This is a genomic window from Allobosea sp. MMO-172, assembly GCF_037147855.1.
Classification (GTDB): Bacteria; Pseudomonadota; Alphaproteobacteria; order Rhizobiales; family Beijerinckiaceae; genus Allobosea.
In genome coordinates, this window is record NZ_JBBCUM010000012.1 from 1 (window position 1) to 55,582 (window position 55,582).

56 protein-coding genes and 1 tRNA gene (1 of these 57 cut by a window edge) are annotated in these 55,582 nt (G+C 66.8%); 13 read left to right on the forward strand and 44 right to left on the reverse strand.

Translation table 11 applies throughout. From position 1 onward, the window contains the following. Positions 1-355, reverse strand: a 355-nt coding sequence (locus WFK61_RS17570; RefSeq protein ID WP_336813380.1) for an ABC transporter permease subunit, incomplete at its 3' end; no start/stop codon positions are given. A 223-nt stretch (positions 356-578) separates the two neighbouring features. Between WFK61_RS17570 and WFK61_RS17575 the strand changes: the two genes are divergently transcribed. After that, a complete protein-coding gene (locus WFK61_RS17575) occupies positions 579-1,244 on the forward strand; it encodes a TetR/AcrR family transcriptional regulator (RefSeq protein ID WP_336813381.1) in 666 nt (221 codons plus the stop codon). Between the two features lie 35 nt (positions 1,245-1,279). Here WFK61_RS17575 and aroQ read toward each other — a convergent pair whose 3' ends face one another. Beyond that, a complete protein-coding gene (gene aroQ, locus WFK61_RS17580; protein WP_336813382.1) occupies positions 1,280-1,747 on the reverse strand; it encodes a type II 3-dehydroquinate dehydratase in 468 nt (155 codons plus the stop codon). A gap of 179 nt (positions 1,748-1,926) precedes the next feature. On the opposite strand from aroQ, the gene WFK61_RS17585 reads away from it, so the two are divergent. Together WFK61_RS17585 and WFK61_RS17590 are read left to right on the forward strand one after the other, a co-directional pair. Next, positions 1,927-2,619, forward strand: a complete 693-nt coding sequence (locus tag WFK61_RS17585; RefSeq protein WP_336813383.1) for a GntR family transcriptional regulator — start codon at positions 1,927-1,929, stop codon at positions 2,617-2,619. A 374-nt stretch (positions 2,620-2,993) separates the two neighbouring features. Continuing rightward, a complete protein-coding gene (locus WFK61_RS17590; RefSeq protein WP_336813384.1) occupies positions 2,994-3,776 on the forward strand; it encodes a helix-turn-helix transcriptional regulator in 783 nt (260 codons plus the stop codon). A gap of 123 nt (positions 3,777-3,899) precedes the next feature. Here the strand turns inward: WFK61_RS17590 and maiA are convergent, their stop codons facing one another. The 14 genes from maiA to WFK61_RS17660 form a co-directional block, all read right to left on the reverse strand. Then, positions 3,900-4,532 (reverse strand): maleylacetoacetate isomerase, encoded by a 633-nt coding sequence (gene maiA, locus WFK61_RS17595; RefSeq protein WP_336813385.1) that lies wholly within the window; start codon positions 4,530-4,532, stop codon positions 3,900-3,902. Positions 4,533-4,546: 14 nt separating this feature from the next. Further along, complete coding sequence (locus WFK61_RS17600; protein ID WP_336813386.1) at positions 4,547-5,317, reverse strand: SDR family NAD(P)-dependent oxidoreductase; 771 nt, start codon at positions 5,315-5,317, stop codon at positions 4,547-4,549. Between the two features lie 13 nt (positions 5,318-5,330). Next, the gene (locus WFK61_RS17605) at positions 5,331-6,161 is read right to left on the reverse strand and encodes an SDR family NAD(P)-dependent oxidoreductase (RefSeq protein WP_336813387.1); all 831 of its coding nucleotides are present in this window, start codon (positions 6,159-6,161) and stop codon (positions 5,331-5,333) included. Positions 6,162-6,185: 24 nt separating this feature from the next. Further along, positions 6,186-6,806 carry a glutathione S-transferase family protein gene (locus WFK61_RS17610; protein ID WP_336813388.1) on the reverse strand — a complete coding sequence of 207 codons (621 nt, stop codon included), beginning with the start codon at positions 6,804-6,806 and terminating at the stop codon, positions 6,186-6,188. 13 nt (positions 6,807-6,819) lie between these two features. Continuing rightward, complete coding sequence (locus WFK61_RS17615; RefSeq protein WP_336813389.1) at positions 6,820-8,517, reverse strand: FAD-dependent oxidoreductase; 1,698 nt, start codon at positions 8,515-8,517, stop codon at positions 6,820-6,822. 10 nt (positions 8,518-8,527) lie between these two features. Next, on the reverse strand, positions 8,528-9,271 hold the full coding sequence (locus WFK61_RS17620) for an SDR family NAD(P)-dependent oxidoreductase (protein ID WP_336813390.1): 744 nt from the start codon (positions 9,269-9,271) through the stop codon (positions 8,528-8,530). Between the two features lie 31 nt (positions 9,272-9,302). After that, complete coding sequence (locus WFK61_RS17625) at positions 9,303-10,016, reverse strand: ABC transporter ATP-binding protein (RefSeq protein ID WP_336813391.1); 714 nt, start codon at positions 10,014-10,016, stop codon at positions 9,303-9,305. Beyond that, a complete protein-coding gene (locus WFK61_RS17630; RefSeq protein WP_336813392.1) occupies positions 10,009-10,800 on the reverse strand; it encodes an ABC transporter ATP-binding protein in 792 nt (263 codons plus the stop codon). Before WFK61_RS17630 ends, WFK61_RS17625 begins: the two co-directional genes overlap by 8 nt. After that, entirely contained in the window at positions 10,790-11,686 is an 897-nt protein-coding gene (locus WFK61_RS17635) for a branched-chain amino acid ABC transporter permease (protein WP_336813393.1), read from the reverse strand. Before WFK61_RS17635 ends, WFK61_RS17630 begins: the two co-directional genes overlap by 11 nt. 93 nt (positions 11,687-11,779) lie before the next feature. Further along, positions 11,780-12,724, reverse strand: a complete 945-nt coding sequence (locus WFK61_RS17640) for a branched-chain amino acid ABC transporter permease (protein WP_336813394.1) — start codon at positions 12,722-12,724, stop codon at positions 11,780-11,782. A 50-nt stretch (positions 12,725-12,774) separates the two neighbouring features. After that, positions 12,775-13,983: an ABC transporter substrate-binding protein gene (locus WFK61_RS17645; protein ID WP_336813395.1), complete on the reverse strand. Its 1,209-nt coding sequence runs from the start codon at positions 13,981-13,983 to the stop codon at positions 12,775-12,777. Between the two features lie 127 nt (positions 13,984-14,110). Then, positions 14,111-14,851 (reverse strand): GntR family transcriptional regulator, encoded by a 741-nt coding sequence (locus tag WFK61_RS17650; RefSeq protein ID WP_336813396.1) that lies wholly within the window; start codon positions 14,849-14,851, stop codon positions 14,111-14,113. An 86-nt stretch (positions 14,852-14,937) separates the two neighbouring features. Then, positions 14,938-16,302, reverse strand: coding sequence for a fumarylacetoacetase (gene fahA / locus WFK61_RS17655; RefSeq protein ID WP_336813397.1), 1,365 nt, complete (start codon positions 16,300-16,302; stop codon positions 14,938-14,940). A 96-nt stretch (positions 16,303-16,398) separates the two neighbouring features. Next, positions 16,399-16,833: a MarR family winged helix-turn-helix transcriptional regulator gene (locus WFK61_RS17660; RefSeq protein ID WP_336813398.1), complete on the reverse strand. Its 435-nt coding sequence runs from the start codon at positions 16,831-16,833 to the stop codon at positions 16,399-16,401. A 105-nt stretch (positions 16,834-16,938) separates the two neighbouring features. On the opposite strand from WFK61_RS17660, the gene hmgA reads away from it, so the two are divergent. The 3 genes from hmgA to WFK61_RS17675 all read left to right on the forward strand — a co-directional run bounded on the left by hmgA (position 16,939) and on the right by WFK61_RS17675 (position 18,981). Further along, complete coding sequence (gene hmgA / locus WFK61_RS17665; RefSeq protein ID WP_336813399.1) at positions 16,939-18,291, forward strand: homogentisate 1,2-dioxygenase; 1,353 nt, start codon at positions 16,939-16,941, stop codon at positions 18,289-18,291. Positions 18,292-18,370: 79 nt separating this feature from the next. Beyond that, positions 18,371-18,649, forward strand: a complete 279-nt coding sequence (locus tag WFK61_RS17670; protein WP_336813400.1) for a type II toxin-antitoxin system Phd/YefM family antitoxin — start codon at positions 18,371-18,373, stop codon at positions 18,647-18,649. Then, positions 18,646-18,981, forward strand: coding sequence for a type II toxin-antitoxin system RelE/ParE family toxin (locus tag WFK61_RS17675; protein WP_336813401.1), 336 nt, complete (start codon positions 18,646-18,648; stop codon positions 18,979-18,981). The genes WFK61_RS17670 and WFK61_RS17675 overlap by 4 nt, the downstream gene beginning before the upstream one ends. Before the next feature lie 174 nt (positions 18,982-19,155). Here the strand turns inward: WFK61_RS17675 and WFK61_RS17680 are convergent, their stop codons facing one another. From WFK61_RS17680 to WFK61_RS17715, 8 genes are all read right to left on the reverse strand, one after another. Next, positions 19,156-19,959 (reverse strand): MBL fold metallo-hydrolase, encoded by an 804-nt coding sequence (locus WFK61_RS17680; protein ID WP_336813402.1) that lies wholly within the window; start codon positions 19,957-19,959, stop codon positions 19,156-19,158. Between the two features lie 9 nt (positions 19,960-19,968). Beyond that, on the reverse strand, positions 19,969-20,769 hold the full coding sequence (locus tag WFK61_RS17685; protein ID WP_336813403.1) for a TatD family hydrolase: 801 nt from the start codon (positions 20,767-20,769) through the stop codon (positions 19,969-19,971). Then, positions 20,769-22,328 (reverse strand): methionine--tRNA ligase, encoded by a 1,560-nt coding sequence (gene metG, locus WFK61_RS17690; RefSeq protein WP_336813404.1) that lies wholly within the window; start codon positions 22,326-22,328, stop codon positions 20,769-20,771. Before metG ends, WFK61_RS17685 begins: the two co-directional genes overlap by 1 nt. A 21-nt stretch (positions 22,329-22,349) precedes the next feature. Next, on the reverse strand, positions 22,350-23,420 hold the full coding sequence (locus tag WFK61_RS17695; protein WP_336813405.1) for a DNA polymerase III subunit delta': 1,071 nt from the start codon (positions 23,418-23,420) through the stop codon (positions 22,350-22,352). Continuing rightward, positions 23,420-24,070, reverse strand: a complete 651-nt coding sequence (tmk, locus tag WFK61_RS17700; protein ID WP_336813406.1) for a dTMP kinase — start codon at positions 24,068-24,070, stop codon at positions 23,420-23,422. The genes WFK61_RS17695 and tmk overlap by 1 nt, the downstream gene beginning before the upstream one ends. Positions 24,071-24,079: 9 nt before the next feature. Then, on the reverse strand, positions 24,080-25,315 hold the full coding sequence (locus tag WFK61_RS17705; protein WP_442896323.1) for a D-alanyl-D-alanine carboxypeptidase family protein: 1,236 nt from the start codon (positions 25,313-25,315) through the stop codon (positions 24,080-24,082). Between the two features lie 45 nt (positions 25,316-25,360). Further along, positions 25,361-26,419 (reverse strand): septal ring lytic transglycosylase RlpA family protein, encoded by a 1,059-nt coding sequence (locus WFK61_RS17710; protein ID WP_336813407.1) that lies wholly within the window; start codon positions 26,417-26,419, stop codon positions 25,361-25,363. Positions 26,420-26,849: 430 nt separating this feature from the next. Beyond that, a tRNA-Ser gene (locus tag WFK61_RS17715) sits at positions 26,850-26,939 on the reverse strand. Positions 26,940-27,169: 230 nt separating this feature from the next. On the opposite strand from WFK61_RS17715, the gene WFK61_RS17720 reads away from it, so the two are divergent. Next, entirely contained in the window at positions 27,170-27,376 is a 207-nt protein-coding gene (locus tag WFK61_RS17720; protein ID WP_336813408.1) for a hypothetical protein, read from the forward strand. 12 nt (positions 27,377-27,388) lie between these two features. Here WFK61_RS17720 and WFK61_RS17725 read toward each other — a convergent pair whose 3' ends face one another. Beyond that, a complete protein-coding gene (locus WFK61_RS17725) occupies positions 27,389-28,312 on the reverse strand; it encodes a hypothetical protein (RefSeq protein WP_336813409.1) in 924 nt (307 codons plus the stop codon). 450 nt (positions 28,313-28,762) lie between these two features. Here WFK61_RS17725 and WFK61_RS17730 point away from each other — a divergent pair, with 450 nt between their 5' ends. The 3 genes from WFK61_RS17730 to WFK61_RS17740 all read left to right on the forward strand — a co-directional run bounded on the left by WFK61_RS17730 (position 28,763) and on the right by WFK61_RS17740 (position 31,964). After that, on the forward strand, positions 28,763-30,550 hold the full coding sequence (locus tag WFK61_RS17730; protein WP_336813410.1) for a peptide ABC transporter substrate-binding protein: 1,788 nt from the start codon (positions 28,763-28,765) through the stop codon (positions 30,548-30,550). Between the two features lie 218 nt (positions 30,551-30,768). Beyond that, entirely contained in the window at positions 30,769-31,743 is a 975-nt protein-coding gene (locus tag WFK61_RS17735) for a Bug family tripartite tricarboxylate transporter substrate binding protein (RefSeq protein WP_336813411.1), read from the forward strand. A 74-nt stretch (positions 31,744-31,817) separates the two neighbouring features. Beyond that, positions 31,818-31,964: a hypothetical protein gene (locus tag WFK61_RS17740; protein WP_336813412.1), complete on the forward strand. Its 147-nt coding sequence runs from the start codon at positions 31,818-31,820 to the stop codon at positions 31,962-31,964. Positions 31,965-31,983: 19 nt separating this feature from the next. On the opposite strand, the gene WFK61_RS17745 is transcribed toward WFK61_RS17740, so the two are convergent. Then, complete coding sequence (locus WFK61_RS17745) at positions 31,984-32,559, reverse strand: regulatory protein RecX (protein WP_336813413.1); 576 nt, start codon at positions 32,557-32,559, stop codon at positions 31,984-31,986. Position 32,560: 1 nt separating this feature from the next. Further along, the gene (gene arfB, locus WFK61_RS17750; protein ID WP_336813414.1) at positions 32,561-32,980 is read right to left on the reverse strand and encodes an alternative ribosome rescue aminoacyl-tRNA hydrolase ArfB; all 420 of its coding nucleotides are present in this window, start codon (positions 32,978-32,980) and stop codon (positions 32,561-32,563) included. A gap of 99 nt (positions 32,981-33,079) precedes the next feature. Here arfB and mazG point away from each other — a divergent pair, with 99 nt between their 5' ends. Beyond that, positions 33,080-33,916, forward strand: a complete 837-nt coding sequence (gene mazG, locus WFK61_RS17755) for a nucleoside triphosphate pyrophosphohydrolase (RefSeq protein ID WP_336813415.1) — start codon at positions 33,080-33,082, stop codon at positions 33,914-33,916. 12 nt (positions 33,917-33,928) lie between these two features. On the opposite strand, the gene hflX is transcribed toward mazG, so the two are convergent. The 7 genes from hflX to dusB form a co-directional block, all read right to left on the reverse strand. Further along, the gene (gene hflX, locus WFK61_RS17760) at positions 33,929-35,257 is read right to left on the reverse strand and encodes a GTPase HflX (RefSeq protein ID WP_336813547.1); all 1,329 of its coding nucleotides are present in this window, start codon (positions 35,255-35,257) and stop codon (positions 33,929-33,931) included. A gap of 73 nt (positions 35,258-35,330) precedes the next feature. Next, positions 35,331-35,579, reverse strand: a complete 249-nt coding sequence (hfq, locus tag WFK61_RS17765; RefSeq protein ID WP_038365847.1) for an RNA chaperone Hfq — start codon at positions 35,577-35,579, stop codon at positions 35,331-35,333. 269 nt (positions 35,580-35,848) lie between these two features. Further along, on the reverse strand, positions 35,849-37,216 hold the full coding sequence (ntrX, locus tag WFK61_RS17770; protein WP_336813416.1) for a nitrogen assimilation response regulator NtrX: 1,368 nt from the start codon (positions 37,214-37,216) through the stop codon (positions 35,849-35,851). After that, complete coding sequence (locus tag WFK61_RS17775) at positions 37,213-39,477, reverse strand: sensor histidine kinase NtrY-like (RefSeq protein WP_336813417.1); 2,265 nt, start codon at positions 39,475-39,477, stop codon at positions 37,213-37,215. Before WFK61_RS17775 ends, ntrX begins: the two co-directional genes overlap by 4 nt. A gap of 147 nt (positions 39,478-39,624) precedes the next feature. After that, complete coding sequence (gene ntrC, locus WFK61_RS17780) at positions 39,625-41,076, reverse strand: nitrogen regulation protein NR(I) (protein ID WP_336813418.1); 1,452 nt, start codon at positions 41,074-41,076, stop codon at positions 39,625-39,627. Between the two features lie 16 nt (positions 41,077-41,092). Next, entirely contained in the window at positions 41,093-42,226 is a 1,134-nt protein-coding gene (locus WFK61_RS17785; RefSeq protein WP_336813548.1) for a two-component system sensor histidine kinase NtrB, read from the reverse strand. A 27-nt stretch (positions 42,227-42,253) separates the two neighbouring features. Continuing rightward, positions 42,254-43,243, reverse strand: a complete 990-nt coding sequence (gene dusB / locus WFK61_RS17790) for a tRNA dihydrouridine synthase DusB (RefSeq protein WP_336813419.1) — start codon at positions 43,241-43,243, stop codon at positions 42,254-42,256. Between the two features lie 146 nt (positions 43,244-43,389). Between dusB and WFK61_RS17795 the strand changes: the two genes are divergently transcribed. Together WFK61_RS17795 and WFK61_RS17800 are read left to right on the forward strand one after the other, a co-directional pair. Then, positions 43,390-44,625 (forward strand): bifunctional 2-C-methyl-D-erythritol 4-phosphate cytidylyltransferase/2-C-methyl-D-erythritol 2,4-cyclodiphosphate synthase, encoded by a 1,236-nt coding sequence (locus WFK61_RS17795; RefSeq protein WP_442896324.1) that lies wholly within the window; start codon positions 43,390-43,392, stop codon positions 44,623-44,625. Positions 44,626-44,627: 2 nt separating this feature from the next. After that, positions 44,628-45,125: a CinA family protein gene (locus WFK61_RS17800; RefSeq protein ID WP_336813421.1), complete on the forward strand. Its 498-nt coding sequence runs from the start codon at positions 44,628-44,630 to the stop codon at positions 45,123-45,125. 8 nt (positions 45,126-45,133) lie between these two features. Here the strand turns inward: WFK61_RS17800 and WFK61_RS17805 are convergent, their stop codons facing one another. The 10 genes from WFK61_RS17805 to pdhA form a co-directional block, all read right to left on the reverse strand. Then, positions 45,134-47,242 carry a polyamine aminopropyltransferase gene (locus WFK61_RS17805; RefSeq protein WP_336813422.1) on the reverse strand — a complete coding sequence of 703 codons (2,109 nt, stop codon included), beginning with the start codon at positions 47,240-47,242 and terminating at the stop codon, positions 45,134-45,136. 41 nt (positions 47,243-47,283) lie between these two features. Continuing rightward, complete coding sequence (locus tag WFK61_RS17810) at positions 47,284-47,760, reverse strand: type II toxin-antitoxin system RatA family toxin (protein WP_336813423.1); 477 nt, start codon at positions 47,758-47,760, stop codon at positions 47,284-47,286. 13 nt (positions 47,761-47,773) lie between these two features. Further along, complete coding sequence (gene lipA / locus WFK61_RS17815) at positions 47,774-48,787, reverse strand: lipoyl synthase (protein ID WP_336813424.1); 1,014 nt, start codon at positions 48,785-48,787, stop codon at positions 47,774-47,776. 100 nt (positions 48,788-48,887) lie between these two features. Beyond that, positions 48,888-49,166: a GlsB/YeaQ/YmgE family stress response membrane protein gene (locus WFK61_RS17820; protein WP_336813425.1), complete on the reverse strand. Its 279-nt coding sequence runs from the start codon at positions 49,164-49,166 to the stop codon at positions 48,888-48,890. A gap of 81 nt (positions 49,167-49,247) precedes the next feature. Continuing rightward, positions 49,248-49,586 (reverse strand): GlsB/YeaQ/YmgE family stress response membrane protein, encoded by a 339-nt coding sequence (locus tag WFK61_RS17825; RefSeq protein ID WP_336813426.1) that lies wholly within the window; start codon positions 49,584-49,586, stop codon positions 49,248-49,250. A gap of 64 nt (positions 49,587-49,650) precedes the next feature. Continuing rightward, a complete protein-coding gene (locus WFK61_RS17830) occupies positions 49,651-50,424 on the reverse strand; it encodes an alpha/beta hydrolase family protein (protein ID WP_336813427.1) in 774 nt (257 codons plus the stop codon). 69 nt (positions 50,425-50,493) lie between these two features. Further along, complete coding sequence (gene lpdA, locus WFK61_RS17835; RefSeq protein WP_336813428.1) at positions 50,494-51,933, reverse strand: dihydrolipoyl dehydrogenase; 1,440 nt, start codon at positions 51,931-51,933, stop codon at positions 50,494-50,496. An 18-nt stretch (positions 51,934-51,951) separates the two neighbouring features. After that, positions 51,952-53,277, reverse strand: a complete 1,326-nt coding sequence (locus WFK61_RS17840) for a pyruvate dehydrogenase complex dihydrolipoamide acetyltransferase (RefSeq protein ID WP_336813429.1) — start codon at positions 53,275-53,277, stop codon at positions 51,952-51,954. Positions 53,278-53,291: 14 nt separating this feature from the next. Then, positions 53,292-54,692 carry a pyruvate dehydrogenase complex E1 component subunit beta gene (locus WFK61_RS17845; RefSeq protein WP_336813430.1) on the reverse strand — a complete coding sequence of 467 codons (1,401 nt, stop codon included), beginning with the start codon at positions 54,690-54,692 and terminating at the stop codon, positions 53,292-53,294. A gap of 59 nt (positions 54,693-54,751) precedes the next feature. Continuing rightward, positions 54,752-55,582, reverse strand: partial view of a pyruvate dehydrogenase (acetyl-transferring) E1 component subunit alpha gene (gene pdhA, locus WFK61_RS17850; protein ID WP_336813431.1) — the 3' portion only. 267 nt of this gene lie beyond the right edge of the window; only the last 831 of its 1,098 coding nucleotides appear in the window; the start codon falls outside the window, past its right edge; its stop codon occupies positions 54,752-54,754.

The window sequence follows — 55,582 nt, forward strand, 5'->3', positions numbered from 1 at the left end:
CCTTGCCGATCGACTGGACGCCGCCGCGGATGATCTCGATCGCATAGGCGCCGCCATTGATGCCGAGCGCGATGATCGCGGTCGGCGTCGGGTCGAGCCTCAGGCCCGCCAACGGCAGGGCGAAATAGATGAAGAAGATCTGGACCAGGAAGGGCGTGTTGCGGATCACCTCGACGAAGGCCTTCACCAGCCAGCGGACCGGGGCGACCTTCGAGTCGCGCAGGATCACGCCGCCGATGCCGATGACGATCGCCAGCGCCATTCCGCAGATCGCGAGCAGGAACGTGCCGAGGCAGCCCATCAGCAGGGCTGGCATCCCGTCGATCACCGGCGTGAAATCGAGCTTGTAGTTCATGGCGCTCCCTGGCGGCCGACCTTCTCGAAGGGGTCGATCCGGTTCCCGTCCGCAGTCGCGGCACCTCTTTTCGGGTGCCTTGGTCTTCAGGCTCGCCGGCTTGCGCTCTGCCGACTACATGTTAATTGTACCATCTAGTTCATTTGGTCAAGCGTAATGTACCGCCTTGTCCAATTTGATGGGTTCGCCCTAGTTTCCGGGCTGGTTCTCTCGCGGGTGAAGCATGAGCAAGGCAGCGTCGGCGCCGAAGGCAACGGGCCGCAGGCCGGCGTCCTGGACGCAGGATCCGGAGGGTGTCCGCCGCAACATCCTGGCTGTGGCGAAGGAGGAATTCGTCGAGAACGGGCTGAGCGGCGCCCGGGTCGACGAGATCGCGGCCCGGACGGCGACCAGCAAGCGGATGATCTACTACTATTTCGGGGACAAGGAGGGGCTCTACCGCGCGGTCCTCGAGGAGATGTACGAGCGCATCCGCGGCTTCGAGCGCAGCCTCGACCTCGCCAGCCTGCCGCCGGTGGAGGCGATGACGCTGCTGGCCGGCTTCACCTTCGACTACCACGCCGAGAACCCGGATTTCGTGCGGCTCGTCATGGTCGAGAACATCCACCATGCCCGCCATCTCGCGACCTCCGACCGGATCGCGTCGCTCAACCTCTCGGCCATCGACATGATCCGGGAGGCCTATGAGCGCGGCGTGGCGGCAGGATTGTTCCGGCCCGGCATCGAGGCGCTCGACATCCACCTGACGATCAGCGCGCTCGCCTTCTACAATGTCTCCAACCGCGCCAGCATCCGCCAGGTCTTCGGCCACGACATGGGCGCGCCCGAGGCGCTGGTGCGTCGTCGTGCCGCCGCGATCGACACCGTGCTGCGCATGCTGCGCGCCTGAGGCCGTGCCGGGGCGAGCAGGCGAGGGCATCGTCGTCAATTCCGCGCTGCGACGAGGCCGGCCATCGCCTGGATGGCCAATTCGTAGCCGGCAGCGCCCAGCCCGACGATGATGCCGGTCGCCGTCCGCGAGACCAGCGAGTTGTGATAGATGCTCTCGCGCGCATGCACATTCGAGATGTGCAGTTCGATCTTCGGGCCGTCGAACATCTTGAGCGCGTCGAGCAGAGCGACCGAGGTGAAGCTGTAGCCGGCCGGGTTGATGATGATCCCGCAGGCCTCCTGCCGCGCCTGCTGCACGCTCTCGACCAGCTCGCCTTCGAAATTGGTCTGGCGGAAAGCGACGGTGAAGCCGAGCGAATGCGCCTTCGCCTCGCAGCGCTCGCCGATCTCGCTGAGCGTGGTCGAGCCGTAGATATGCGGCTCGCGCTGTCCGAGCAGATTCAGGTTGGGGCCGTTCAGGATGAAAATCCGGCGCGATGCCGCTGCTTCCTTATCCGCCATGACACCCTCCCAGGCGAAGCTCTGACGGCCTCGCTCGCAGTTCGTCAGCGGAACGTGATACAAGATGAAAGAGAGATCAACTGATAATTCATCGATCATCAGTTGATTTATGTGGTCGCGAGCGTAGGCTTGCGGGCAGCCTAGCTTCCTGACAGGAACGCGCGAGGGCAGGGAGCAGCATGACGGACGCGGCATTCGAGATCGGCGGCGAGGAGATTCCGGTTCTCTCGACCGGCGAGCAGGCCTATGAGCGCATCAAGCACGACATCGTCTTCGGCGTGCTCCAGCCCGGCCAGCGCCTGCCGCTCGACCGTTTGAAATCGGTCTATGGCGTCGGCATCAGCACGTTGCGCGAAATCCTGAACCGGCTGGCGCCGGAGGGGCTCGTGGTCGCGGAAGGACAGCGCGGCTTCCAGGTCGCGCCCTGCTCGGCGACGGATCTCAAGGAACTGGCAGACCTGCGCCTGCTGATCGAGAGCAACGCGCTGGCGCAATCCTTCGAGGCCGGCGATGTCGAGTGGGAAGGGCGCGTCGTCGCCGCCCATCACAAGCTCGCCCGGATGGAGCAGCGCCTGCTCGCGGGCGACGAAACCGGCACGCAGGCCTGGAAGCGCTATGATTTCGAGTTCCATCAGGCGCTGGTCTCGGCCTGCGGCTCGAAGGCGCTGCTCGATCTCCATGCCGGCATCTACGATCGCTATCTGCGCTACCAGATGGTGTTCTTCATCTTCTGGGGGCCGACTTCGACCGAGGATCACAAGGCCTTGCTCGATTGCGCGCTCGATCGCGACGCGGCCAAGGCGCAAAAGCTGCTGCACGGCCATATCCATGGCTGCATCGATGTCGCGCTGGAGCGCGGGCTGGTCGGCTGAAGGCGTCTAGATTGGGACGTCGTCCGGGCTGGAACCACCTTTGTCATTCCGGGGCGCGCCGCAGGAGCGAACCCGGAACCCACGACTGGGTGAGACACGGAGTAGTCAGTTGCAAGTGGCGGCCCAGTCGTGGGTTCCGGGTTCTTCGCTACGCGAAGCCCCGGAATGACAATCATGTGGCGCGAAGCCGCTACGGCATGCCTTATCAATGGAACATGTCCATCGCGCGGGCAGGGCGCCATCCTTGAACAAGCCGGCCTCGTCTCATCCAAAAGTTTGCATGCGAAGTTGGATACTGTTAACGCTGTAGGCCTGAAACGGCCTCCGCCACCGGCTCCGTGCCGGGCCGAAAGAGGGGCCGGCGGGAGGTTTGAATGCAGCTTGTGGCCATCCAGCAGGCCGTAGCCGCGCGCAGTATCCTGGCGACCATGCCGCGCGTGATCGAAAGCGTCGGCCGCTCCGATTTTTCCAGCGGCCTGTTCGATATTGCCCGGCGCTTCACCGGCACCGAGATCGTCACCGCCTTCGTCGCCGCCCCTGATGGCGAGGTGCATACGCTGCTGGCCGAGAACCACTACAATTCCGGCCAGCCGGCGCTTGACATTGCCCGCCGCTACGTCTCCCGGCACTGGGGCGCCGATCCGGCCAATGCGATTGCGCTCGACGAGAGCGACGAGGCGGATTGCTGGGGGGTGCGGATGAAGGCCGGTGACATCGAAAGCTCGGCCTATCGCAGCGAGTGCTATCTCTCGGTCGGGCTGTCGGAGCGCTTCTCGCTACTGCAGCGCCGCGAGGCCGGCACCATGCGGCTCAGCATCTATCGCCGCCGCAAGGAGAGCTTCAGCGAGGCCGAGATCGACAATCTGGTCGAGAGCGCGCCGCTGCTGATGGCGGCGCTCTGGCGACATTACGAGGTGACGAAGCCGGCGGGCGGGCGCGGCGCCGCGCGGGATTTCCATGCCCGATTGGAAAAGGCCGCACCGGAGCTGTCGAAGCGCGAGCGGGATGTCTGCGCGCTCGTCGCCGCCGGCCTGACCTCCGAGGGCATCGCGCTCGAACTCGGCGTCGGCATCAACACCGTGCTGACCTATCGCAAGCGCGCCTATGCAAGGCTCGGCATCTCCTCGCAGAACGAGTTGATGCGCATCCTGATGTGAGATCAGTTTTCCCCGTCATTGCGAGGAGCGTTAGCGACGAAGCAATCCAGGGGGATCGGGCTAGACGCTGAACCCAGTCCCCCTGGATTGCTTCGCTGCGCTCGCAATGACGGGAAAGCCGGCTCAGATCGCGTCCGGCTGCTGGTCGGGCGTTGCCGCGATGAAGGCGGGCAGGGTGGCGCAATGGGCGTCGATCGCGACGAGCTTCGGATAAGGCGCAAGGTCGATCCCGTAACGCCGCGCGCTGCCGATCTGCGGCACGAGGCAGATATCGGCCAATGTCGGCGCACCCCCGAAGCAGAATGGTCCAGGCTGGTCCCGGATCAGTTGTTCGCAGGCGCCAAGGCCCTCGCTCATCGCGACGGCAAGCCAGTCCTGCACATCCGCTTCTGAGAAACCCTTGGCGCGCAGGCGCTTCTGGATCTTCGGGTTCTGGAAGGGATGGGTCTCGCAGGCGATGACCAGTGCGAAGGCCTCGACGCGGGCGCGCAGGGCATTGTCCGCCGGGAAGAGCGGCGGCTGCGGTATCTCGCGGTCGAGCCAGCCGATGATCGCGAGCGATTGCGTGAGCATGGTGCCGTCGTCGAGCTGCAGAGCGGGGATCAGCTTCTGCGGATTGATCGCCGCATAGGCCGGCTCGTTCTGGGCACCGTCGCGCAGGTTGTGGATCACGCTCTGCGGTCTCACGCCCTTGAGGTTGAAGGCGATGCGCGTGCGCCAGGCGGCCGAGGAGCGGAAATAGCCGTGCAGGATCATGTCGGACTCCCCAGTCAGGCCATCCGGTAGCCGCCATTGACGTCGATCGTGGCGCCGGTGACGTAGGAGGCCTGCTCGGAGAGCAGGAAGGACACGGCCCCGGCGATATCCTCGGGCGTGCCGAGCCGGCCGAGCGGCACCGCCTGCGCCAGCGCATCCATTGAGCCCGGCGCGGCCGAGCGCGGCGTTGCCGCGGCGAGCATCGGCGCGTCGATCACGCCCGGCGCGACGCAGTTCACGGTGATTCCGAGTGATGACAGCTCGCGCGCCATCGCCTTGGTGAAGCCGAGGATCGCCGATTTCGACGAGATATAGCTCGCCGAGCCACGATAGCCGCCAAGCTCGGCCGCGACCGAGCTCGTCGTGGTGACGCGCCCGCCTTCGACCGGCAATGCGCGGCGGCGACGGGCATAGGCACGGATGCTCAGGAAGACGCCGCGCGTGTTGACGGCATGGGTCTTCTCCCAGTCGTCGAGCGTCATGTCGAAGATGGTCGGCCGCTCGCCATCGGCCCCCATCAGGAGCACGCCGGCATTGCAGACCAGCCCGGTCACCGGGCCATGAGCGGCCTCGACCGCATCGAACAGCGCCTCGACGGAAGCTTCATTGGAGACATCGACCGCCCAGCCGCTATGGCCGGAGTCGGGCAGGGCGCTCGCGACCGCCGCCGCCGGCTCCTTCGTCAGGTCGCAGACGGCGACGCGCCAGCCATCGTTCGCGAGCTTCTGGGCGATGGCTGCGCCGATGCCGCGGCCGGCGCCGGTGACGAGGGCGAGCTTGCTCATGTCGGTCTCCGGTTCATTCGCTGTAGACGCCTTGCGCGAGCAGGGCCTTGGAGGAGAAGTCGCGGCCATGGCCGCGCGTGAAGAAGCCGGCCGAGACGCCGCCATCGGCCATGATCAGCGCGCCGTTGACGTAGCTCGCCAGGTCCGAGAGCAGGAACAGGCAGACCGAGGCGACCTCGGAGGGCTGGGCCAATCGTCCGAGCGGCGTGCGGTCCTCCATCACGCCGGAGACGAATCTTTCGGGAATGCCGCGACGGATCATCGGGGTGTCGGTCGCGCTCGGGCCGATGCAGTTCACCCGGACGCCATGCGAGCCCCATTCGACAGCGAGATCGCGCGTCAGCCCGACGACGCCGGCCTTCGAGGCGCAGTAATGCGCCCGGCCGGACTGGCCGCCGAGCGAGGAGACCGAGCCGATCGTGACGATGGCGCCGCGCCCGCGCGCGACCATGCGCCGGCCCGCCGCCTGGCAGGAATAGAAGGTGCCGGAGAGATTGACGCCGATCACCGCTTCCCAGCTGTCGGCGGCGAGTTCGGTTGCCGGAGCAGGGCGAGAGATGCCGGCCGCCGTGATCAGGCCGTCGAGCGGGCCGAGATCGCGCTCGATCGCTTCGACCGCGGTTTCGGTCGCCGTCGGGCTGCGCACGTCGAAGCTTGCCACGACGGCACGGGCGCCGAGCGCCGCGATCTCGCAGACGGTTTCGGTCGCGCCCTGCTCGTTTGCGTCGGCAATGGCGATGGCGGCGCCTTCGCGCGCCAGCGCCAGCGCGCATTCCCGCCCGATGCCGGAGGCGCCGCCGGTGATCAGGACGGTCCGGCCGGCAAGCCCGAGATTCGCACCCATCGCCGCCTCCCGCTCGCCCTGGCCTCAGCCCAGTTTCTGGCCGCCGAAGGCGGGACGTTCCGCGATCCGAGCGAACCACGCGGCGGCCTGCGGCCGGCCTTCGCGCCAGTTCAGGTCGGCGAATCGCAGGTCGAGATAGGACAGCGCGCAATAGAAGGTGATCGTGCCGATATCGACGCGGTCGCCGAAGCCGGCCGCCTTGCCCTCGATCAGGTCGAGCGTGGCATGAACCTTGGCGAGCTGGCCGTCGATCCAGCGCTGCCAGCGCTGCTCCTCGCTGCGCAGCAGGCCCTCGTAGCGGGCAGCCAGCGCGGCATCGAGCAGGCCGTCGCCATAGCTCTGCTCGGTCAGGGCGTTCCAGCGCGCCTTGGGCTCTGCCGGGAACAGCGAGCCGCCGCCGAGCCCATCGAGATATTCGCAGATGACGCGGCTATCGGCGATGGTCGAGCCGTCTTCGAGCAGCAGAGTCGGGACCTGGCCGAGCGGGTTGGTCTTGATGATGTTCTGCTCGCGCGCCAGCGGCCCGCCGGATTTGTACTCCTGCGAGACGTCGAGCATCTCGATCCGGCCGAGCAAGCCAAGCTCGGCGGCGGCGATCCGGACCTTGAGGACGAAGGGCGAGGTGGCGGACTGGTAGAGCTTCATCGGAATGCCTCTCTTAGCGCGGCAGGCGGTCGGGCTCGGAAGCCAGCGCCCGCCCGGCGATGAAGCCGAAGGTGAGCGCGGGGCCGAGCGTGATGCCGGCGCCCGGATAGGCGCCAGCCATGATCGAGTTCATATCGTTGCCGCAGGCATAGAGCCCGGCGACGGGGCCGCCCTGGCGGCCGAGCACGCGGGCCTGCGGGTCGCAGGTCAGGCCGGTCGCGGTGCCGATATCGCCGGGCCAGACCTTCACGGCATAGAAGGGCGCGGTCTCGATCGGCCCGAGGCAGGCATTGGGCTTGTTGTTGGGGTCACCGAGATAGCGGTTGTACTCGCCGGAGCCTTTGCCGAAGGCGGCATCCTCGCCGGAGCGCGCGGCTGCGTTCATGCCGGCGACGGCCTCCGCCAGCGCTGCGGCCGGCACGCCGATGCGTCCCGCCAGTGCCACGACGCTGTCTCCTTCGAACAGATAGCCGGCTTCGACGAAGGCTTTCGGCGTCTTCAGGCCGGGATGGACGAGGCCCAGGCCGTATTTGCGCAGGAAATCACTGTCGCAGACGAGGAAGGCGGGCACGGCTCCGCTGGCATGCATCGCCTCGACGAAGCCATGATAGGAGGTCGCCTCGTTGACGAAGCGGCGGCCATTACCGTCGACCGCGATCAGGCCGGGCCTGGCCCGGTCGAGGATCAGGTGCGGGAATTGCACTTCGCTGCCATCCGGCTTTTTCAGCACCGAGACCGGCGTCCAGAAGGCCGCGCCGATATTGTCGTCGCGCAGGACGCCGCCGGCCGCGAGGCCGAGATTGATGCCGTCGCCGGTATCGGTCTTCGGCGCCATCGAGCGATGGACCTCGGCATGCGGCATATGCTCGCCGCGCATCGCGGCATTGGCCGGAAAGCCTCCGCTCGCCAGCACGACGCCGCGCCGTGCGCCGATGCGGCGTTCGCCCTGCGGGCCCTTGACGGTGAGACCGAGGACGGTGCCGTCCTTCACGATCAGCGCGCCGGCCGGGGTCTGCGTGCGGATGTCGACGCCCGCCTGCCGTGCCGATTTCAGCAGGCGCCCGGCAAGCGCATTGCCCATCAGCAGGCGCGCGCCGCGCGGATGGCGCAGGCGGTCGAGCCCGTACTGGATCAGGAGCTTCGCGCTGTGCCTGAAGTTCGCGAGATTGCGGAAGCGGCCGACCAGCGCGTCGATATCCTTGCGGTTCACCATCATGCCGCCGAGCACGGTGAATTCCTTCAGCGGCGGGCGTAGCAGGGCGAAATCGGCGCCGAGCTCGTTACCGTCATAAGGAGCGGGGTCGATCGTCCGTCCCCCTTTGGAGGCGCCGGGCTGCTCGGGCTGATAGTCCGGCGAATAGGCACGTGCCTCGAATTTCAGGGCCGTCTCGCGCTCGAAGAAGCGGACCATCTCTGGCCCGTTATCGAGAAAGGCGCGCATCATGTCCGGCCGCAGGCGGTTGCCGAGCACGGCTTCGAGATAGGTCATTGCCGCGTCGCGGGTATCGGCATGGCCGGCCTTGGCGGCATGCGGGTTTTCCGGCACCCACATCGCGCCGCCCGAGACGGCGGTGCTGCCGCCGATGTATTCGCTCTTCTCGATCAGCAGCACGTCGAGCCCGGCCTTGGCGGCGGTGATCGCCGCCGACATCCCGCCGGCGCCCGAGCCGACCACGACGACGTCGCGGATTTCGTCGAAGCTCTCGCTCATAGCCATATCCTCAGCCGCCCATACCGCCGCCGAGCGACTTGCCGCCGTCGACGAGCAGGACCTGGCCGTAGATGAAATTGGTGCGCGGCGAGGCGAGGAAGGCCACGGCGTTGGCGATGTCTTCGGGCGCCGCGAGCGCTCCCGTTGGCTGTTGGGCGAGCAGGGCGGCGCGCGCCTCCTCGGATTGCTTCGCCACCATCTCGGTCGCGACACCGCCCGGCGCCACCGCGTTGACGGCGATCCCGCGCGGCAGAAGTTCCATCGCCATCGCCCGCGTCAGGCCGACGACGGCAGCCTTCGAGGCGACGTAATGCGCGTGGTTGCGGGCGCCCAGGAAGGTGCGCGAGGCGATGTTGACGATGCGCCCGCCCTTTTCCATCCGCCGCGCGACCGCCTGCGAAAGCAGGAAGAGCGCGGTGACGTTGACATCCATCATCCGGCCGAAATCGCTCGCCCCGAGTTCGAAGAACGGCTTGTTCTCGAAGATGCCGGCATTGTTGATGAGCGCCTGCGCCACCGGCAGCCGATCAGCCAGCGCGGCGAGGCCGGCGTGATCGGCGAGGTCGACCGGCTCGAAGAAGACGCTGTGGCCCTGCGCTTCAAGCTCCTTCACCAGCGCAGATGCGATCTCCGCCTCGCGGTCGAGGATGCCAACCGCGAAGCCGTCGGCGCAAAGGCGCTCGACGATGGCCCGGCCGATCCCGCGAGCGCCGCCCGTGACGAGGGCGATGGGTTTGTCCTGCGGCGTAGCCATGTGCCGGTTCCTGTTCGTGTCGCGCCCCGGCTCAGCCGCCGAGATAGGTGCGGCGGACGCTGTCGTCCTGCCGGAGTTTTGCGGATGCTCCTTCGAGGGCCATCTCGCCGTTCTCGAGGATGTAGGCATAGGTCGAGCAGCCCAGCGCGATCGCCGCGTTCTGCTCGACCAGCAGGATGGTGAGCCCGTCCTTGTTCAGCCGCTCGATGATCGCGAAGATCTGCTGCACCAGCACCGGCGAGAGCCCGAGCGAGGGTTCGTCGAGCAGCAGCAGGCGCGGCCCCGCCATTAGGGCCCGGCCGATCAGCAGCATCTGCTGCTCGCCGCCCGAGAGCGTGCCGGCCTTCTGCTGGAGACGTTCCTGCAGCTTCGGGAAATATTCGAAGACCCGGTCGAGATCGCGCTTGATGCCGGCGGCGTCGCTGCGGCGATAAGCACCCATGTCGAGGTTCTCGCGCACGCTCATGTCGCGGAAGACCTCGCGCCCCTCCGGCACCTGCAGCACGCCGGCCGAGACGACCTTGTGCGAGGCCCAGGACTGAACCTCCTCGCCTGCGAAGCGGATGCGTCCCTTCGTCACCGGCACGAGCCGTGAGACGGTGTTCAGCGTCGTGCTCTTGCCGGCGCCGTTCGAGCCGAGCAGGGCGACGATCGCCCCTTCCGGCACCTTGAGCGAGACCTCCGAGAGCGCCTGGATGCGGCCATAGGAGGCGGAGATGCCGTCGATTTCGAGGAGGTCAGCCATGGTTCGCCTCCTCGGCGGTCGCCGCATCGCGGCCGAGATAGGCTTCGATCACGGCGGGATGGGCACGCACCTCGGCGGCCGTGCCCTCGGCGATCTTGGTGCCGAAGCTCAGCACCGTGATCCTGTCGGAGATCGACATGACGAGCTGCATGACGTGCTCGACCAGGAGGATCGTGATGCCGTCGCGCTCGCGCAATTCGCAGAGCAGGCGGTCGAGCGCCGCGATCTCGCGGTTGCGTAGGCCGGCGGCCGGCTCGTCGAGCAGCAGGAGTTTTGGACGGATGGCGAGCGCGCGGGCGATCTCGACCATCTTCTGGTGGCCGAAATCGAGATTGCGCGCCTTGGTCTGGGCGTAGGAGGTCAGCCCCGTGCGCTCCAGCAACTGCTCGACATGCTCGACGATGCCGCGCGGGCGGGCGCTGATCGCGTCGCGCCAGGAGCGACCGGCATGGACATGGGCGCCGATCAGTACGTTCTCGAAGACGGTGAGTTCGCCGAAGAGTTCGAGGTTCTGGAAGCTGCGGGCGATGCCCAGACCCGCCATCTCGCGGGCCGGCATGCGGGTAATGTCGCGCCCGTCATAGGTGATGCGCCCGGCGCTCGGCGTGTAGAAGCGCGAGATGCAGTTGAAGGTGGTCGATTTGCCGGCGCCGTTCGGGCCGATCAGCGCATGGATCGAGCCCTTGGCGACGGCCATGTCGAGTCCGCCGACCGCGGTGAGCCCGCCGAAGCGGATGGTCAACCCTTCGACATTCAGGAAGGGAGCGGCGCTATCAGCGACCATGGCGCGCCTCCCGGATGCGATCGCCGATGAAGGCGAAGAGGCCGCGCGGCGCATACATCATGAATAGGATCAGGATCGCGCCGTAGATGATCTCCTGATACTGCGGCGCCTGGCGCAGCACCTCCGAGATCAGCCCGAAAACGATCGCCCCGCCGATGGCGCCCGCGATCGAGCCGAGCCCGCCGACGACGACCATGGTGAGCACGAGGATCGTGGTCTGGAAGCCGAGGCTATCCGGGTGGATGAAGGTCTGGAACAGGCCGAACATGCCGCCGGCAAAGCCTGCGATCGCAGCCGAGAGCCCGAAGGAAACGATGCGGGCGCGGCGCACGTCAATGCCCATGGCCATCGCCGCGACCTCGGATTCCCGCACCGCCCGGAAGGAACGGCCGAGCCGCGAGCGCGAGATCGCGACGGTCAGCCCGATCATCACGAGGCAGAAGAACAGCACGAAGGGATAGGCCTGCTTGTCGCTGAGGATCTCGATCGGGCCGAAGCGAGCCGGGCTGATGCGAAGGCCGTTGGGGCCGTTGGTGACGCTGTCCCAGTTGGCGAAGACCCATTGCATCGCTTCGCCGAAGGCGAAGGTGGCGAGCGCGAGATAGATGTCGCGCATCCTGAGCGCGAGCGTGCCGATGAACAGACCGACGGCGCCGGCGACGAGCGCGCCGAACAGCATCGCGACGGGGTAGGGCAGGTCGACCGCGCGGTTGGCGAGCGCGCTCGCATAGATGCCGATGCCGTAGAAGGCGGCATGGGCCATCGAGAACTGGCCGGTCTCGCCGATGACGATATGCAGGCCGAGGCAGAGCACCACGAAGACCAGCAGCAGGTTGGCGATATAGACGACATAGCCCGAGGTGAAGACGGGCAGGGCGACGGCCACGATTACGGCCGCCACAAGCCCGATCAGGGCGGGGCCTGAGCGCGCGCGCCTGGCCGGTGCGGGCGATGCGAGAGGAGGGGACGACACGGGGCTTCAGACCTTCTTGATCGTCAGCTTCCCGCCGAACAGGCCCTGCGGGCGCAGGACGAGCACGATCAGGATGGCGAGGAAGGGGGCGAGCACGATGGCGCGCGACGAGATGAACAGCCCGACCATGTTCTCGACGATGCCGATGACGAAGCCGCCGACCACGGCACCGGGCAGGCTGGAGAAGCCCCCGACGATCGCCGCCGCGAAGGCGAGCATCACGATCGAGCCCATATCGGCCGTCATCAAGATCTTCGGCGAGATCAGCAGCGCCGCGATGGCGGAGATCACGCCCGACAGGCCCCAGATCAGCATATGGCAGCGACGCAGGTCGACGCCGACGAGCTGGGCGGCCTTGGGGTTCATGCCGACGGCGCGCATGGCCCGGCCGGTCTTGGTGTAGTTGAACATCCAGAAGAAGGCGGCCATCACGGTGACGGCCGTGCCGAAGATCGCGAGATCGAGCATCGTCACCGAGGCCTGGCCGATCATGACGGAATCGGTCGGCACCAGTGCCGGGAAGGAGCGCGGCGTGTCGCCGAAGCCGGTGCGGCGCACGAGGCCCTTCAACACATAGGACAGGCCGAGCGTCGCGATGACGAGATAGACGAGGTCCTTGGCCGATTTGGCGACCTGATCGAGCACGAAGCGGCGGAACAGCGCCATGGCGAGGAAGGCCACGACCAGCGTCGCCGGCAGCACGACCCAGATTGGCATCTTCTGGAAGACGAAGAGGTAGAGCGCGACATAGCCCGCCGCCATGAAGACCTCGCCCTGGGCGAAGTTCGGCACGTCCGAGGTCTTGAAGATCACCACGATGGCGAGCGCCAGCAGGGCATAGACGCTGCCGGAGACGAGGCCCGAGGCGATGCCTTGCTGCAGGAAGATCAGCGCGAGTTGCAGGTCCATATCCGGCCCGATGCTCAGGTCAGGGAAGGGCGGCGGCGCCAAGGCCGCCGCCCGGTCTCATGAGGGAGGGCCGAACGGCCCGCCCGTGGCGATCACTTCGCCTGGTAGGTCCAGCGGCTGGTGAAGACGCCCGGCAGCGGGGCCATGGTCGTGCCGTCATACTTGATGAAGATCGTCGAGCGGTTGGCGGCGCGCTGCTCCGGGCCGAACTGCATGCGGCCGGCCATGACGCCCGAGTCGAAATCCTGCGTCTTCAGCGCGGCGAGCACCTTCTCGCGGGTCGGGTTCGGGCCGGCATCCTGCAGCGCCTTGACCAGCGACATCGCCGGGGGGATGCCATAGGGCATGTAGGTCTGCGGATGATCGGGCTTGGCCGCCAGCTCCGGGTAGGCCGCCTTGTACATGTCGTAGATAGGCTTCAGCTTGGCGCCGCCGGGGGAGTCGACCATGACCTCCTGGGTGTAGAAGTTCTTGAGCGCGTCCTTACCGACATTCTCCGCGAGCTGGTTGAGGCTGGCCGTGCCGGTGACCGAGAGGATGATCGGCTTGTTGAAGCCCATCTCGGCCGCCTTCTTGATCAAGAGCGCCGCCGGGCGGGCATAGGTGACCAGCAGGATCGCATCCGGATTGGCGGCGCGGACCTTGAGGAACGGCGCGGTGACGTCGTTGATGCCGGGGTTGATCGACTCGACCGAGAGCTTCACGCCGTTGACCTCGGCGTCCTTCTTCGAGCCTTCGAGATTCCAGGCGCCATAAGCGTCGTCATGATTGATATAGGCGACGTTCTTGGCGCCGAACTGCTTGGCTGCGAATTCGACCATCGCGCCGCCGACGGCGTATTGCGAGATCGAATAGGCGCCGAAGATGTAGTCGGTCGGCGGGAACAGCGCGCCGTCGCCCGATGCGTTCAGCATCAGGTAGGGCACCTTGTTGCGGACGACATAGTCCTTGGCGGCGACGACGGCGGCCGAGCAGGAGCCGCCATTGAGCATGAATACGTTTTCTTGCTCGACCAACTTCTTCACTGCCGCAACCAAGTCATTGGCGTTGCAGCGATCATCCTCGACGACATACTCGATCTTGCGGCCGTGGATGCCGCCTTCCTTGTTGATCTTGTCGTAGTACATCTTGGCCGCGTTCACGACGTCGAAGCCATAGGCCATGTTCGGGCCCGACAGCGGGCCGAAGATGCCGATTTTGATCGCCTTGTCGGTGATGCCGGGCTCCTGCGCGCCGGCTGCGGCCCCGATCAGCAGGCTGGCGGCCAGCGTCAGGCCGGCTGCGGTCTTGTTCACGCTCATCGTCTCTCTCCCTGGTCGTCGGTTTATCTTGTCGTTGAGGTCGTCGGCTCATGGCGGCCCGATCCTGTGGGGATCATAGCGGGCCGGTGGCGGGCATCTGTCACAGCGGCGTGGGACATCGCGGCTTCTATCCCTCCGAGCCATGCAGCGGCGCCAGCGAGGGCGCGCCATGGGCGGGGTAGGAGAGTTCGCGAAAGATATGGAAGGTGCGCATGATGTGCTTGCGCATCGCCTGTTCGGCCCGGTCGCCGTCGCGCGCCCGCAAGGCCTGCAGGATGATCTCGTGATCCTCGTTGCTGAGGCGGAATTCGGCGGGCGAGGTCATCCGGGCGACTGAGCCGTTGAAGTAGAACCGGCCCGAACGCAGGATCGCGTCGCGCAGCTTCTCGTTGCGGGCGGCGCTGACGATAATGCCGTGGAACTCGCGATTGGTCTCGACGCGGGTTCTGTCGTCGGCCGGGTCGCTGGCGATGCGGCGGGCATGGACGGCCGCGACCGCGGCGATCTCGTCATCGGTCGCCCGCTCGGCGGCGAGCCGCGCGGCATAACCCTCCAGCGCGGCGCGAACTTCCGAATTCTCGCTGGCCTCGACGGCAGTGATCTCGCGCACGGCCCAGCCGCGGCGGCGCGGCACGATCAACTGCTCGACGGCCAACCGTTGCAGGGCCTCGCGCACCGGCGTCCGGCTGACGGCAAGCGCGGCCGCGATATCGGCCTCGATCAGCGGCTCGTTCGGGCGCATCTCGCCGGAGAGGATGGCGTTGCGCAGGGTCTCATAGACATCGCCGGAGCGGCGCCGCCCGAGCACGCCCTTCTCGGCGTCTCCCGGTGGCTGGTCCGAAGCGGCGAGTGTGAAGCGCTTCTGCATGCGATCCCCGAAGGCAGCGACAACCTGATGATGCCGAAGCCATAGAGCGTCCGCTGTCACCAGAGCAGGGGACAGCGGCACCCGTTTCAGCTGCGCGCCGGCAGCACCTCGGCCCGGCATTCGCCGAAGCCGATCGCGGCGAAGCCCTCCCGCCGGGCGCTGGCCTTCATGATGATGGCGTCGCCATCGACGAGATAGGTCCGGCTTTCGCCATTGGGCAATGCGATCGGCTCGCGGCCACCCCGCGTGATTTCCATCAGGCTGCCGAAGGAGCCGGGATTACGCCCCGAGATCGTGCCGGAACCGAAGAGATCGCCAGCTTCGAGGTTGCAGCCGTTCGAGCTGTGATGGGCGACGAACTGCGCCGGGGTCCAGTAAAGGTCGCGCGTGCTGCCGAGCGAAAGCCGGTGCGGCGCCAGCCCGCTCGCGCGCATCGCCGCGGTCTCGATGAAGACCTCAAGCGTGAGGTCGAGCGCATGGGGCGCCGTGGCATCGGCCGGGCTGAGATAGGGCAGGGCCGCCGGGTCGCCGTCGGGGCGCGGTGCCTGAGCCTTCCGGAAGGGCGCCAGCGCCTCCGGCGTCACGATCCAGGGCGAGATCGTCGTGGCAAAGCCCTTGGACAGGAAGGGGCCGAGCGGCTGGTATTCCCAGGCCTGGATATCGCGCGCCGACCAGTCGTTGAGCAGGCAGAACCCGGCGATCCGGTCATCGGCCTCGTCGATCGGTACCGGAGAGCCTTGCGCGTTGCCGGGGCCGATCCAGATGCCGAGTTCCAGCTCGTAGTCGAGATTGCGGCAGGGGCCGAAGCTCGGTTCCGTTTCATCCGGCCGCTTGCGCTGCCCGTTGGGGCGCAGGAAGGGCTCGCCCGACGGCCGGACCGACGAGGCGCGACCGTTATACCCGATCGGGATATGCTTGTAGTTCGGCAGCAGCGGATTGTCCGGCCGCAGCAGCGAGCCGATATTCAGGGCGTGCTGGATGCCGGCATAGAAATCCGTGTAGTCGCCGATCCGGGCGGGCAGGCCGAGCACGCAGTTCCGCGCCGGATGCAGCATCGGCTTCAGCGTGGCCTGCGCGGGCGAGCCTTCCGCCAACAGTGCCGAGAGCCGCGCCCTCAGCCGTCTGCGTGCGCCCGTTCCCAGCCCGATAAAGCCGTTCAGGCTCGGCGCGGCTGCCGCTGCGACGATCTCCTCGATGCCGGCGCAAAGACCGGACGCGGCGAGCGCCGCCAGATCGAGGATCTCATCGCCGATAGCCACGCCGCCGCGTGCCGGCTCGCCATCAGGCGAGAACACGCCGAAGGGCAGGTTCTGGATCGGGAATTCCGCATGGTCCCGCGCCGATGCGACCCAGCTCCGCAGCGCCGGATCGTGGCTGGCGTCGAGCGCGACGGCGGAGGAGGTGGGGCGAGGCGGGTTTTCGGCCCGCGCTTCGAGAGTACTGCGCTGCATAGGCTCATCCGTTCCGTTCGGACTCGGTCAGTTCGATGCTGAGCCTAAGCGGAAGCGATGCCTTACCTCTGTCCCCAGCGCTTGGGACGCGGGCACTCAATCGACAGGGAAGCGCTCTTCCATCAGCGCAAGCGCCCGGAGCAAGGGCTCGGCATGGGGGCCGAGCGCGGCGAGGATGCCGGCCTCGAAGGCCAGGGCGCGCGGCACGATCTCGCCATAGGCCTGCAGGCCCGGCGCCGTCAGCGACAGGCTTTCCTCGCGCCGGTCCTGCTCGCTTTCGCGGCGGGTCAGCCAGCGCCGTTCCTCCAGCGCCCGCACGGCCCGGCTCACTTTGGTCTTGTGCATCGAGGAATGCTTGCCGATGGCTTTGGCCGTCATCGTGCCGAACTGGGCGAGGGTGGCCAGCACCCGCCATTCCGGCACGGTGAGGTCGTGATGCGGCCCATAGACCGCGCGGAACTGCTGCGAGACCGCCGAACTCAGGCGGTTCAGGCGGTAGGGCAGGAAATGCTCGAGCGCGAGTTTCGACATGCCTTGTTAGTTACAAAATCGACAGTTACCAAAGCAACCATCGCGAACGAAGCCCGCGCAGGGCGTGCCGCCGGCCCAAGGCCGCGGCGAGGAGAGGGCGCCACCATGAACGTTCAGAACCCGGCCCATGCCGGTGCCGCCAGGACCGAAAGCGCCATCGCGACGGGCTACATGTCCGGCTTCGGCAACGGCTTCGAGACCGAGGCCCTGCCGGGCGCCCTGCCGCTCGGGCGCAATTCGCCGCAGAAATGCGCCTATGGGCTCTATGCCGAGCAGCTCTCCGGCTCGCCCTTCACGGCGCCGCGCACCACCAATGAGCGCTCCTGGCTCTACCGCATCCGGCCGACGGTGGCGCATTGGAACGAATTCCGGAAGGTCGATGCCGGGTTCTGGCGCACGGCGCCGGCCCGCGAGGTCGACATGCCGATCGCGCCGCTGCGCTGGAGCCCGATCCCGATCCCGTCGGAGCCGATCTCATTCGTCGAGGGCATCCGCAGCATGACCACCGCCGGCGATGCCGGCAGCCAGGGCGGCATGGGCGCTCATGTCTACCTGATCACGCGCTCGATGGTGGACGAGTACTTCTACAATGCCGATGGCGAGATGCTGTTCGTGCCGCAGCAGGGCGATCTCAGGCTCTGGACCGAGTTCGGCATCATCGACATCGAGCCCGGTGAGATCGCCGTGATCCCGCGCGGCGTGAAGATCCGCGTCGAGCTCAGGGACGGGCCGGCCCGTGGCTATATCTGCGAGAACTATGGCGGCGCCTTCACCTTGCCGGAGCGGGGGCCGATCGGCGCCAACTGCCTGGCCAATCCGCGCGATTTCCTGACACCCGTGGCGGCCTATGAGGACCGCGACGCGCCCTCGAAGATGTATGTGAAATGGGGCGGCAATCTCTGGGCGGCCGATATCGAGCATTCGCCGCTCGACGTCGTCGCCTGGCACGGCAACTACGCCCCGTACAAATATGATCTCAGGCGCTTTTCGCCGGTTGGGCCTATCCTCTACGACCATGCCGATCCGTCGATCTTCACGGTGCTGACCTCGCCCTCGGAGACGCCCGGCACCGCCAATATCGACTTCGTCATCTTCTCGGATCGCTGGCTGGTGGCCGAGAACACCTTCCGGCCGCCCTGGTACCATATGAATGTGATGAGCGAGTTCATGGGGCTGGTCTACGGCGTCTACGACGCCAAGACCGGCGGCGGCTTCGTGCCGGGCGGCATCTCGCTGCACAACACCATGCTGCCGCACGGGCCGGACATGGATGCCTTCGAGAAGGCGAGCAATGTCGAACTGAAGCCGCACAAGCTCCAGGGCACGCTGGCTTTCATGTTCGAGACGCGGTTCCCGCAGCAGGTCACGGCCTTCGCCGCCGGCTCGGATTCACTCCAGCGCGATTATGGCGGCTACGGCCACAAGCTGACCAAGCATTTCGATCCGAACAGGCCTTGAGCGGGCGCCGATCGGGTGTTTCTTGCCGCGCGCGGAGTGGCGGACTATATTCGGACTGAATTTAGGTGGGGAGGTCGCTTTGCGATATTCGGCCCAGGTCAAGCCGATCAGCTATTTGAAGGCGAACGCCGCCGACATCCTCTCGACCCTTGCCGAGCGGCGCGAACCCATGGTGATCACGCAGAACGGCGAGGCCAAGGCCGTGATCCAGGACGTGGCCTCGTTCGAGCAGACGCAGGAGACGCTCGCCTTGCTGAAGCTGCTGGCGCTCGGCCAGCGGGATGTCGACGCCGGCAAGACCAAGTCGGCCCGTGCCGTGGTTGAAAGGCTGAGGTCGAAAGCGGCTGATCCTCGATGACGCCCAGCCATTTCGAGGTCGAGCTGACGCAAGGCGCGGAGGACGATCTCGAAGGCATTCACGCCTACCTGTCCGAGCATCGTTCAAGCGAGGCGGCGGAGGCACTTCTCGACGCATTCCTCGACAAAATCCAGACACTGGAGCGGTATCCGGAGCGAGGCAGCTTCCCGAAGGAGCTTGAGGCAATCGGCATCCGGGACTTCCGCCAGGTTCTGCTCGATCCGTATCGGCTGATCTATCGCGTCATCGGCAGCAAGGTTTTCATCCTCGTCATCGCGGACGGCCGTCGTGACATGCAGACCTTGCTCGAGCGTCGACTGCTGGGCGGGTGATCGCCGGCCATGCCGGACGACAAGGAGGGTGGCTACCTTCCGACGGCTTCATTGGCGTTTCAAACGCGGTCCAGCGCAATGTCGGAAGAGGGTCGAAATCCGCCCAAGTTCGATTCGCATAAGGTATATTATGGAACTAATTCTGATGTCGATGCGGCTCGGAATGCCAGCCCTTCAGGCCGGAACCGAGATCGTCATCCCGTCGAACGCCACCTCTGCAATTCCATCCAAGCGCTTGCTCAGGCTGGCATAATCCAGATCGCCATGGAGATTGGTCAGGATCGCGCGACGCGGCTTCAGTCGCTCGATCGCCTCCAGCGACTGCGCCAGATGGAAATGGCTGGGATGCGGCGTCTCGCGCAGGCAGTCGAGGATCAGCACGTCGAGATCGGCCATGGCCTCCATCGCGGCCGGCGGGATCAGGCTGACATCCGGCAGATAGCCGAGATCGCTGAAGCGGAAGCCCAGAGCCTCGTAGTTAGGCCCGTGCTCGACCCGGAACGGCAGCGCCGTGATCGGCCCGCCAGCGCCGTCGATGGTCTGCGGCCGGCCGGCCGTGATCTCGTCGAGATCGAGGATCGGCGGATAGTAGCTGCCGGACGGCGTCTCGAAGAGATAGCCGAAGCGCATGCGTAGCGTAGCTTGCGTCGGCTTGTCGGCGTAGATGCGGATGCGCCGCTTCATATGCAGCACGAGCCCGCGCAGGTCATCGATGCCGTGGGTATGGTCGGCATGGTCATGCGTCAGCAGCACGCCGTCGAGCGCCGGCACTTCAGCTGCCAGAAGCTGCTCGCGCAAGTCCGGCCCGACATCGACGAGCACACGCGTCGTTCCGTCCGGGCCTGCGCGTTCGACGAGGATCGAGCAGCGCCGGCGCCGGTTCTTCGGCTCGGCCGGATCGCAGGCGCCCCAGCCGGAGCCCGGCCGCGGCACGCCGCCGGAGGAGCCACTGCCAAGGATGGTGACGGTGAGCGTCATGGCGCCGGGTCAGGCCACCTGCGCGACCGGCGCGGCGTGGTCCATCTTCCAGTAGCAGCGCCGCGCGTTCTCAGTTGTGATGCCAGCGATCTCGTCGAAGGAGACGCCGATCGTTTCGCCGAGAACCTTCGCTGTCTCAACGACATAGGCCGGCTGGTTGCGCTTGCCCCTGAACGGGACGGGCGCCAGATAGGGCGCGTCGGTCTCGATCAGCAGGCGCTCGCGCGGGACCATCCGGGCGATCCGGCGCAGGTTCTCCGAGGTCTTGAAGGTCAGGATGCCCGAGAACGAGACATAGAGCCCGAGCTCGACGCCGGCCATGGCCAGCGCTTCGCCGGCGGTGAAGCAATGCAGGATGGCAGGGAAGGCACCCTTCCCCATCTCCTCGCGCAGGATCGCGATCATGTCGTCATCGGCCTCGCGGGAGTGGATGACGAGCGGTAGCTGCGTGATCCGCGCCGCCGCGATATGGGTGCGCAACCCTTGGGCCTGTGCGGCGCGCGGGCTCGAATCGTAGTGATAGTCGAGCCCGGCCTCGCCGATGGCGACGCAGCGCGGATGGCGCGACAGGTCCACGAGGCGCTCGGCCGTGACGTCGAGCTCCTCATGGGCGTTGTGCGGATGCGTGCCGACCGAGAACCAGACCGACGGAAAGCGCTCCGCCAGCGCGGCATAGTCGGCGTAGCGCGCGACCCGCGTCGAGATCGTGACCATCCGGCCGACACCGGCCTCTTCCGCCCGTGCGACATAGGCCGGCAACTCCTCGGCGAAATCCGGGAAGTCGAGATGGCAATGCGTATCGATGACCATCACGCCGCCTGACCGTCCTCGGGCTCGACATAGCGCGGGAAGATCGCGCTCGGCGCCGGCAGGGCGGCGCCGCTGGCGAGACGATGCCCTGCGCCGAGCGCCGCGAAGCTGCGGGCCTCGGGCGCGACGCCGAGCAGGTCGAGCAGCCTGCCCGCCGCCACCGGCATCACCGGCTGCACGAGGATCGCGACCTCGCGCAGCACCTCGATCGTGACATAGAGGATGGTGTCACGGCGGGCCGGATCGGTCTTGGTCAGGCGCCAGGGCTCATTATTGGCGAAGTAGCGGTTCGCCTCGGCAATGAGGGCCCAGAGATCGGCGAGCACGGTGTGAAGGGCGAAATCCTTCATCGCCTCGCGCGCCTTCGCGAGCGCCGCATCGGCCATGGCGAGCATGGCTTCGTCGGCCTCGTTGAGCGTCCCGCGCGGCGGCACCCTGCCCTCGCAGTTCTTGGCGATCATCGACAGCGAGCGCTGCGCGAGATTGCCGAGATCATTGGCGAGGTCGGCATTGATGCGCCCGACGATGGCGTCGTGGCTGTAATTGCCGTCCTGGCCGAAGGAGACCTCGCGCAGGAAGAAATAGCGCAGCTGGTCGACGCCATAGGTCTCGGCGAGGTCGAAGGGATCGACCACGTTGCCGAGCGACTTCGACATCTTCGTACCCTTGTTCAGCAGGAAGCCGTGGCCGAAGACACGCTTCGGCAGCGGCAGCCCCGCCGACATCAGGAAGGCCGGCCAATAGACCGCGTGGAAGCGCACGATGTCCTTGCCGATGATATGGACATCGGCCGGCCAGTAATGCGCGCGCGGGCTCGCCGGATCGGGGAAGCCCGTCCCGGTGACATAGTTGTTGAGCGCGTCGACCCAGACATACATGACGTGCTTCGGGTCGCCCGGCACGGGCAGGCCCCAGTCGAAGGTCGTGCGGCTGATCGAGAGGTCCTCGAGCCCGCCCTTCACGAAGGAGACGACCTCGTTCTTGCGGGTCTCCGGCGAGATGAAGTCCGGCACGTCCTCATAGAGCTTCAGGAGCCGGTCCTGATAGGACTTGAGCCGGAAGAAATAGCTCTCCTCCTCGACCCATTCGACCGGGGTGCCCTGCCCGCCCAGGCGCGTGCCGTCGGGCTGGAGGGTGGTCTCCTCCTCGCCGTAGAAGGCCTCGTCGCGCACCGAGTACCAGCCGGAGTATTTGGCGAGATAGATGTCGCCATTGGCCTCCATCCGCCGCCAGAGCTCGTCTGTCGAGATCTTGTGGTCGGCATCGGTGGTGCGGATGAACCGGTCGAAGGAACAACCGAGGCGCTGCTCCATCTCCTCGAAGCGCGCCGCGATCTTATCGACGAATTCCTTCGGCGAGAGGCCGTTCTGCGCCGCTGTGCGCTGGACCTTCTGGCCGTGCTCGTCGGTGCCGGTCATGGCGAAGACATCGTAGCCGTCGAGCCGCTTGAAGCGCGCGATCGCATCCGACGCCACCATCTCATAGGCGTGGCCGATATGCGGCGGCCCGTTGGTGTAGTGGATCGCGGTCGTCAGATAGAATTTCGGGGCCGTGGCCATCGTCTGTCCGAAAGCTTCGCTTCACGCTGCGCGCGAGCGGGACACCGCAGACGACAGATCATGAAACAGGGTCATCACCAGCGGGCGGCGGTCGAGATTATAGGTCTCGACCTCGCGCGCCTGCTGTCCAAGCTTTTCCCATACCTCCGCCAGCGGTGCAAGGCGCGCCGGTTGCGCCGCAGCATGCGCGTGGAGATGGTCCGATATCCAGCCCTGTATGGTCTCGATCATCACCGCGAAGTCGCGCTCGCCCGCCTTGCCGGCGACATCTTCGGCCAAGGCCATCAGGGCGGTGAGGTCGATCTGCGGGAGGGCATCGAGCCGCGCCCTCACCGCCTCGACCAGCGCCAGCGTCTCGGGATCGACATAGGTCAGCGCGCGGCGCACGGAGCCTTCAGACAGGCTCGCGGCCCGGCGCAGGGCCGAACCGTCGAAGGGCATCTCCATGCGCTCCAGCGCCAGCCGGCCGGCTTCCGCGACATCGGCCTCGGCCAGCGGATCGAAGGTCAGGAGCCGGCAGCGCGAGCGGATCGTCGGCAGCATCCGCCCCGGCGCATGGGCGACGATCAGGAACAGCGCCCGCGGCGGCGGCTCCTCCAGGAGCTTGAGCAGGGCGTTGGCGGCCGAGCGTTCCATGTCCTCGGCTGAGTCGACGATGCAGACGCGCCAGCCACCCTCGGCCGCGCTCGACCCGAAGCGATCGATCACGCGCCGGATGGAATCGACCGGGATATTGCTGGTGTAGCTCTTGCCGTCCGGCTTCGGAATCCGGCGCAGCACATGCAGGTCGGGGTGGGACTGCGCCATCACGCGCCGCGTTGCCGGATCGTGCTCGGGCATCGCGAGATCGACGCTGCGAGCCGCCCTCGCCTGTGGATCGCCCGCCGCCAGCAGGAAGCGCGCGGCACGATAGGCGAAGCTCGCCTTGCCGATGCCCTCGGGCCCGCCGAGCAGCCAGGCATGATGCATGCGGCCGGACGCGAGCGCGTCGAGGAAGGTCCGTTCGCGCACGGCATGGCCGACGAGCGCCAGCGTCTCGCGCGGATGCGGCGCGCTCGGCAGCCGGTCGGGTTCGTCGCTGGTCGCTAGCATCAGACTTCCGGATCGATAGGCAGGCGCTCGCGCAGGATATGCCACGCCGCCTCGGCGAGCGCCTCGGGAGGCAACGTCGCATCAAGCACGGCGCAGCGCTGCGGTTCGGCGCTTGCGATATCCTGGTAGGCTTGGCGCAGATTGCGGTGGAAGGCCAGCGTCTCGCCCTCGAAACGGTCGATCGCCTCGCCGGGTCGGCGGCGCCTGGCGGCGCGGGCGAGGCCGATCTCGGGATCGAGATCGAGGATCAGCGTCAATTCCGGCATCAGGCCGGAGATCGTTACCGCCTCCAGCTCGGCCAGCACGCTCTTGTCGAGTTGGCCGAGCACGCCCTGATAGACCCGCGTCGAATCGATGAAGCGGTCGCAGATCACCCATTCGCCACGATCCAGCGCCGGGCGGATCAGGCTGTCGATATGGTCGATCCGGGCGGCCGAGAACATCAGCGCCTCGGCGAAGGGGCCGTAATCGCGCGCCTGCCCGGCCAGGATCATCTCGCGGATGGCCTCGGCCTTGGGCGAGCCGCCGGGCTCTCGCGTCGTCCGCGCCTTGAGGCCGGCCGCGCCGAGACGCTCGCTCAGCGCACGCGCCAGCGTCGACTTGCCGGCGCCCTCCCCGCCTTCGAGCGTGATGAAACGTCCCTTGCTCACCCGACCTGCTCAGCTCCGGCTCAGGGCCTTGCGAACCCAGCCGGTCGTCGCCTCCAGCAGCGCGTCGAGCGCGCGCGACTGCAAGGTGCCGGCCTGCACGCTCTCGGCCGCGTAGAGCGGAATGTCCAGCGTCCTGATGTCACCGCGCGTCACCACGAGCCGCGCCACCTCCGCGCCCTCCTGGACGGGCACGGTCAGCGGGCCGCGATAGACGATCCGGGCTGCCAACCGCTCCGTACTGCCGCGCGGCAGCAGCAGGCTGACCGCGCTCTTGCTCCGGAGCGCGACGCGGCCCTTCTCGCCGCCATAGACGCTGGCCTCGCCCACAGTCTCGCCGGCGGCGAAGAGCTGGCGCCGCTCGAAGGCGCGGAACCCCCATTCGAGCAGCTTGCGGGCTTCCGTCGCCCGGTCGCGCGCCGACTTGAGGCCGTTGACGACCAGCACGAGCCGCTGGCCGTTCTGCACGGCGGAGCCGACGAGGCCGAAGCCCGATTCCTCGATATTGCCGGTCTTGAGCCCGTCGGCGCCGATATCCATCGTCAATAGCGGGTTGCGGTTCTGCTGGCGGATCTTGTTCCAGGTGAACTCGCGCTGGCCGAAGATCTTGTAGAGTTCGGGATAGGTCTTGATGATGTGGTCGGCGAGCAAAGCGAGCTCGCGCGCCGTCACCCGCTGCTGCGGATCGGGCATGCCGGTCGCGTTGCGGAAGACGGATTTCGTCAGGCCGAGCCCCCTCACCCGCTCGGTCATGATCCGCCCGAAGGTCGGCTCGTCGCCGGCGATAGCCTCGGCCAGCGCGATCGAGGCGTCGTTGCCGGACTGGACGATGATGCCCTGCAGGATGTCGGAGAGCTTGATCCGGCTGTTGAGGATGGCGAACATTGCCGAGCCGCCCGACGGGCCGCCGCCCTTGCGCCAGGCGTTCTCGGAAATGCCGATCTCGCTGTCGAGCGTCAATTTGCCGGCATTGAGGTCCTGGAAGGCGACGAGCACGGTTGCGAGCTTCGCCATGCTCGCCGGCACCATCAATTCGTCGGCAGCCTTCTCGTAGAGAACCGCACCGGTGTCCGAATCCAGCAGCACGGCATAGGGCGCCTGCGACTGGAAGCCCTGGGCGAGAGCGGCCGAGCCTGCGCTCAGGAGCCCGCATGCCAGCACGAGCCCTGCCATCAGCCGGCGGGCAGCCCGGCGCGGCGCGGCAAGTCCTGCCTGACGAAGCCCGGTCTGACGGCAAAAGACGCTCATGCTTCGATGTGAAGCAGAGCGCCCGCCATCAGGTCAAGCTGGAGATCAGTTCCGCGCGAGCGGCTGCAGGGTCTGCGGCGCCAGCTTGTTGAGTGGGTGGGTCTTGGCGAGACGTTCGCCCGCGCCCTTCTCCGGGGCGGCGAACAGGCTCGCGACGCTGGCGCGCGTCGGCGGCAGGGTGGTGCGCAGCGTCGCGGGAACCGCGACGGGCTTGGCCGCGTTGGCGATGGTGTCGAGGTCGAACGGCCGGTTCGGCGGCAACGGCGCGGAACGCAGGGACGTCGCTTCAACCGGCGTCGAGACGGTCGAGGCCAGCGTGGCGACGACCGGGGTCGAGGGCGTGATCGTCCGCGGCTGCTGCGGTGCATAAGCCTGCACGACAGGCGTCGGTTCGGGCTCCGCCGCCGGCTGGGCATCGATATCGACGCTGCGGGTGCGCGTGGTTGCGACGGGCTCGGCGCTCGCGACCATGGTGCGGGCACTGGTGCCCGGGATCGGCGCGGCCGAGCCGTCGGTGCGCAGCGTGGCGAGCAGGAGCTTGTCGTCGGAGCCGGCGAGCGATGCCTGGCCGAGATACTCCATCTTGATCCGCGCCGTACCGAGATGGCGGAAGGCGAGCGCGTCGGCCGTCGTCTGCGACAGGTCCATCATGCGGCCGCCATGGAAGGGGCCGCGATCGTTGACGCGCACGATGATCGAGCGGTTGTTCAGAAGATTGGTGACGCGGGCATAAGCCGGCAGCGGCATGGTCGGATGCGCGGCCGAGACGCTGTAGCGGTCATAGACCTCGCCATTGGCGGTGCGTCGGCCATGGAAGGCCTCGCCATACCAGGAAGCCAGGCCGACCTGCGAATAGCCGACGGGCTTCTCGAACGGAGTATAGCGCTTGCCGGCGACGGAATAGGCCTTGCCGACGAGCTGGCGTCCGCCACCCTTCGGCACTTCCTCGCCCTCGGCGACGACGCGCGGGCTGGCCGCACCGTATTTCGCCTGCGGGAAGGCGCCGATTTCCTTGGAGCGGCGGCCGGCGGTCTGGTTGCCGGCACAATTGGCCGCGAACAGGCCAGCGAGAATCACGCAGCCCATGCGGGCGACGGTGGGCATGGAAGAAGACGCTGGCATCGACCCGGGCATCGTGGAGTTGGTCCCCTTGGCCGAGAAGCGCGCGTCTTGAGTCATTCCGCCAATTCCGCTTTCTGCGCCAAAAACATTCTGTCAGCTCATCGCCATAGGCGATCGAGCCGAGTTTTTGGCCAATTCCATTAAGGGATCGTTAAGCCGCTAAAATCCGCTGAAAAGCGGACCAATGAACAGGCCATCCCTGCGCCGTTGGGCGGCCACAGGAGTGTTCGAAATGCGGCGCATGTCAACGCCGGGGCATTCGCGACAGCCATTTTTCTGTGCAGCGTGGCCGTCAGGACACGGTCGAGGGCTGGCAGGCAACCTGATGAGATAGCCGCGAGCGACAACGAGGGGGCGTGGCGATTTTGAAGCGTCGAACAGGGCGCGGTAACTCGCCAGCTTCAGAAGGCGCTGGCGGAAGGGGTGGGATTCGAACCCACGGTGGGCTTGCACCCACGGCGGTTTTCAAGACCGCTGCCTTAAACCACTCGGCCACCCTTCCGGCGAGCGTTCAATGCCGGTCGGAGCGTCGATTTGCAAGCGGAAGATGAGGAGTTCCGGCGAGCATTGGAGTGGCCTTTTGTAGTGCGTGGATTGTGAGAACAGGGATGGCCAAGCCGACCCTACGGCAAAGATTGTTCCCGATCTCGCCTGCGGTCGTTTTGCGTCGTGCGCGATCGCCGGTATGGGAGAGGCCCACATCCCTCCGCAACCACGGGATCGAAGCCGATCATGTCGAAGCTCTGCAAGTTCACATCGCCCGGCGACGGGAAGCCTGTCTACGTGAACCCCGACCAGGTGGCGGTGGTCTACCAGTTCAAGGGCGAGCCTCCGGATACGATCATCGCGTTCCGGAAGGACTTTCTCCTCGGCGTGAAGGAGAGCGTCGAGGATGTCGTGGCTGCCCTGGAGCGAGCTTCATCGAACCAGGGCCAGTGACGCGCTGCCGCGTCACGGACTCATCATGCTGGTGAATTTCAGCACGGCGTGAGGGCTTCTCTCCGAGTAGCCGACGACATCGCAGCCTTGCCGGACAGGGCCGGCGCCGCGCAGCGTGATCGTCGCGTTGTCGCGCGAATAGCTGCCGCGGACGGCATAGGGCGCAGGAGCGCAGCCCTTCTTGAAGGCATAGGCGGTGCCTTCGAAGCGGCCGCCCTGCTGGAAGGGCTTGCCGCGGAAGAGCACGCTGCCGGGCTTCACCACGTCACGAACCGCAGCCTTGGGCTCGGCATAGACGATCAGGCCCTCGGACAGCGCCGTCCACATCACGCTGCCATTGTGGTCGTAGCCGCCGAAGGAGGCGCCATCGATCCTGTCGAGATCGACGACATCGGCTGCTGCTGGGGCAGCAGCGACGGCGACCGGCTGGACCGCCGGCCTGTCTTGGTCGGCCTTGCTGTCCCGCCCGTCGGGCCAGGCGAGGCTGTGCATCTGCCCATCGCGGTCGAACCGCACGACATGCCGGCATTGCGAGGCCCCGGCGCGGCCACAGGCCAGCCCGTGAAGATGGATGATGACCTGGTAGCCGTTGTTCAGCGTCTCCTGGATCTCGGCCTTGCGCATGAGCGGAGAGCTGACCCTGTAGGTTCCCTCCGCCGTTGAAACGGCCCAGCGCGCTCCGTGTCCGGCCGAGCCTGAATCATAGGTCGGCGCGCCGTCGCAAGGAGCGCCGGCCGAGGTCATGAACAGGTCGGCCCGCCCATCGCCGTTGACGTCGACGGGCGTAACGAAATGCGCTTCGAGGCGAATGCCGCCATCGCCGCGCCCCATCGCTTTCGTCAACTCACGGCAGTTCCGGTCGAGCTCCTGCCTGTAGGCATCGACGATGGCTTCGGCCGCGACCGGCACCGGCATTGTGCCCGCCGAGTCGGGCAAGGTCCCTCGTTCCGCCGTCGTGACGACATGAACCAGGTCTTTCCGGACCTCTTCGCCCAGCGTTGCCGAGCGCCCGCTCGTGAAGAAAAGCGCGCTCAAGCCGACCAGGAAGATGAAGGTAACGTATCGCGTGAACATAAAACCCCGCAGCCACATGTTCGCGGGGGCAGCAATGGCCGGGAACTCTCAAATTGCGTTCAATTCGGAATGTAAAATTGCGCGCAACCGGCGCTTTTCCTGAGAGAAGCCCCTTCTGGAGCGCTGATTCCTCGGTTTGGCGTCGGGTCGACGGCCCATAACAGGCCGGAGACACGCATCGGAGGCATTGCCGGCATGCTCCGCCCATTCGCCGACTGGACGCCCGCGCCCGGCCATGCATTGCTGGCGCGCCAACGAAAACACGGCATCGAATGCCGGGGCACCGTTTATGCTGAAAGGTGGAGGGAACCCATGAAGGAAGAGGAAATCCGCGGCCTGGTCGCGGGTGTGAAGGACGGCTCGCTGTCGCGACGATCCTTCATCCAGAGAATGGCGGCCGTAGGTATCACGGCACCGATGGCGAGCCAGATTCTCGCCTGGAACGACGTAGCAATGGCCCAGCCGGCCGACACCTACAAACCGACCAAGGCCGGCGGCGGCGGGCCGCTGAAGATCCTGCTCTGGCAGGCGCCCACGCTGCTGAACCCGCATTTCGCCTCGGGTACCAAGGATCAGATCGCCTCGCGCATCTTCTTCGAGCCGCTCGCCGGCTGGGACAAGGAAGGCAACCTCATTCCGCAGCTCGCCGCGGAAATCCCGAGCAAGGCCAATGGCGGCCTCTCCGCCGATGGCAAGGAAGTCATCTGGAAGCTGAAGAAGGACGTGCAATGGCATGACGGCAAGCCGTTCACGGCCGACGATGCCGTCTTCACCTGGGAATATGCCGCCGATCCGGCGACGGCCGCCTACACCACCGGCTCCTACGCCAATATCAAGGTCGAGAAGATCGACAGCCACACCATCAAGGTGATCTTCAAGGAAGCGACCCCGTTCTGGGCTGACCCCTTCGTCGGCGTCGCCGGGATGATCATCCCGAAGCACCATTTCGGCGAGTACAAGGGCGCCAAGTCGCGCGAGGCCCCGGCCAACCTCAAGCCCGTCGGCACCGGCGCCTACAAGTTCGTCGACTTCAAGCCCGGCGACATCGTGCTGGCTGCGCGCAACGAGAACTACCACGTCAAGAACAAGCCGCAGTTCGACACGCTCGAGGTCAAGGGCGGCGGCGATGCGGTCTCGGCGGCGCGCGCCGTGCTGCAGACCGGCGAATACGACTATGCCTGGAACCTGCAGGTCGAGGACGAGGTCCTCAAGCGCATGGAAGCCGGCGGCCGCGGCAAGGTCGTGGCGGTGAAGGGCGGCGACGTCGAGTTCATCATCCTGAACACGACCGATCCGTGGACCGAGGTCGATGGCGAGCGCTCCAGCGTCAAGACCAAGCACCCCTCGCTCAGCGATCCGGCCGTGCGCCAGGCGATGAACCTGCTGATCGACCGCGACTCGATCGAGAAGTTCATCTACGGCCGCGGCGGCGTCGCGACCGCGAGCTTCGTGAACGAGCCCAAGCAGTTCAAGTCGACCAAGCTCAAATATGAGTTCAACATCGACAAGGCCAACAAGATCCTCGACGACGCCGGTTGGAAGAAGGGCGCCGACGGCATCCGCGAGAAGGACGGCAAGAAGCTCAAATACGTCTTCCAGACCTCGATCAACGCTCCGCGCCAGAAGACCCAGGCCATCATCAAGCAGGCCTGTCAGCGCGCCGGTATCGATCTCGAGCTGAAGTCGGTCACGGCCTCGGTGTATTTCTCGTCGGATGTCGCCAATCCAGACACCTACACCAAGCTGTATTGCGACATGGAGATGTACACGACCACGCAGCCGCAGCCCGACCCGGAGCGCTTCCTCAACCAGCTGGTCTCCTGGGAGATCGCCAGCAAGGAGAACAAGTGGCTGGGTCGCAACGTCTCGCGCTACTCCGACCCGGAGGCGGACAAGGCCTACAAGGCTGCCCAGAAGGAGCTCGACCCGGTCAAGCGCGCTGCGCTGCTGATCAAGGTCAACGAGATCTTCTGCGAGGCCAACGTCCTTCTCCCGGTCCTGTCGCGCACGGTCGTCGGCGCCTCCGCCAACAGCCTGACGCCCGATATCTCGGGCTGGGAAGTCACGACCTGGAACCTGGCGAGCTGGTATCGCAGCTGATCGCCGCGCCTGTTTCGGAGGCCGGCTCTCGCCCGGTCTCCGATCCAACGACACCCCGGCCCATCAAGGGCCGGGAATGCTTCCACACATCCGGTTCGACGCGGCCGCGCTCGCCCTGAAACCGACGAGCGATCCGGCCGATTTTCCGGCGCCCCCTGCACCCTGCACGCCACGAAGGCGGGGGCCGAGAAGCGCCGCACCAAGGGAGAAGCATCCAGATGACGACGAAACGAGATCTGATCCTCGCGACAGCGGCCTTCGCGCTGCTGGCGGCCGCGCCGGCCGTGGCCGAGACCTGGCCAGCCCGGCCGATCACCTTCATCGTGCCCTTCCCGGCCGGCGGCGGCACCGACACCTTCGCCCGGCCGCTCGCTGCCCAGCTCGACCAGCAACTCGGCCAGCGCATCATCATCGAGAACCGCGGCGGTGCCGGCGGCACGGTCGGCGCCTCGGCCGCGGCGAAAGCCAAGCCGGACGGCTACACCTTCTTCGTTGGCGCCGCGCATCACGCCATCGCGCCGGCGCTCTATCCGAAGCTCGACTACAACATCCAGACAGACTTCATCCCGATCGCGGTCATCGCCCAGCCGCCGCAGGTGATCGTCGTCCATCCCGGCAAGGTCCAGGCCAAGACGGTTGCCGAGCTGGTCGATTTCGCCAGGAAAAACCCGGAGAAGCTGAATTATGCCTCGGCCGGCAACGGCACGACGCATCACCTTGCCGGCGAGCTCTTCCAGATCTCGACCAAGACGAAGCTGACCCATGTGCCCTATCGCGGCGCGGGGCCGGCCTTGCAGGATACGGTCGCCGGCCAGGTCGACCTGCTGTTCGACGGGCTCGGCTCATCGGCCGCCCAGATCCAGAGCGGTGCCTTGCGCGCGCTCGCTGTCGCGGCCCCGACCCGGTCCGAGGCCATTCCCGATGTGCCGACGGCCAAGGAGGCCGGTCTCGACGGCTACGAAGTCTCGACCTGGTACGCGCTCTGGGCGCCGAAGGGCACGCCTGCCGAGATCGTGACCCGGATGCGCGGCGAGGTGCAGAAGGCGCTCAAGACGCCCGCCATCGACGCCGTCTGGAAGAAGAGCGGCTCGCCGATCCCGACACTGGCCGGCGACGATTTCAGCAAGTTCGTCTCGGCCGAGGTCGAGCGTTGGGGCAAGGTCGTCAAGGAAGCGCAGGTCAAGCTGGAGTGAGGCTGCGGGCTGGAGACGTTTTCGCCTGTATCGAAACGACCTGAATTCGCGCGCCGATGCGTGAACGAGGGTAGATGATGAGGCTCGCAATGATCGGTCTGGCGGTCGCGCTGGCCGCCTTTGCCGCGCTCCTGGCGGTGGGCTTCCTCACGGATTTCGCGACCGTGCCCTGTCAGGACGGGACATGGGATGCCGTGAAACAGACTTGCATTCCGACCTGAGACGACATGGTTTTTGCCGTCAGGCCCGCGTGTCGCTCTCCAAATCTTCGTCGTCCGCGCCATCGATCACGGCGCGGACGATGGTGATCGAGAAGCCGGCCCGCGCCAGGGCTGCGAGATCCTTCTGCCGGCTCGCCGAGCGGTCGCCGCGCGACCAGGGGCCGAGCCGCTTGCGTCGCGCGGCTTTCCGGGCCGCGGCCAATTCCTCCGCCTCGTCCACATTGCTGGCCTCTTCCGCGAGCTCGCGGCCCACGCCCTTGGCGGTGAGCGAGGCGGCGACGGCACGCGCCGAACGGCCACGACGCCGGAGCGTCGCAGCCCTCGCCTCGGCGAAGCGCTGATCGTCGACCAGTCCGGAACCGACGCAGCGCGAGACGACATCATCGAGCGCAGCCGCATGCGCCGCCGGATCCTCGCCATGATGGCGGCAGCTCAGGGCGATCTTGCGCGCCAGCACCCGGCGCAATTGCGCGGCCGGCGCCGAATAGCGTTCGAGATAGTGCATTGCCGCGCGCTGGAGATAATCCGGCGTGATCCGGCGCGGTGCCCGGACGGGACGGGCACCCTGCCCTCGCCTGTCGCCTTGCTCCGTCATCCTAGTCGGAGTCCGGCCTCTGCCGGCCGGCCTTGACGCCGGAGCGCTTCTCCTTGGAGGCGAGCCTGCGCTCCTTCGAGGCCTTGGTCGGCTTGGTCGCGCGCCTCACCTGCGGCCGCACGGCGGCGGCCCGGATCAGCTCGAGCAGGCGCTCCACAGCTTCCTCGCGATTGCGCTTCTGGCTGCGATGGGTCTGCGCGACGATGACGATCACGCCCTCCTGCGTCAGCTTGCTGCCGGCGAGCTTCATCAGCCGGATCGCGACATCATTCGGCAGTGACGGCGAGCGGCGCACGTCGAAGCGGATCTGCACCGCGCTGGAGACCTTGTTGACGTGCTGGCCGCCCGGACCGGAGGCGCGCACGAAACTCTCCTCGATCTCGCTCTCGTCGATCGCGATGGACGGGGTAGCTTGAATCATGGGAGGAGGATTATCAAAGTTTTGCGCATTGCCTCAGCGAAAAACCGGCTCCCGCTTCTTCGCGCAATGCTCCGCCTGCATTCACGGAGACATCCAGCGTTGAAGCCCTCACGCGAGATCGACGGCCTGATCGCGATCATGGCCGCGCTGCGCACGCCGGAGACCGGCTGCCCCTGGGACCTGGAGCAGGATTTCGCCTCGGTCGCGCCCTATACCGTCGAGGAGGCCTACGAGGTCGCCGATGCCATCGCCCGCGGCGACAAGCTCGACCTCAAGGACGAGCTAGGCGACCTCCTGCTGCAGGTCGCGTTCCATGCCCGCATGGCCGAGGAGGAAGGCTCCTTCGCCTTCCCCGACGTGGTCGAGGCGATCACCACCAAGCTGATCCGCCGGCATCCGCATGTCTTTGGCGATGCGCGCGATCTCTCACCCGCCGAGGTGAAGGTGCTCTGGCATCGGATCAAGGCGGAGGAGAAGGCCGCCAAGGCGGCGGCGCGTGAAGCGGCCGGGCTGCCGCCGCAGACGGAGGAGCGCGGCGTGCTCGCCGGCGTGCCGCATAGCCTGCCGGCGCTCACCCGCGCCTGGAAATTGCAAGCGCGGGCCTCGACCGTCGGCTTCGACTGGAACGATGCGCGCCTCGTGCTCGACAAGATCCGCGAGGAGACAGCCGAGATCGACGAGGCCCTTGCCGGTGGCGACAAGGCCGCGATCCACGAGGAGATCGGCGACCTGCTCTTCGTCGTCGCCAATCTCGCCCGCCACGCCGATGCCGATCCGGAAGGCTGCCTCGCCGCGGCCAACGCCAAGTTCGAGCGCCGCTTCAAGGCGATCGAGGACGCGCTGGAAGCCGAGGGCCGGACTGCCAAGGATGCCAGTCTCGACGAGATGGAAGCGCTCTGGCAGGCGGTGAAGAAGCGGGAGAAGAACGCTGGCTAGCGGCGGCGGGGCTTACCCCCGCCGCACAGCCTCGGGAAAGCGCGCCGTGAACGCCCCTTCCCGCTCCAGGGGCAAGCGCACAACGAGCTTCAGCGCGCCATCCTCGCCATCTTCGCGTTCAAGGATTTCGCCATTGGCATGCAGCCAGGCCAGCGACTTGCCGTCTCCCGGAGCCAGCTCCAGCGTATAGACCGGCCGGCTCAGCGCGATCCGCGTCTCGATCGCGCGGGTCAGGCGCTCGATGCCTTCCCCGGTCAATGCCGAGACCAGCACCGGGCGCGAGCCATCGGGCCGGAGCGTCGCGATGCCGAGCTGGCGCTCGCGCTCGGCGGGGTCGAGCAGGTCGGCCTTGTTCCAGACCTCGATGACGCGCTGGCCGTCGTCCGGGTTGATGCCGAGATCGCGCAGGATTGCCTGCACGTCGGCGGCCTGCGCCTGCGTGTCCTCATGGGCGACGTCGCGGACATGCAGCAGCACGTCGGCCTCGATCGCGTCCTCCAGCGTGGCGCGGAAGGCGGCGACGAGCTGCGTCGGCAGGTCGGAGATGAAGCCGACCGTGTCGGAGAGCATGATCCGCGCGCCATGCGGCAGCTTGATCGCACGCGCCGTCGGGTCGAGCGTGGCGAAGAGCATGTCCTGCGCCAGGACCTCGGCCGAGGTCAGCCGGTTGAACAGCGTCGACTTGCCGGCATTGGTGTAGCCGACCAGCGCAACGATCGGATAAGGCACGCGTTTCCGGCTGGCGCGATGCAGCGAACGGGTGCGCTTCACGCTCTCCAGATCGCGCTCGATCTTGGTCATCCGCTCCTGGATGATGCGCCGGTCGGCCTCGATCTGGGTCTCGCCGGGGCCGCCGAGGAAGCCGAAGCCGCCGCGCTGGCGTTCGAGATGGGTCCAGGACCGGACCAATCGGCTCTTCTGGTAATTCAGGTGCGCGAGCTCGACCTGCAGCGCGCCTTCCTTGGTACGGGCGCGCCGACCGAAAATTTCGAGGATCAGGCCGGTGCGGTCGATGACCTTGCAGCCGAATACCTTCTCGAGATTGCGCTGCTGGACCGGCGACAGGGCGCAGTCCATCACGACGAGGCCGATTTCCTCGATCTTGATGCGCTCGGCCAGCTCCTCGACCTTGCCCTTGCCGAGATAGGTCGCCGGTCGCAACGCGGTCAGCAGAACCTGCACAGGCTCGACGACGGTCAGGTCGATCGCGGCCGCAAGGCCGACAGCCTCGTCCAGCCGCGCCGCGAAGGAACGCTGGTTGGCATCGACCGCGACGCCGCGCTTCTGCAGGTAAGGTCCCACGACATAGGCGCGCGTATTCGCGGCGATGTCGCGTTCGATCTCGTCGAGCGGCTTCGCGCCTGTGACGCGCGTGGCCGCCCGATCCTTGTCGTCCTTGTGGCTTGTCGCCAAATCAGTTCTTGTCCGTTTCCTCGGGCTCGAACAGCTGCACCGGATGGCCGGGCATGATGGTCGAGATCGCGTGCTTGTAGACGAGCTGCGAATGGCCGTCACGGCGCAGCAGCACGCAGAAATTGTCGAACCAGGTGACGACGCCCTGCAGCTTCACGCCGTTGACGAGGAAGATCGTCAGCGGGATCTTCTGCTTGCGCACATGGTTGAGGAAAGTGTCCTGGAGATTTTGTGCCCGCTCGGCGGCCATGGGTAGTCCCTGTTGTTGGGATCGCCGATCGGATTAAAATCCAGCGATCCAATTCGTTCCGTTTCAGGCCGGCGGCGCATTCCACCAGCGTCGGAACACCGATGCTCCATTAGATCGTCGTCTTCATCCGCAACGCAAGTGCAGCATTGCCGACTTTAGACGCATGCCGCCTGCGTAGCGTGCAAATGGGCATGCGTGGCGCGCCTGACGGCCTGGAAACACCTCACCCCTGGACGTTTCCATCAAGGGCGAGGTGTTCGGTTCTGTGGCTAGCCGACGCCGAGCGACTTCAGCTTCCGGTGCAATGCCGAGCGTTCCATGCCGATGAACTCGGCCGTGCGCGAGATATTGCCGGAGAAGCGCGCGATCTGGGCGATCAGGTATTCGCGCTCGAAGATCTCGCGCGCGTCGCGCAGCGGCAGGCTCATCAGGCGCTCGCCGCCCGAGCCGGACGGCGTCGTCGGCACCATCGCGCCGACCTCGGCCGGCAGCATCTCGATCGTCACTTCGGCCGTCGGGTCGCCCTTGGTCAGGATCATCAGGCGTTCGACATTGTTGCGCAGCTCGCGGATGTTGCCGGGCCATTCGTGCGACTGCAGCACCGCCATCGCATCGCTGCCGATCTGGCGCTTGGGCAGGCCGCTGGCGACCGAAATCTGCTCCATGAAGAACTCGATCAGCTCCGGCACGTCCTCGCGCCGCTCCGACAGCGGCGGCACCTTGATCGGGACGACGCTGAGGCGGTGATAGAGGTCCTCGCGGAAATGCCCGTCGGCGATGAGTTGCGCCAGGTCGCGGCTCGACGAGGAGATGACGCGGACATCGACATGGACGCGGGTCGCGCCGCCGACGCGCTGGAAGTTCTGGTCGACCAGCACGCGCAGGATGCGGTTCTGCGTCTCGCGCGGCATGTCGCCGATCTCGTCGATATAGAGCGAGCCGCCATGGGCCTCCTCGAGCGCGCCGATCCGGCGCCCGCGGCCGTCGCCGCCCTCGATGCCGAAGAGCTCCTCTTCCATCGTCTCGGGCGTGATCGTCGCCGCGTTGATGACGACGAAGGGGCCGCTCGACCGGGTCGAGGCGCCATGCAGCGTGCGCGCCGCCAGTTCCTTGCCGCAGCCCGGCTCGCCGGTGATCAGCACGCGCGCATTGGTCGGTGCGACGCGCTCGATCGTCTGGCGCAGCTGGTTGACCACCGTGGTGCGGCCGACGATCCGGTCGGCCTGGACCGAGCGGGTCTTGAGCTCGCGGACCTCGCGGCGCAGGCGCGAGGCTTCCAGCGCCCGTTCGGCGACCAGCACCAGCCGGTCGGCCTTGAACGGCTTCTCGATGAAGTCGTAGGCGCCGCTCTTGATCGCCGAGACCGCCGTCTCGATGTTGCCGTGGCCGGAGATCATCACCACCGCGAGATCGGGGTGGTTCTCCTTGATCAGCTCCAGGACCTGCAGCCCGTCGAGCCGGCTGCCCTGCAGCCAGATATCGAGGAAGACGAGATTGGGCCGGCGCGATGCGATCGCGGCCAGCGCCTCGTCGGCGGAGCCCGCCTTGCGGGTCCTGTAGCCCTCGTCCTCCAGCAGGCCGGCGACCAGATCGCGGATATCGACTTCGTCGTCCACTACCAGGATGTCAGCGCTCATAGGCGTATCCCATTCTTCGAATCATCCGTGTTGCGCGAGCCGTTTTCCGGCTGGGCGGCCGCATCGCCGCCCTCGGTGTCCTGCGCCGGCCCTGTCTCGGGGAACCAGAGGCGGATGCGCGCGCCCCGTGCACCACTGGCGGCATCCGGGCGGTCCAGCAATTCGATGCCGCCACCATGGTCCTCCAGGATCTTGCCGACGATGGCGAGGCCCAGGCCCGTGCCACCCTCGCGCGTCGTCATATAGGGTTCCAACAGCTTCTGGCGCTGGTCGGCCGGCAGGCCCTTGCCGTTGTCGATGACGTCGATGACGATCCGGCCGTCGTCGAGCCGCGCCATCTGGACATCGATCCGGCCCTGCCCGCGCTCCTCGGTCGGCACGGCCTCGATCGCCTCGGTCGCGTTCTTGATGACGTTGGTCAGCGCCTGCGAGATCAGGCGCCGGTCGAAGCGTGCCGGCACGGCATCGGGCGGCAGGACCTCAGCGATGGTGGTCTCGGGATTGCCGACCCGCCAGAGGAAGACGATCTGCCGGACCGTCTCGACGATGTCCTCGCGGGCGAGCGAGGGCTTCGGCATGCGGGCGAAGGAGGAGAACTCGTCGACCATGCGCCGGATATCCTCGACCTGCCGCACGATCGTGTCGGTGCACTGGTCGAAGACGTCCTTGCCCTCGGTGATGACGCGCCCGAACCGGCGCTTGATGCGCTCGGCCGAGAGCTGGATCGGCGTCAGCGGATTCTTGATCTCATGCGCGATGCGGCGCGCGACATCGGCCCAGGCGGCGGTGCGCTGGGCCGAGACGAGGTCGGTGATGTCGTCGAGCGTCACCACGAGCCCGGCGCCGACCCCCTCACCTTCCCTGACCGCGCGGATATTGACCATGCGGTCCTGCCCGCCGCGGGTGAAAGCGACCTGACCCGAGCTCTGGCGCTGCCGGTTCTGCAGGGCTTCCGCGACGAAGCCGGCCACTTCCGGCGCGACCTCGGCAATGGGCTTGCCGAGCAGGCGCCCGCCGGTGCCGAGCAGGCTTTCGGCCGAGCGGTTGATCGTCGTGATATGGCCGTCGCCATCGAGGCTGAGCACACCGGAGGAGACGCCGGAAAGGACCGTCTCGGTAAAGCGACGGCGCCGGTCGATGACCTCGCTGGCGGTGACGAGGCTGTCGCGCTGGCGGCGCAGCTCCGCCGTCATCTTGTTGAAGGTCTCTCCGAGATGGGCGAGATCGCCCTCGGATCGTCGGATCGGCACCTGAACGTAGAAATTGCCACTGGAGACCTGATCCGTCGCGTCGATCATCCGGCGGATCGGCGCGACGAGCCCGTTGGCGAAGCTCAGGCCAAGCCAGATCGCCGAGAGCAGCAGGATCAGCGCGATCAGCCCGTACATCGAGGCGAAGGCGATCTGGACGCCCTTCCGGCGCGCGTCGATCGACAGGTATTCGACCGCCGCGCCGCGCGCGACGGACGGGAACTCGACGGCGAGCGGATCGACCTCGCGGGCGACATGCAGGAAGCTGTTGTCATAGGCCGGCAGCTTCATCACGGCGCCGAACACCAGCCCTGTCCGCGGGATGACGCAGATCGGCTCCGGCGCGGAGCGCGCATCGTCGAAGGCGGCCTGGTCCGGCAGCGGCGCGTCGCGCAGCACGTTGATATTGGCGCGCGCGACGATTTTGTCCGGCGGCTGCATGATCGCGGCGACGGGCAGGCCCAATACGGTCGCGCGCGTGGTCAGGAAGTTCTCGAACCATTTACGGTCGACGTCGAAGGCGGGCTTGGCCCGACTTAGATCGTCGGCGAGAAGGCGGATCTCGCGTCCCAGCGAGCGGCACTGGCTGGCGGCATAGGCATCGGCGACCTCGACCGACTTGAAGATGGCATCACGCATCCGGTCCGAGAACCACGGCTCCAGCCCGCGCTCGATCGTGACGGTGGCGATGATGGCGACGAGGACGGCCGGCAGGGCCGCGATGATGCTGAACAGGCCGACGATGCGGACATGGAGACCGGCAGCCGCTGCGCCGGCCTTGCGGGCGCGGATCAGCACCGCGGCCTCGATGGCGACGATGACGATCAGCACCAGGATCAGCAGCGCGTTCAGCACGAACACGCCGACCACGACCTCGTGCACCGGCACGATCGGCGTTGCGCCGGACAGAACGAGGAAGGTGACCAGCGCCGAGATCAGCGCCAGCGCGACGACGATCCCGCCGACCCAGCCCGAGACGCGGCGGGATTTCTCCTCGCCGCGCGGCATCATTCTGGCTTCGTTGACAGAAGCGGACACGTTTGCCGACAACTCCGATATGGCAGGGACCGCGAACCGATCATGCCTGCAGGGCGCTACTGATGCGCCGCCGCAACGGTGTTGTCAAAATATGACATTCACAAGGCGGTGAAGCCACCTTTAGCGGGGCGAACGCACCACCTGCATGTCGAGCTCGCGAATCTTCTTGCGCAGCGTGTTGCGGTTGAGGCCGAGGAGCTCGGCGGCACGGATCTGATTGCCGCGCGTGGCGGCGAGCGCGGCGGCGATCAGCGGCGGCTCGATCTCGCGCAGGATGCGATGATACAGGCCCGGCGGCGGGATATTGTCGCCGAAGCCGCCGAAATACTGGCCGAGATGGCGCTCGACCGAGCCCGACAGCGTTTCCGCGCGCTCGGACACAGCGGGGCTGCTCGTGAAGCCTGCTCCCACTGCCGCCGGCTGCAATTCAGCCTCGATGATCGGTGCCGTGATCGTTTCCTGCGGGTAGAGCGCGGCCAGGCGCCGCACGAGATTCTCCAGCTCGCGGACGTTGCCCGGCCAGCGGTACTGCCGCATTACGTCCATCGCTTCCGAATCGACTTGCTTGCGCGGCAACCCCTCCTTCTCGACCAGCGTGAAGAAGTGGCGGACGAGATCCGGGATGTCCTCGATGCGCTCGCGCAAAGGCGGCAGGCGGATCGGCACGACATTCAGCCGGAAGAACAGGTCCTCGCGGAACAGGCCCTGCGCGATCGAGATGCGCAGGTCCTTGTTGGTGGCGGCGACGATGCGGACATTGGTCTTGATCGGGGTGCGCCCGCCGACCGTGGTGTATTCGCCCTGCTGGAGCACGCGCAGCAGGCGGGTCTGCGCCTCCATTGGCATATCGCCGATCTCGTCGAGGAAGAGCGTGCCGCCCTCCGCCTGCTCGAAGCGGCCGGACGAACGCGTCAGCGCCCCGGTGAAGGCGCCCTTCTCATGGCCGAAGAGCTCGGATTCGATCAGGTCCTTCGGGATCGCTGCCATGTTGATCGCGACGAAGGGGCCGTTCTTGCGCTTGCCGTAATCGTGCAGGGCGCGCGCCACCAGTTCCTTGCCGGTGCCGGATTCGCCGTTGATCATCACGGTGAGATCGATCGGCATCAGGCGGGCGAGCGCACGATAGACATCCTGCATCGCCGGGGAGCGGCCGATCAGCGGGATGTCCTCGGGCTCGGCCGCGTGCCCACGCGCCGCCTCGCCGCGGGGGCGCGACATGGCTCGGCCGACGATGGCGACGAGCTCCTTCAGGTCGAAGGGCTTGGGCAGATATTCATAGGCACCGCGTTCCGACGCCTTGATCGCCGTCATGAAGGTGTTCTGCGCGCTCATCACGATGATCGGCAGTTCGGGCCGCACCCGTTTGATACGCGGCAGCAGGTCGAAGGCATTACCATCAGGCATGACCACGTCGGTGATGATCAGGTCGCCCAGTCCTTGAGCAGCCCAGGTCCAGAGGGTGGCGGCCTGGCCCGTGGTCCTGACTTCATAGCCCGCCCGGGCGAGCGCCTGGTTCAGGACGGTGCGGATCGCGGCGTCGTCGTCGGCGACGAGGATGTGACCGGTCGGCATGTGTTGCTTGAGGCCTTTACGTTGCCTGCCCCGACCTGAGCTGGTGCAGGGGCAGGAGGATCCTGAAATGCGTCCGGCGCGGAACGGACTCGCATTCGACGATTCCGCCGTGATCGCCGATCACCTTGGCGACAAGTGCAAGTCCAAGGCCACTTCCCTGGGCCTTGGTCGTGACGAAGGGATCGAACAGGTGCTGCACCAGATCGGAAGGCACTCCCGGCCCGTTGTCGCGCACGGCGATTTCAAGCGGCAGGGCGATCCGCTCCGAGGATCCCGGCACCTGCAGGCGGATGCCCGGACGATAGGCAGTCGTCAGCGTGATCTCGCCGTCGATCGCGCCCTCGCCGATGGCCTCAGCGGCGTTCTTGACGAGATTGAGCAGCACCTGGACGAGCTGGTCGCGATTGCCGGCGACCGGCGGCAGCGAGGGATCGTAAGTCTCCGTGAAGCGGATATGCCGGGCAAAGCCGGACTGGGCGAGCCGCTTCACATGGTCGAGCACGTCATGGACATTGACCGCGTCGCGCTCGCTCGGCCGCTCGTCGCCGAACAGTTCGACACGCTCGACCAGCTTCACGATCCGGTCGGTCTCGTCGCAGATCAGCTGCGTCAGCATGCGGTCGTCGTCGGAGATCGAGCCTTCGAGCAATTGCGCCGCGCCGCGGATGCCCGAGAGCGGGTTCTTGATCTCGTGGGCCAGCATCGCGCCGAGCGCGGTGATCGAGCGGGCTGCCCCGCGATGCGTCAATTGCCTGTCCATTTTTTCGGCAATTGTCCGTTCTTGCAGCATCAGCACGACCGCATCGCCCTGACTGGGCAGCGGAGAGGCAAAGACATCGACGATATGATCGGTTCCGAGGCGCGGCGTGCCGAGATCGAGGCGGTACTCACTGACGCTGGCGCCGCGGCGCTGCACCTCCTCGATCAGCCCGAGCACGGGCGAGCCGAAGGCGATAAGATCATCGATGCGCTGGCGCTTGAGCACGGCGGCGCTCGACTGGAAGAAGTCTTCCGCCGCCGTATTGGCATAGAGCACGGCATGGCTCTCGCCGATCACCAGTACCGGCATGGGCAGCACGTTCAGCGCCTGAACCTCGATCGGGTCCAGCAGATAGGCGCTGCGGCTTCCAAGCCCCTTGTCGGCAAACATCGCCGTCATCAGCTCATCCTCTCCGCGTCAGGCCGCTGCGCGGCTGCGGTCGGTCGAAAACAATCCCGCGAGCGCCGTAAGGACGGTCCGCGGTTCGTCGGAGGTCAGTAGGCTGCGGCGCAGTTCGGCATCGGGCTCGCAGCCATCGGCAACCGCGTCATCGGCATAAGCAGCGAGATGCTTGCGGGCGTGGCGTACGCCATGGGCGACGCCCAGCAGGGCGAGCAAGCCCTCGTAATGCTCACGGGCCAGCGCAAGCTTCTCGGCCAATGTCAGCGCACGGAATTCGCGCCCGTCCAGCGCTGCACCGATCTCGCCAACCAGCCAGGGCCGGCCGAGTGCGGCACGCCCCACCATGACGAAATCGGCGCCGGATTGCTCAAGACAGGCCCGCGCATCCGCGACATCGTGAATGTCGCCATTGGCTACCAGCGGGAAATCACCGGCTGCACGCACCGCTGCGATCGCCCGCCAATCCGCCGTGCCCTTGTAGAACTGCTGGCGCGTGCGGCCATGGACCGTGATCATCCGCGCACCCGCATCGACCGCCCGCCGCGCAAGCTCCGGCGCATTGCGGGAGGCATCGTCCCAGCCGAGGCGCATCTTGACCGTCACCGGCACGGTCGTGGCAGCGACCGCCGCCTCGACCAGCGCGATCGCATGGTCGAGATCGCGCATGAGCGCTGAGCCGGCCCAGCCGCCCGTCACCTTCTTGGCCGGGCAGCCCATGTTGATGTCGACGATATCGGCGCCATTGGCCTCGGCCAGCCGCGCCGCCTCCCCCATCCAGTAGGGATCGCAACCGGCAAGCTGGACGACATGCGGCGACACGCCCTCGCCCTCGGCGCGGATGCGCGCCTCCTCGCTGCCGCGCACGAACTCGTCGGACGCGACCATCTCCGAAACCACGATACCCGCATGGCTGCGGGCCGCCAGGCGGCGCATGACGATGTCCGTCACGCCCGACATCGGCGCCAGGAAGGCACGGGACGCAACTGGGATACCTGCGATGTCCAAAATTTCAGCCTGCTTTTAAGGCACTTATCTATATGCATATTTATTGGACAATGCTGCATCAGCGCAAGCGCCCATAGGTTGATGCTGCAATGCAGCAGCGTCGCACCCCCTGCCCTCGCGCCGCAGAATTGGCTATGGCATGCGCCATGACCCGCTTGCAGCCAGGACCCAGCGCCGTGCTCCCTCAATCCGATGCGTCCCTGCCCGTTGCCGCCCTGCTCGTGGCGGCCGGCCGGGGGCTGCGCGCCGGCGAGGGCGAGCCGAAGCAATACCGGCTGGTTGAAGGCCGTCCCGTTCTTGCCCATGCGCTGATGCCGTTCCTGGCCGAGCCGGCGATCGAGCGCATCGCCGTCGTGATCGGCGCGGGCGACGAGGCGCGCTACGCCAATGCCACGGCCGGGATCGACGGTTCGCGGCTTGCGGCCCCGACGCTCGGCGGCGCGACGCGACAGGCCTCGGTGCGGCGCGGTCTGCTTGCGCTTGAGCGCGAAGGCTTCGACGGCATCGTGCTGGTTCATGATGCCGCCCGGCCCTTCGTCTCGCGTGCCCAGATCGGCGCCGCGATTCACCGGCTCGGCGCCGGCGCGATCGCCGCCATTCCCGCCCTGCCTGTGACCGACACGGTGAAACGTACCAGCGCCGACGGCCATGTCGCCGAGACGCCGCCGCGCGATCAGCTGGTCACCGTCCAGACACCGCAGGCCTTCCGCTTCAAGCCATTGCTGGAAGCTCATGAGGCCGCAGAAGCCGCCCTGCTGCACGGCTTCACCGACGACGCCGCCCTGATGGAATGGGCGGGCCATCCGGTCGCGACCTTCCAGGGCGACCCGGCCAATGTGAAGCTGACCCATGCCGCGGATTTCCTGCGGGCCGCAGCGCATCCGGGCAAGGCGCTCGTGACGCGGGTCGGCACCGGCTATGACGTCCACGCCTTCGGGCCGGGCGACCATGTCTGGCTCGGCGGCGTCCGCATCGGGCACGATCAGGGCGTCGTCGCCCATTCCGATGGCGATGTCGCACTCCATGCCCTGACCGACGCCTTGCTTGGTGCGCTCGCCGACGGCGATATCGGCACGCATTTCCCGCCGAGCGATCCGCAATGGCGCGGCGCGGCCTCAGCCCAGTTCCTCGCCTTCGCGGCGGCCCGCGTCCGCGAGCGCGGCGGGCGGATCGATTTCCTCGACCTCACAATCGTCTGCGAGGCGCCCAAGGTCGGCCCGCATCGCGAAGCCATCCGCGCCGAGATCGCGGCAATCGCCGGCATCTCGCTGGGCAAGGTCGCGATCAAGGCGACGACCTCCGAGCGGATGGGCTTCACCGGCCGCCGCGAGGGCCTCGTCGCATTCGGCACGGCAACGATCCGCCTGCCCGAGGAGGACTAGCCATGTTCGATCTCGAGATCCGGTCGCTCGCGGCTGAATTGCTGAGCATGAGCCTGGAGCGCGGCTTCACGGTCGCGACGGTCGAATCCTGCACCGGCGGCCTCGTCGGCGGCGCGCTGACCGCCATCGCCGGCTCGTCCTCGATGGTTCAGGGCGGCCTGATCACCTATTCCAACGAGGCGAAGGCCGCGCTCGCCGGCGTTCCGATGGCGCTGATCAAGCAGCATGGCGCCGTCAGCGAGCCGGTGGCGCGCGCGATGGCAGAGGGTGGCCGCTCGCGCCTCGACGCCAGTTTCGCGGTCTCGATCACCGGCGTTGCCGGCCCCGGCGGCGGCAGCGTCGAGAAGCCGGTCGGGCTGGTCCATTTCGCCTGCGCCGGCCCTTCCGGCACGCGCCATCGCGAACGCCGCTTCGGCGAGCAGTCGCGCGACGAGATCCGTCGCCTCAGCGTGCTGGAAGCGCTCGACCTGCTGCGCGAAGCGGTGCTGACCGGGCCCTGAGGCACCCCCTACCGGGATTTCCGCATGATCGCGCCGAGAACGTCGGCATAGTCGTCGCGCCAGGGCTTCACGCCTGCAGACTCGACAGGCCGCCAGTTCTCGCCCTCGGCGAAGCGCAGGTCGGCGGCACTGCGCGCGACGATCGCGACGCGTGGCGAGACCTTGCGCTCATGCGTCAGCTGCGGCGTCTGGCTGGGTTCCCTGACCCAGGTGAGCAGCCCGTGCTCATTGGCCGTAGCGGCGACCACGGGGCCGAGATCCATGTGCCGGTTGGAGATGTGGAACAGCAAGGCTCCGCCGGGGGCGAGGCGCGAGAGATATAGTCCTATCGCCTCCTTAGTCAGCAGGTGGACGGGGATGGCATCCGACGAGAAGGCGTCGATCACGATCAGGTCGAGTGATCCCGGAACCGCATCGCCCAGCGTCAAGCGGGCATCGCCGATCACGAAGGGGATGCGGGGCGCGCATTGGCTGATGAAGGAGAAGCGAGCGGGATCGGTCGCGATGCCGATCACATGCGGGTCGATCTCGTAGAAGCTCCAGCTCTCGCCCGGGCGGATCTGGCAGGCGAGCGAGCCGGTACCGACGCCGACGGCCGCGACCTTGCCGAGCACGTCGCCACGGGCCCGACGCACGGCATCGATCCCGTCCGCGATGCCGCCGCCGGTGAAGTAATAGGTCAATGGCTCGGGGCGCCCGGTAGCGGCGCTGCCGTCATCATTGCGGATGCGCTGCGTACCATGCACCGTCGTGCCATGGGCGAGATCGCGGAAGCGCCCGTCTGCCGTCTCCAGGACGCGATTGACACCAAAGAAGGAGCGGACGGAATCCGTGCGCCTCTGTTCGCTGAGGACGATGCCGATGATCGCGCTCACACCGGCGACCGCCAAGGCGAAGCGGATGCGGGGCGACATTTTGATCGCGGTGAAGCCCGGCCGGCACAGCAGTCCGGCGATGAGCAACAAGGAATACTCCGCAACCGAATTGAACATCACCGGCGCCAGCAGGCCGCAGAATAGCCCACCGAGAACGCCGCCGAAGGACATCCAGAGGTAGAATTCGGTCAGGTGCGCCGCGTCGGGCCTGCGTTTCACCAGTTCGCCATGGGCGACCATGGCTGTCGTGAAGAACAGGCCAAGATGCAGGGCGAGCGTCCCGATCCAGCCGATATTGAGCTTCGCGACGATTGCGACCAGCAGCAGTGCCGTGAGGACAAGCTGGAGATGCAGCATCCAGCGATGCGGCAGGATCGGCCGGCGCTGGAAGACGATGACGAAGGTCAGAAGGAACAGCGCCAGCGGTACGACCCAGAGCAGCGGCACTGCGGCGACATCGGTCGAGACATGCGCGGTGACTGCGACCAGCAGCCCCGAAGGTACGAAGGCGAGCGCCACCCAGCTGAAGCGCTGGGCAGCGGTGATCGGCGCGGCGGTCGCGATCGCGAGGCTGGCGGGCACATCCGCGCGGCTCACGCCGATGGCGAGCCCGGCGCAAGCCGTGATCCCGACGAGCAGCAGAGCGAAGCCCCAGGCCCAGGCCGTGGCCTGCACGGCGAGCGGCAATAGGGGCTCGACCACGAAAGGATAGGCGATCAGGGACAGGAAGCTGCCGACATTCGAGGCGGCGTAAAGGAAATACGGATCGGCGGCATGGCTATGCCCGCTCCGCGCAAACCAAGCCTGCAGCAGCGGCCCATTGGCGGCGACGGCGAAGAAGGGCAGACCGACCGAGGCCGTGAACAGGCCGATCAGCCAGAGCATTTCCCCCTCCTGCGGCGGCCGCTCGAACCCTGCTGCGATATGGATCGGCAGGTTGACCGCGAGGACCACGATCATCAGCGTCAGGTGGACGAGCGCGGCACGGCGCAAGGTCAGGCGGCTCACCAGCAGATGGGCATAGCCATAGCCCGCGAGCAGCACCGCCTGGAAGAACACCATGGCGACCGACCAGACGCCGGGCGAACCACCGAGCTTCGGCAGAACCATCTTGGCGAACATCGGCTGGATGCCGAAGAGCAGGAAAGCCGAGACGAAGATCGTCGCCAGATAGACGGGAAGCGTCGCTGCCAGGCGGCGCGTCTGAAGGCGGTCGGCGGTCTGCGCTGCGGATGCGTCCATGGCATGTCCTCGGCTGAGCGCCGAACCATGCCATGCAGGGCTTAAGACCCCGTCACCGCGGTGGATGTGCCGCGGCCATAGACCAGTTCGGCGCGCTTCTCGAAGGCTTCGGCAAACTTGCGGAAGGCCTTGTCGAACATCGCGCCCATCAGCAGACCGAGCATGCGGCTGGCGAACTCGTAGGAGATGAAGAAGCCGACCTCGCAGCCCGCTTCATGCGGCTTGAAGGTCCAGCGGTTCTCCAGGTAGCGGAACGGCCCGTCGACATATTCGACGAGGATCTTGAGATTGGCCGGATCGAGCGTCACGCGGCTGGTGAAGGTCTCGCGGATCGCCTTGTAGCCGACGCTCATGTCGGCCAGCAGCACCTCGCCGCCGCCCTCTCGCGGCGTGCGCCGGCGCACCGTCAATCCCTCGCAGAGCGGCAGGAACTGCGGATATTTCTCGACATCGGCGACGAGCGCGAACATCTGCTCGGGCGAGTGCTTCACCCGGCGGGTGCTGTTGAACATCGGCATCGGTAGCGTGCCCTCAGGCGCGGCGGTTGTGGCCGATACCGATCTGGGCATCGCGCGCGGCACGCAACTTGGCGAAATCCTCGCCGGCATGATGCGAGGAGCGTGTCAGCGGCGTCGAGGACACCATCAGGAAGCCCTTGGCATAGGCGATGGTCTCGAAGCTCTTGAACTCGTCGGGCGTGACGAAGCGGATCACCGCATGGTGCTTGCGCGAGGGCGCGAGATACTGGCCGATCGTCATGAAATCGACCTCGGCCGAGCGCAGGTCGTCCATCAACTGGAGCACCTCGTTCCGCTCCTCGCCGAGGCCGACCATGATGCCGGACTTGGTGAAGATGGTCGGGTCAAGCTCCTTCACCCGCTGCAGCAGGCGCAGCGAATGGAAATAGCGCGCGCCCGGCCGCACCTTGAGGTACTTGCCCGGCACGGTTTCGAGATTGTGGTTGAAGACATCGGGCTTGGCCGCGACGACCACTTCGAGCGCGCCCGGCTTGCGCAGGAAGTCCGGCGTCAGGATCTCGATCGTGGTGCCGGGCGAAGCCTTCCGGATTGCCTTGATCACATTGGCGAAATGCTCGGCGCCGCCATCCTTGAGGTCGTCGCGGTCGACCGAGGTGATCACGACATGCTCAAGCCCGAGCTTGGCGACGGCTTCCGCGACCTTGCGCGGCTCTTCCAGATCGAGCGGCTGGGGCACGCCGGTCTTCACGTTGCAGAAGGCGCAGGCCCGCGTGCAGGTGTCGCCCATGATCATGAAGGTGGCGTGCTTCTTTTCCCAGCACTCGCCGATATTGGGGCAGCCGGCCTCCTCGCAGACTGTGACCAGCTTCTCGGCCTTCACGATCGCGCGGGTCTCGGCCCATTTCGGCGAGCCCGGCGCCTTGACGCGAATCCAGTCCGGCTTGCGCAGGACCGGGTTCTCCGGCCGCTTCTGCTTCTCGGGATGGCGGACTTCCGTGGCTTGCGCCTTCGGATTGCCGGCGTTGGGCCGCGGATCGCGGTTCAGCAGGTCGAGAACAAGCGCCATAACAGGGTCCGGGCTTCAACAGCAGGAGCCGGCAAAGCCGGCTCCCTCTAGCTAATCCTCAAAGGGCTCAGCCGCAACTCCCGGCCCCGGCAACAGAGCTTTAGCTGCGGCGGCGGGCCGCGTTCCAGATCACGATGACGATGACGGCGCCGGCGACCGCCGCGGTCAGGGTTCGCCAGAAGCCGAAGACCGGAATCTCCAGGAGTTCCGCGACCTTGGCGCCGACGAAGGAGCCGGCGACACCCACGAGCATGTTGGTGAAGAGGCCGTGATCGGACGAGGTCAGGCGCTCGGCGATCCAGCCGGCGATGACGCCGATCAGCAGTGTCATGAAGAAGCCATAGCCCGGCTGGGCCATGGTGGCGGCAAAGCTTTCCATCGCGGATATCCCCCTAGCCATGCGCGGATGCGCGCGCCATCAACGGTTCCGGCCCGCGCCGGTTCCACTCGCGATGCTATCTCACGCGATGAAACGTGCCAGCAGGATGACGAGGATGGCGCCGAGCACCGCCATGCCGGCATCGTCGAGGAAGCCGTAGCCGGTGTTCAGGCGCCAGCCGGTCAGGCGCACGATGCCCTGCCCGATCAGCATGCCGAGCACGCCGACGACGGCATGGCGGATCACCCCGCCGCCCCCGACGATCAGGCTCGCGGCGAAGCCCGTGACGGTGCCGAAGGCCACGGTCGGCACGATGACGCTCCAGTCGAGCGGCAGCGTCCGGCGTGGCGGCAGGATCTCGATCTCCTCGTCGCGGACGATGCGATCGGGCTTGGGCGATTTACGGGTGCGTGGCGGCATCGGCGCAATATGGAATGCCGATGGGCCGGCGCCAAGACGATCCCGGCCCCATTCCGGCTATGGATCAGCGCGCCATCGCGCCCAGCGCGGATACCGAGGCCCCTGCCAGCGCCCCGCTGAAACCATGCCCGCCGCCGACGATCTGCGCCTTCGCCGGCAAGCCGCGCGCCTGCGCCTTCGCGACATAGTCCGTCGCCAGCTCCGGGCGGGTGTTGTCGTCGGCCTGGCCGGTGATCGCCACGATCGGGGTTCCTCCGGGAATGCCGGATACATAGTCGACCGGCGACTGGGCCGAGCCGGGCCGCCGGCCGCGGCTGGTATTCCAGGCGGGCACGTCGCAGGGACAGGACACCAGCACGAGGCCGTTGATCAGGCCGGGATTGTTGCCGGCCACCACGCCGATCGTGCCGGCACCGCCCGAATGCCCAAGGGCGACCACGCTGCGGGCATTGTAGCGCTGCCTCAGCTCGCTGATCGCCCCGGCGACGGCCCGGTTGTTGCCGGAATGGAACGTATCGCGCCGACCGTTGTCGGAGCCGTCGCTGCGATGGCCGGTGCGGTCGTAATAGCCGGGCCGCAGCAGGGCGACCGCCACCACGTTCTTGCGCCCGGCGGCGAACTGCCGGGCATAGGCATACATGTAATCGGCCGGCCCACCGGCCGAGACATCGCCATGGACGAAGACGGCGAGGACGGGGCGTCCTGTGCCGGGCGCCGAGCCGAAGGCCTCATAGGCCAGGCCGTTGGCGCATTTGTCACCTTCGCAGGCCAAGGCTCCGGCGCTGCCGAGCACGGCAGCCGCGAGACCGGCGAGAACTCTCACACCCCAGCGCTTCATGGCTGCCCCCCGCTGCCATCGCGCCCGCGGAGAGCCAGCTCCGCAGGCTCTCCGTCGTCGTCTTATGCCTCAGGCGTTCAGGACCTTGCCGTAGGCGTCGAGCACGCTCTCCTTCATCACCTCCGACAGGGTCGGATGCGGGAAGATCGTGTGCATCAACTCTTCCTCGGTCGTCTCCAGGTTCATGGCGACGACGAAGCCCTGGATCAGCTCGGTCACTTCCGGGCCGACGAGATGGGCCCCGAGCAGCTTGCCGGTCTTGGCGTCGAAGATCGTCTTGGCCATGCCGCTGTCCTCGCCGAGCGCCACGGCCTTGCCGTTGGCGACGAAGTTGAAGCGACCGACCTTGATCTCGTGGCCGGCAGCCTTGGCCTTCGCCTCGGTCAGGCCGACGCTGGCGATCTGCGGGTGGCAATAGGTGCAGCCCGGGATCATCAGCTTGTCCATCGGATGCGGATGCAGGCCCTTGATCGCCTCGACGCAGATCACCGCCTCATGCTCGGCCTTGTGAGCCAGCATCGGCGGGCCGGCGACGTCGCCGATCGCATAGACGCCCTTGACGTTCGTGCGGCAGACATCGTCGATGACGATACAGCCGCGATCGGTCTTCACGCCGAGCGCTTCGAGGCCGAGATTCTCGATATTGCCGACGACACCGACGGCCGAGATCATCCGGTCGGCGGTAATCGTCTGCTTGCCACCCTTCTCGTCCTCGATATGGGCGGTGACGGAGTCCGCACCCTTCTCGACCTTCGTCACCTTGGCGCTGGTGATGATCTTCATGCCCTGCTTCTCGAAGGCCTTGCGGGCGAAGGCGCCGATCTCGGCATCCTCGACCGGCACGACCTGCGGCATGACCTCGACCACGGTCACCTCGACGCCCATCGTCCGGTAGAACGAGGCGAATTCGATGCCGATGGCGCCGGAGCCCATGACGAGCAGCGATTTCGGCATCTTGGCCGGCACCATCGACTCGAAATAGGTCCAGATCAGCTTGCCGTCCGGCTCGATGCCGGGCAGCGCGCGCGGCCGGGCGCCGGTCGCGACGATGATGTGGTCGGCGGTATAGGTGCCCTCGCCCTTGGCGTTTTTGGGCGGCGGCGTCTGCGGCTGCATCGCCGGCTTCCTGGTCGGCGCGACCGTGATCGTGCCGGGCTTGGTCAGCTTGGCCTCGCCCCAGATCACGTCGACCTTGTTCTTCTTCATCAGGAACTGGACGCCGTTGTTCATCCGCGTGGCGATGCCGCGCGAGCGCTTCACGATGGCGTCCAGATCGGCCTTGAACGAGCCTTCCAGCGTCAGGCCATAATCCTTGGCGTGCTGGCCGTAATGCAGGATCTCGGCCGAGCGCAGCAGCGCCTTGGTCGGGATGCAGCCCCAGTTCGAGCAGATGCCGGCGAGATGCTCGCGCTCGACCACCGCGGTCCTGAAGCCGAGCTGGGCCGCCCGGATGGCAGCGATATAGCCACCGGGGCCGGAGCCGATGACGATGATGTCGTAGTCAGCCATGGTTTCTCTCCCGCCGCCTCAGACCAGCATCGCCATGGGCTTTTCGATATAGCCCTTGAACGCCTGCAGGAGCTCGGCGCCGAGCGCGCCGTCGACGGCGCGGTGGTCGGTCGAGAGCGTCACCGACATCACCGTCGCCACGGCCGGCTGGCCGCCCTTGACGATGACGCGCTGCTCGCCGGCGCCGACCGCCAGGATCGTCGCATGCGGCGGGTTCACCACCGCCGCGAAGTCCTTGACCCCGAACATGCCGAGATTGGAGACCGCCGTCGTGCCGCCCTGATACTCTTCGGGCTTCAGCTTGCGGGCCTTGGCGCGTGCTGCCATGTCCTTCATCTCGTTGGAGATCTGCGACAGCGTCTTGTGGCAGGCATCGCGGATGATCGGCGTGATCAGGCCGCCGGGGATCGAGACGGCGACGCCGACATCGGCATGCTTGTGCTTGAGCATGGCGCCTTCGGTCCAGGAGACATTGGCGTCCGGCACGGCCTTGAGTGCGAGCGCCAGCGCCTTGATCACCATGTCGTTGACCGAGAGCTTGTAGGCCGGCTTGCCGTCCTTTTCGAGGGCGGCCGCATTGAGCTCGGCGCGCAGCTTCAGCAGGGCATCGAGCTCGCAATCCAGCGTGACGTAGAAATGCGGGATCGTCTGCTTGGCCTCGGTCAGGCGGCGTGCAATCGTCTTGCGCATGCCGTCATGCGGAATCTCCTCATAGGAGCCCGGCTCGAACAGCTTCTTGACCTGCTCGTCGGAGGGGCCGGTCGCAAGCGGAGCGGCGGCAGGCTTCGGCGCGGAGGGCGCGGCGGCGGCAGCCGCCGCGGGCGCAACCTTGGCGCCGCCGCCCTTCTTGGCGGCCTCGACATCCTTCTCGACGATGCGGCCATGCGGGCCTGAGCCCTTGATCGCATTGAGGTCGAGCCCGGCGTCCTTGGCGATGCGGCGGGCGAGCGGCGAGGCGAAGGCACGACTGCCACCAGCGGAAGCCGGAGCCGCCGCGGGAGCGACCGCAGCCGGTGCGGGCGCCGCGGCAGCAGCCGGAGCCTCGGCCTTGGCAGGCGCGGCGCCAGCGACAGCCGGGGCGGAGACGCTCTTGGCGTCCTCGCCCTCGCCGGCGATCACGCCGATGATCTCGTTGACCGCGACATCGGCCGTGCCTTCCGGCACCACGATCTTGGCAAGCACGCCTTCGTCGACCGCCTCGACCTCCATCGTGGCCTTGTCGGTCTCGATCTCGGCGATGATGTCGCCGGACTTGATCGTGTCGCCTTCCTTCTTCAGCCACTTGGCGAGATTGCCCTTCTCCATCGTCGGAGAGAGCGCGGGCATCAGGATGTTCGTCGGCATCGGTCAGCCCCCTCTCAGCGATAGCAGACGGCCTTGGCCGCCGCGACGACCTCGCCGATATTCGGAAGCGCGAGCTTCTCGAGGTTCGCCGCATAGGGCATCGGCACGTCCTTGCCGGTGACGCGAGCGACGGGGGCGTCGAGATAGTCGAAGGCCGCCTCCATGATCTTCATGCCGATCTCGGCGGTGACGCCGGACTGCGGGAAGCCCTCCTCGACCGCGACGCAGCGATTGGTCTTCTGCACCGAGGCGATGACCGTCTCGATATCCATCGGGCGGATGGTCCTGAGGTCGATGACCTCGGCCTCGATGCCGTCCTTGGCCAGCGCCTCGGCGGCGCCGAGCGCATAGGTCATGCCGATGCCGAAGGAGACGATCGTCACGTCCTTGCCGGGACGCACCACCTTCGCCTTGCCGATCGGGACGAGGAAGTCGTCGCCCTTCGGCACGTCGAAGGACTTGCCGTACATGATCTCGTTTTCGAGGAAGATCACCGGGTTCGGATCGCGGATCGCACTCTTCAGCAGGCCCTTCGCGTCGGAGGCGCTGTAGGGCATCACCACCTTGAGGCCCGGCACGTTCGAGTACCATGCTGCATAATCATGGCTGTGCTGGGCGCCGACGCGGGCGGCCGCGCCGTTGGGGCCGCGGAACACGATCGGCGCGCCCATCTGGCCGCCGGACATGTAGAGCGTCTTGGCGGCGGAATTGATGAGGTGGTCGATCGCCTGCATGGCGAAGTTGAAGGTCATGAATTCGACGATCGGCTTCAGGCCCGACAGGGCCGCGCCGACGCCAATGCCGGCGAAGCCGTGCTCGGTGATCGGCGTGTCGATCACGCGCTTCGGCCCGAATTCCTGCAGCAGCCCTTGAGTGACCTTGTAGGCGCCCTGGTACTCCGCGACCTCCTCGCCCATGACGAAGACGTCCTTGTCGCGGCGCATCTCCTCGGCCATCGCGTCGCGCAGCGCTTCGCGGACCGTAGTGCTGACCAGCTCGGCGCCGGCCGGGAATTCCGACGAGGAATCATAGGCCTTGGCCTGGGCGGGGACGCTGACGGCCGGGGCGGCTGCCGGGGCTTCCTCGGCCTTCGCGGAAGCAGGCGCAGGCTCGGCCTTGGCTTCCGGAGCCGCCGCCTTGCCGCCGCCGCTGGCCGCAGCCGAGACATCCTCGCCCTCGGCCGCGATCACGCCGATCGGGGTGTTCACCGCGACGTTCTCGGTGCCGTCGGCGACGAGGATCTTGGCGAGAACGCCCTCATCGACCGCCTCGACCTCCATGGTCGCCTTGTCGGTCTCGATCTCGGCGATGATGTCGCCGGCCTTGACCTGATCGCCCTCTTTCTTCAGCCACTTGGCCAGTTTTCCTTCCTCCATGGTGGGAGAAAGCGCAGGCATGAGAATGTCGATCGGCATGAACGCACCCGGATTCTAAGACGCGGGGAAAAGGATGAAGGCCGGCAGGCGTGGAGCGATCAGCTCCGCGGGGCTTCCAGCAGGATGTCGGTGAAGAGCTCCGACGGATCCGGCTCGGGATCGTGGGTCGCGAACTCGGCGGCATCGTTGACGATCTCGCGCACCTTGGCGTCGATCGCCTTGAGCTCGTCCTCGCCGATCTTGAAGTCGCGGATCAGGCGGGCGCGGACCTGCTCGATCGGATCGTGCTCCTCGCGCATGCGCTGGACCTCGTCCTTGGAGCGGTACTTCGCCGGGTCGGACATCGAATGCCCGCGATAGCGATAGGTCTGCATCTCCAGGATATACGGGCCCTTGCCGGAGCGGGCATGCTCGATGGCGCGCAGGCCGGCCTCGCGCACGGCGCGGACATCCATGCCGTCGACCTGCTCGCCCGGAATGCCGAAGGAGACGCCGCGGCGGGAGAAATCGGTCTGCGCCGAGGCGCGATTGACCGAGGTGCCCATGGCGTAGCGGTTGTTCTCGATCACATACACGACCGGCAGCTTCCAGAGCTCGGCCATGTTGAAGCTCTCGTAGACCTGGCCCTGATTGGCCGCGCCGTCGCCGAAATAGGTCATCGAGACCGTGTTGTCGCCGCGATACCAGTCGGCGAAGGCGAGGCCGGTGCCGAGCGAGACCTGCCCGCCGACGATGCCGTGGCCGCCATAGAAATTCTTCTCGCGGCTGAACATGTGCATCGAGCCGCCCTTGCCGCGCGAATAGCCGCCGCGCCGGCCGGTCAGCTCCGCCATCACGCCGCGCGATTCCATGCCGCAGGCCAGCATATGGCCGTGGTCGCGATAGCCGGTGATGACCTGATCGCCATCCTTCGAGGCCATCTGCATGCC

Bases quoted from the DNA above. Each gene is read 5' to 3' on its own strand.
- WFK61_RS17575 (WP_336813381.1), top strand. From the start codon at position 579: ATGAGCAAGGCAGCGTCGGCGCCGAAGGCAACGGGCCGCAGGCCGGCG.
- aroQ (WP_336813382.1), bottom strand. From the start codon at position 1,747: ATGGCGGATAAGGAAGCAGCGGCATCGCGCCGGATTTTCATCCTGAAC.
- WFK61_RS17585 (WP_336813383.1), top strand. From the start codon at position 1,927: ATGACGGACGCGGCATTCGAGATCGGCGGCGAGGAGATTCCGGTTCTC.
- WFK61_RS17590 (WP_336813384.1), top strand. From the start codon at position 2,994: ATGCAGCTTGTGGCCATCCAGCAGGCCGTAGCCGCGCGCAGTATCCTG.
- maiA (WP_336813385.1), bottom strand. From the start codon at position 4,532: ATGATCCTGCACGGCTATTTCCGCTCCTCGGCCGCCTGGCGCACGCGC.
- WFK61_RS17600 (WP_336813386.1), bottom strand. From the start codon at position 5,317: ATGAGCAAGCTCGCCCTCGTCACCGGCGCCGGCCGCGGCATCGGCGCA.
- WFK61_RS17605 (WP_336813387.1), bottom strand. From the start codon at position 6,161: ATGGGTGCGAATCTCGGGCTTGCCGGCCGGACCGTCCTGATCACCGGC.
- WFK61_RS17610 (WP_336813388.1), bottom strand. From the start codon at position 6,806: ATGAAGCTCTACCAGTCCGCCACCTCGCCCTTCGTCCTCAAGGTCCGG.
- WFK61_RS17615 (WP_336813389.1), bottom strand. From the start codon at position 8,517: ATGAGCGAGAGCTTCGACGAAATCCGCGACGTCGTCGTGGTCGGCTCG.
- WFK61_RS17620 (WP_336813390.1), bottom strand. From the start codon at position 9,271: ATGGCTACGCCGCAGGACAAACCCATCGCCCTCGTCACGGGCGGCGCT.
- WFK61_RS17625 (WP_336813391.1), bottom strand. From the start codon at position 10,016: ATGGCTGACCTCCTCGAAATCGACGGCATCTCCGCCTCCTATGGCCGC.
- WFK61_RS17630 (WP_336813392.1), bottom strand. From the start codon at position 10,800: ATGGTCGCTGATAGCGCCGCTCCCTTCCTGAATGTCGAAGGGTTGACC.
- WFK61_RS17645 (WP_336813395.1), bottom strand. From the start codon at position 13,983: ATGAGCGTGAACAAGACCGCAGCCGGCCTGACGCTGGCCGCCAGCCTG.
- WFK61_RS17650 (WP_336813396.1), bottom strand. From the start codon at position 14,851: ATGCAGAAGCGCTTCACACTCGCCGCTTCGGACCAGCCACCGGGAGAC.
- fahA (WP_336813397.1), bottom strand. From the start codon at position 16,302: ATGCAGCGCAGTACTCTCGAAGCGCGGGCCGAAAACCCGCCTCGCCCC.
- WFK61_RS17660 (WP_336813398.1), bottom strand. From the start codon at position 16,833: ATGTCGAAACTCGCGCTCGAGCATTTCCTGCCCTACCGCCTGAACCGC.
- hmgA (WP_336813399.1), top strand. From the start codon at position 16,939: ATGAACGTTCAGAACCCGGCCCATGCCGGTGCCGCCAGGACCGAAAGC.
- WFK61_RS17675 (WP_336813401.1), top strand. From the start codon at position 18,646: ATGACGCCCAGCCATTTCGAGGTCGAGCTGACGCAAGGCGCGGAGGAC.
- WFK61_RS17680 (WP_336813402.1), bottom strand. From the start codon at position 19,959: ATGACGCTCACCGTCACCATCCTTGGCAGTGGCTCCTCCGGCGGCGTG.
- WFK61_RS17685 (WP_336813403.1), bottom strand. From the start codon at position 20,769: ATGGTCATCGATACGCATTGCCATCTCGACTTCCCGGATTTCGCCGAG.
- metG (WP_336813404.1), bottom strand. From the start codon at position 22,328: ATGGCCACGGCCCCGAAATTCTATCTGACGACCGCGATCCACTACACC.
- WFK61_RS17695 (WP_336813405.1), bottom strand. From the start codon at position 23,420: ATGCTAGCGACCAGCGACGAACCCGACCGGCTGCCGAGCGCGCCGCAT.
- WFK61_RS17705 (WP_442896323.1), bottom strand. From the start codon at position 25,315: ATGAGCGTCTTTTGCCGTCAGACCGGGCTTCGTCAGGCAGGACTTGCC.
- WFK61_RS17710 (WP_336813407.1), bottom strand. From the start codon at position 26,419: ATGCCCACCGTCGCCCGCATGGGCTGCGTGATTCTCGCTGGCCTGTTC.
- WFK61_RS17720 (WP_336813408.1), top strand. From the start codon at position 27,170: ATGTCGAAGCTCTGCAAGTTCACATCGCCCGGCGACGGGAAGCCTGTC.
- WFK61_RS17730 (WP_336813410.1), top strand. From the start codon at position 28,763: ATGAAGGAAGAGGAAATCCGCGGCCTGGTCGCGGGTGTGAAGGACGGC.
- WFK61_RS17735 (WP_336813411.1), top strand. From the start codon at position 30,769: ATGACGACGAAACGAGATCTGATCCTCGCGACAGCGGCCTTCGCGCTG.
- WFK61_RS17740 (WP_336813412.1), top strand. From the start codon at position 31,818: ATGATGAGGCTCGCAATGATCGGTCTGGCGGTCGCGCTGGCCGCCTTT.
- WFK61_RS17745 (WP_336813413.1), bottom strand. From the start codon at position 32,559: ATGACGGAGCAAGGCGACAGGCGAGGGCAGGGTGCCCGTCCCGTCCGG.
- arfB (WP_336813414.1), bottom strand. From the start codon at position 32,980: ATGATTCAAGCTACCCCGTCCATCGCGATCGACGAGAGCGAGATCGAG.
- hfq (WP_038365847.1), bottom strand. From the start codon at position 35,579: ATGGCCGCCGAGCGGGCACAAAATCTCCAGGACACTTTCCTCAACCAT.
- ntrX (WP_336813416.1), bottom strand. From the start codon at position 37,216: ATGAGCGCTGACATCCTGGTAGTGGACGACGAAGTCGATATCCGCGAT.
- WFK61_RS17775 (WP_336813417.1), bottom strand. From the start codon at position 39,477: ATGATGCCGCGCGGCGAGGAGAAATCCCGCCGCGTCTCGGGCTGGGTC.
- ntrC (WP_336813418.1), bottom strand. From the start codon at position 41,076: ATGCCGACCGGTCACATCCTCGTCGCCGACGACGACGCCGCGATCCGC.
- WFK61_RS17785 (WP_336813548.1), bottom strand. From the start codon at position 42,226: ATGTTTGCCGACAAGGGGCTTGGAAGCCGCAGCGCCTATCTGCTGGAC.
- WFK61_RS17795 (WP_442896324.1), top strand. From the start codon at position 43,390: ATGACCCGCTTGCAGCCAGGACCCAGCGCCGTGCTCCCTCAATCCGAT.
- WFK61_RS17800 (WP_336813421.1), top strand. From the start codon at position 44,628: ATGTTCGATCTCGAGATCCGGTCGCTCGCGGCTGAATTGCTGAGCATG.
- WFK61_RS17805 (WP_336813422.1), bottom strand. From the start codon at position 47,242: ATGGACGCATCCGCAGCGCAGACCGCCGACCGCCTTCAGACGCGCCGC.
- WFK61_RS17810 (WP_336813423.1), bottom strand. From the start codon at position 47,760: ATGCCGATGTTCAACAGCACCCGCCGGGTGAAGCACTCGCCCGAGCAG.
- lipA (WP_336813424.1), bottom strand. From the start codon at position 48,787: ATGGCGCTTGTTCTCGACCTGCTGAACCGCGATCCGCGGCCCAACGCC.
- WFK61_RS17820 (WP_336813425.1), bottom strand. From the start codon at position 49,166: ATGGAAAGCTTTGCCGCCACCATGGCCCAGCCGGGCTATGGCTTCTTC.
- WFK61_RS17825 (WP_336813426.1), bottom strand. From the start codon at position 49,586: ATGCCGCCACGCACCCGTAAATCGCCCAAGCCCGATCGCATCGTCCGC.
- WFK61_RS17830 (WP_336813427.1), bottom strand. From the start codon at position 50,424: ATGAAGCGCTGGGGTGTGAGAGTTCTCGCCGGTCTCGCGGCTGCCGTG.
- lpdA (WP_336813428.1), bottom strand. From the start codon at position 51,933: ATGGCTGACTACGACATCATCGTCATCGGCTCCGGCCCCGGTGGCTAT.
- WFK61_RS17840 (WP_336813429.1), bottom strand. From the start codon at position 53,277: ATGCCGACGAACATCCTGATGCCCGCGCTCTCTCCGACGATGGAGAAG.
- WFK61_RS17845 (WP_336813430.1), bottom strand. From the start codon at position 54,692: ATGCCGATCGACATTCTCATGCCTGCGCTTTCTCCCACCATGGAGGAA.